Origin of the sequence: Sorangium sp. So ce204 (genome assembly GCF_051526795.1) — a bacterium.
In the GTDB taxonomy this organism is placed as follows: Bacteria; Myxococcota_A; Polyangia; order Polyangiales; family Polyangiaceae; genus Sorangium; species Sorangium cellulosum_B.
In genome coordinates this window covers 2,534,374-2,591,233 of sequence record NZ_CP150317.1, presented here as the reverse complement: position 1 = coordinate 2,591,233, position 56,860 = coordinate 2,534,374, and the positions used below count along the sequence as shown (strand labels likewise).

The window sequence follows — 56,860 nt, the reverse complement described above, 5'->3', positions numbered from 1 at the left end:
TCGTCGCCCGCGTGGACGACGGCGCCACGACCGCCAGTTTCCAGCTGCGCGGCCAGCTCGCTGACAGCGAGACGACGTGCGACGTGGACCGCACGTTCACCCTGACGATCGACGAAGAGAACAAGGTTGAGATCACGAGGCACGACGCGCTCCCGTTCCTGCCGCACAGGCACGCCTCGCTCGATCCGGGCAGGCACTCCTCGTTCGACGTGATGCGATGCGACGGCGGCGACGCCGGGCCGCGCGCGTCGGGCGGTGAAAACGAGCGCGTCCCACGGACGAAGGCCGCTGGCACCACCGAGGCGACGGCCGACGTGGCGCGCGGCGACGCTGGCCGGAGGGGCCGGGCAACGACCAAGCGAAGAGGCTGAGCGAGCGCGGCGAGCACGTCTCCGCGCCGGCGTCGTGGCCCCTCGACCTCGCAGGTCGACTGCCCGCGCCCCGGGGAGCCGCCCCGACCGCTTCCATGGCACGGACGGCGTGGATCCAACGGAGGGTCGAGCGCCCGCGCCGCGTCTGGTAGCCTGGTCTGCGGGGAGCGGGCGGCCGGGATGCAGCGTGCTCGCCGTAGCGACGCTCCTCTGCGCATGGCGGTCCACGTCTTCATCTCCTACGCCCCCGCGGATCGGTCGCACCTCGAAGCGCTCGAGGCGCACCTCGCCTCGCTCAAGCGGCAGGGCCTGGTGAGCACCTGGCACCACGGCCGGATCGGCCCAGGCGCGATGCGCGACGAGTCGATCGCGGCGGAGCTCTCCTCCGCCGAGGTGGTGCTGCTGCTGGTGAGCGAGGCGTTCCTCGCCTCGGACAGCTGCTACGAGCGAGAGCTCGGGCGAGCGCTGGAGCGGCATCGCAGCGGGGCGGCGCGTGTGGTGCCCATCCTGGTGCGCGCGTGCGACCTGGAGGGCACCGCTCTTTCGGAGCTCCAGGCGCTGCCGCGGGACGGCGTGGCGGTGACTAGCTGGGGCAACGCGGATGAAGCGTGGAGGGAGGTTGTGCAGGGCATCCGCGCGGCGGTCGAGGAAGCCGCCGCGAGCGCGCGCCCGGAGGCGGCGCTCGCCAGCGCAACCGCGCTGCCCGGCGTGAGCCTGCGCGAAGCAGACGAGACGATCCGCGCTGTCGACAAGCAGATCGCCGCCGCGCAGAAGCGGCGGGTAAGGCTTAGAACCGCCGGTGCGAGCACGGAGGAGGTGGACCGGGAGATCGTGGACCTCCGGCGCAAGCGCCGGGAGGGCGGCCAGCTCCACGTCGGCGAGGAGCTCAGCGACGGTCGGTACCTGCTGCTGGAGCGGATCGGGCGCGGCGGGTTCGCGACCGTGTGGCGCGCGCTCGACGCGGGGCGGGGCGACCTGCCCGTGGCGATCAAGGTGCTGCACCCGAACCTGGCGGGCGACGAGAGCCGACAGGAGCGGTTCTTCCGGGGCGCGCGCGCAATGGCGGAGCTCGACCACCCCGGCGTGGTGCGCATCCTCGATCCCAAGGGCGAGGACAGCGGCTGGCACTACTTCGTGATGGAGCTCGTCCATGGCGAGGACGTGCGCAGCGCGGTCATCGGGAAGCGACTGCCAGCAGAGCGGGTGATCCCGATGCTCCTCAGCGCTGGAGAGGCGATCTCGTTCGCGCACGGGAGGGGGCTGGTACACCGGGACGTGAAGCCGGCGAACATCCTGCTCGATGCGGACGGTTTGCCCCGGATCACGGACTTCGATCTGGTGTGGGCACGCGACACGACTGGGGGCACGGGGACCGGCGCGATGGGGACGTTCCTCTATGCGGCACCGGAGCTGATGCACCGCCCGCAGGAGGCGGACGCGCGCGCTGACGTGTACGGGCTGGGCATGACGGCGGTGTTCTGCCTGCACGGCGCGGAGCTGCCGCCCGTCATGATGCGGTATCCGGGGCGGGTGATCGAGCGGCTGCCGTGCAGCGCTGCGGTGCGGAAGGTGCTGGAGCGGGCGATCGAGTTCGAGGCGTCCGAGCGGTTCCCAGATGTGGCGGCGTTCTGTGAGGCGCTGCGAAGCGCGGCGGGGAGCGGGGGTGAGGCGCCGCAGACCGCGACAGAACATACAGCGACGCTCGAGAGCGGCGAGCCGAGAGAGAGCACAGCGTCGAGCGAGCGCGTGGCGCAGCTCAACGCGGCGGATGGCGTTCAACGGTCACATGGCGGCCTCTCGCGCACGGTGCTGCGAGGCTTCGAGCAAGGCGGTCATGCGTACGCTGCGATCCGAGATGCCATCCTGGCCCCGCGGGAAGCGCGGGTCAGAGATCCGGTTGAGCTGACCGTCGTGGGGTTCGAGATGAACGGGGAGCAACTGGTCGTGTCGGGAGGCTGGAGCCTGCCATGGCCGAAGCACCCGGTCCCCGGATCGGCCGAGGAGCCATTCCAGGAGCACGGGACGTTCCGCTGCACCCTCATCGGGAAACCAGGCAGCAGCGGAGCCACGAAGGTGACCTACCGGAGCGACTTCTTCGAGTCGCTCTTGCCATGGGTGGACATCCCTGGTGGCACGTTCCTCATGGGCAGCCCCGATGACGACACGGAAGCCCACAGGGCCGAAAGACCCCAGCACCAGGTGGACGTCGAGGGATTCACCATGGCCGCTACGCCAATCACGGTAGGGCAATACGCGGCCGTGACAGGCCAGGCCGCCGAGCAGGAGGATCCGAATCGGCCGATCAGAAACGTATCGTGGGGAGACGCCATCGATTTTTGCAATACGCTCTCCCAGTTGGCAGGAAGGCAATCCTGCTACACGTCGACGCCGACGGGTCTGGCGTGGTCAGAGGACATAGACAGCTTCCGGCTACCGGATGAATCGGAATGGGAATACGCGTGCCGCGCCGGCACCACTACCCGATATTCCTTCGGCGATGACGAGCGCCAGCTGCGCGAGGTCGCATGGTACCTTGAAAACAGCAATGGCCAGATCGCCACGGTTGGGCTGAAGAAGCCGAATCCATGGAACCTTTACGACATGCATGGGAACGTGTGGGAGTGGACCTGGGACTCATTCCTTGACGTCAACGGCGAAGCCGCGGTGGGCAAGAGCAAGGTGTTCCATCTCGTCGAGAGGGCAACCGCCGACACGAGCAAGAGCGAGTCGGCTCGCCCTCGGACCGACAGCCTCCGGGTGGTGCGGGGCGGTTCGGCCATCGAGAGGCCCAGGTGGCTGCGCTCGGCGAGCCGGCTCGGATGCGTGCCCAGCCACAAATACGAGCACCTCGGCTTTCGCTGCGCCGGTCCCGCCCGCCGAAAAGGCTGATCTCCGTCTCCCCGCCTTCACCCCCCCGCCTTGCGCGTGTACCGGTGCTTCACCCCGAGCGGGAAGTACTCCGGATCTCCCGCCGCCCTCAGCGTCACCCGCGGCGCCCGCTTCCCTGCCGGCACGTAGCTCCTGAACTCGCTGTTCAGCCGGACGAGGTGCTCCTCGATCGACCGCGCCGCCGCCTCGCGCCGCGCCTCGCTCTCCCCCTCCCCGGGCGCGAGCTCGACCACCACCGAGAGGACCACATCCCTGTCCGCGCCCTCGCGGACCTCCAGCACGAACTTCCCCGTCACCCACTCCTTCACGCCGGGCTGCTCGATGCCCACGACCACGTTCTCCGGATAGATGTTCGCCCCGAAGTACGACACCGTGAAATCCGAGCGCCCGAACACATGGACGAACGGGAGCTCCCTGGCCCCGCGCTCCCCGTCGAGCTCCCGCCGCGGGTCGAAGCCGAAGCCGGCCAGGGCGGCCATCATGTCCGCGTGCGAGGTGACACCCCCGCTGTCGAGGATCGCGTAACGCACCAGCGGGACGCCGTTGTCGCCCGAGAAGAGGAGCATCCCGTCGCGCTGCTCGAAGAACCGCTCCGCGGGGTCGTACTGCACCAGCGTGGGGAGCCGGTCCTGCCCGAACAGGGCGCGCGCGGCGTCCGGCCTCCCCGCGAGGAACCTGCGGATCGCGACGCTGAGCGGCGTCTCGTTGCCCAGCACGCCGGCGTCCGCCGTCCCGTACAGCGAAGCCGAGTCGTAGCAGGGCGACGTCGACCCGACGCGCTCGCCGACCAGGGTCCGCCACTCCTCGCTGAACACCTCCCCGGCCATCACGAGCTTGATCCGGAAAGGCGCCCAGTCGACGCCCCGGGCGCGCCCCGTATCGATGACGTCCTTCAGGAACGGCGGATAGCCGAGCAGGACGACCTGCTCGAACGAAGGCCCCAGATCCTGCACGACGCGGAAGATCTCGTCCTTGTTGTTGCCCGGCGTGACGACCGTGATCGGGTACCCCTTCGCCGCGAGGTGACGGCAGCACGCGGCGGAGTACATCCCGCCGACCCACGAGCCGAGCGCGAAGCACACGACCGCGAGCGTGCGGCGCGTGTCGGCCCGGAAGCCGTCGTGGAACACCTGCTCGAAGCGCCGGGCGACCGGGAGCTCGTCCGTGACGGAGCGCGGCCAGAACGTCGGCTTTCCGGTCGAGCCCGAGGAGACCGCGATCATGTCGCACGGCTCGACCCGCCCGCCGCGGCATAGATCCGCGATGGGGTGCCGGAGCACGTAGTTCTGCTTCGTGATCACCGGCAGCGCCGCGAAATCCGCGGGCGTCCGGATCGCCGCCGGGTCCACGCCGTGCTCCGCGAGGAAGCGACGGTAGGCAGGGACAGCGGCGGCGACCTCGTGGAACAGCGCGAGCGCGCGCTCGGCCGGATCAGCCTCACGGTGCCGCGACAGCGCCGCGTCGAGCGGCGTGCTCAGGAAGGCGTCGATGGCCGCCAGGACCCGCTTGGGTTGCACATCCTGCATCGCGAGATCTCCCTCCGTCCGATGGTTCGCAGCAAGCGGACGCCGCTTCAACGAGAGCGCCCGCCTGACTCTCTATCCGCTCGCGGGCGAAGGCGCCCCGCGCAGGGTCAGCGCCCTCCACCCCCCGCCGCGCCGGCGAGCTCCGCCGCGAGCGCGATCTCCTCGGCGCGCTTCTCGTAGCCGTCCGGCGGCTCGGAACGCGGGTTCGCGAGCAGCGACGTGATCACCGTCTCCAGCCAGCGCCGGAGCGGCGTGTGCTGGAAGCCGAGCTCCGCCCTCGCCTTCGCCGGATCCAGCATCGACATCCAGCGGTCGCTGAACGGCGACATCGCGACCGGATCGATGCCGCGGGCCCTGATCGCCGCCGACGGGATCGGCGCGAGCCGCGCCGGCGCGCCGAGCAGCGAGGCGATGAGCTCGAGCAGCTCGGCGAGCGTCGGCGTCTCGTCCATGCAGAGGTTGTACGCCTCGCCGAAGGTCGACGGCACGAGGAGCAGCTTCACGATCGCCCTGACGACGTCACCGCTGTAGACGTGCCGCACCGCGTGTCCGCCGCCGTCCGGGACGAGCAGCGGACCGCCGTCGAGCATGCGGACGATGTACCGATCGAGGCGGCGGTAGGGATCGCGCTCCCCGTTCACCATCGGGATGCGCAGGACGGTCGCGGGGAAGCGGTCCCTCTGCCAGGCGGCGGCGATCTCCTCCTCGCAGCCGCGCTTGTTCACGCCGTAAGACCACGCCGCGCGGTCCTCTTCGCCCGCGGGCTCAGGGAGGAGCGGGCCGTTGTAGTCGCGCTCGCGCGACGGCCGCGGGCACGCCTCCCGGACGAGGTACACCGAGCCGGTGCTGATCATCACGTAGTGGCCGATGCGCCCGCCGCCGAGCGCCTGGGCCGCCGCGCGGCCGTCCGCGGCCGTGTACGCGGTGAAGTCCACCGCGGCGTCGAACGCGCGACCTCCGAGCGCGTGCGCGAGATCGCCGGCCGCACGATCGCAGCGGACCCGCGCGACGCGATCGCCGAACGCGTCGGGCGTCGCGCCGCGGTTCAGGAGCGTGACCTGGTGGCCCGCAGCGAGCAGGCGATAGACCAGGAAATGACCCATGAATCGAGTGCCGCCGAGCACGAGGACGCGCATGCGCGGCAACCTATCACCGCCGCGCGCAACGACGATGACGATGACGAGGACGCCATCACGCGCGGGAAGACGCGCGGGACGGCGCGCGGGACGGCGCGCGGGAAGGAAGCCGCCGCCGGGCGGCCTCGCGCGCGGCGCGGACCGGGACCAGGTCGACCCCGGGTCGTGCTAGATAGCGGGCCGTGCCGTTCTCCCACATCCTCGGCCAGGACACCGCGGTCGGCACGCTCGTTCGCGCGCTCGAGGCGGGCCGCGTGCACCACGCCTACCGCTTCGAGGGCCCGCCGGGCGTCGGCAAGGAGCTCGCGGCCGTCGCCCTCTCCCAGGCGCTCGTCTGCACCGGGGGCGACCCGCTCGGCTGCGGGCGCTGCGACGCGTGCCGGCGCGCGGCCGCGCGCTCCGACGGGCGCCCCGCGGCGCCGCTCCACCCCGACGTGCAGATCGTCGCGAAGAACTTCTACCCCGCCGCCGTCATCGGCCGGAGCCGCGACGAGCTGACCGAGATCTCGGTCGATCAGGTCCGCGCCATCGTGCTCGCCCGCGCCGCCTACCCGCCCCACGAGGGGCGCGCTCGGGTGTTCATCGTACGCGACGCCGAGGACCTCAGCGTCGGCGCCGCGAACGCGTTCCTCAAGACGCTCGAGGAGCCGCGGCCCGGCACCCACTTCATCCTCTTGACCTCGCGCGGCGACCGCCTGCTCAACACGATCCGCTCGCGCACCCTGCCCGTCCGCTTCGCCCCGCTCTCCGAGGCCCTCGTCCGCCGCATCCTCCGCGATCGCGGCGTGCCCGAGGGGCGGCACGACCTCGCCGTCGAGCTCGCCGCCGGCAGCGCGTCCACGGCGCTCGATCTTGCCGACGAAGAGCAGACCGCCTCGCGCGACGCCTTTGTAAAGCGTGTCCTCGAGGCCGCGGCCGCCCGGGACCTCGGGCCCGCCGTCGTGTTCGCCGAGTCGGTGGACCGCGACAAGGGCGCCCTCAAGGACGACCTCCGCGCGCTGAGCGCCGCGCTCGCCCGCGAGGCCCGCGCCGCGGTCACGTCCGATCCGCGCCACGCAGGCCTGTCGGCCCGGCGTTACGCCGTGGTCTCCCGCGCCGTGGCGCAGCTCGAGCGCAACGCCTCGCCGAGCCTCGCGATGGCGTCGCTGATCGCGGAGCTGCGCAGCGTCGTCGGCTGACAGGGGCCGCGCGCCCACGTCGCCGCGCGGGCCGGCGTCAGCCCTCGCCGCCTCCGCCCAGCCGCTCGTATCCGCCGTCCTCGATGCGCCGCCCGGCCCACGCGTGGATCCGCCCCTCGCTGGCGAGCACCACGGCCGCGTCGCGCCCGGCGCCGTCGTAGAGGGCGATGATCCCTGCGTCGCCCACGGGGGGCGCGCCCTGCCCGCACCGCTCGAGCGCCGCCGGCAGCCGCGCCCGCCGCCGCATGGTCGCGCCCGCGATCTCGAGCGTCGCCGGCGGCTCGTCCGGCGAATCGGCCGCCGCGGGCGCGAGCCACAGGATCTCGCGCCGAGGCGCGGGGAAGGCCACGACCGCCCCGTGCGCGCCGCCCTCGGGCGCGAGGAACACCGCGGCGACGATCTCGCCCCGCTCGCGCGCGACGATCGCGCCCGAGAGCCAGCGCTCCTCGCTCCCGGCGAGGACCACGTCGCCGAGCGCGAGCGGCAGCTCGTGCCACGGCGCGTCCCCCGGGGGCGCCGCCGGCGCGCCTCGCGCGCGCTCGCCGCCGTTCCCTCCCGGCGCCTCCCGCTCGCGGCGCGACGCCATGTAGCCCACGGTCGCGGCCACCGCGGCGGCCGCCGCGAGCAGCGTGAGGCTCATCGCGCGCCCCTGTCCACCGGCGCCGCACGCGCGCCCGCGCCCGCCAGCGCGAGCGCCTGCTGGAGCGCCCGCGCCCGCGCGCTCACCTCCTCGAGGGCGCGCGGCGCGGGCGTGCCCTGATCCGGCAGCAGCGCGGCGATGATCGCGGCGGCGGAGCAGCGCGCGCCCACCTCGGCCGCCCTCTCCAGCGAGATGCCGCCGATCGCCACGACCGGGAGCCCGGGACGCTCCCGCTCGACCAGGGCGCACAGCGACGCGAGCCCCTCGAGACCGACCACCGCGTCGGGGCGCTCCTTGCTCGAGGTCGCGAAGATCGGCCCGATGGCGACGTAGTCGAGGCGCTCGACGGAATCGCCGGAATCACCGGCGTCGCGGAGCTCGCTCGACGCCCGGAGCGCGGCCTCGATCTGCGCGGACGTGTGGGTCGAGAGCCCGACGCGCAGCGGGACGGAAGCGCGCTGCGCCAGCCTGCGAACCGCGGCCACCGGGAGATCGTCCTGGCCGACGTGCACGCCGTCGCAGCGGGCGAGGATCGCGAGATCCGCCCTGTCGTTCGCGAACAGCGGCACCCCCGCGCGCGCGGCCAGGGGCTGGATCGCGCGGAGCAGCGAGAGCGTCTGGGCCGCCCCGCCCCGCTTGTCGCGCAGCTGGATGGCCGCGGGGCGCGCGTCGAGGACGGCCTCGGCGAAGGCCGCAGGATCGAGCCCGCGGCGCGCGAGCGAGTCGGTGTCGACGATGGCGTACAGGCCGCGCATGACCACGCTTCGAGCGGTGGGAGAGCGCCCGGGCGCTCCGGAGGAGGCCAGGCTCGCTGGCTACGCTAAGGTTGACGCCCCCGGAAAGAAAGCGGAAGCGTTCGCTCCCGAACGGATCCTCCATGCGCACACGTCTCGTCCGGATCGCCTGTCTGTTCACCTCGATCGCTCCTGCTGCAGCGGCCATGATGGGGCTCGCGTCGAGCCCTGCGCTCGCGCTCGCGGACGAGAAGTCGAGCCCCGCGCAGCAGACCGGAGGGCCGGGCTCCGCCGTGCCCGCAGAGGGGCCGAAGGCTGGCGCCGCTCCGCCGCCCGGCGGGAGCAAGGTCGCCGCGCCCAAGGCGAGCGTCGGCGCGCCCAAGGCGAGCGCGAAGAAGAAGGCGCCCGAGTCCCCGCCGCTGCCGCCTCCGCCGGCGCGCCTGTGGCTGATCGCGCCGTCGCCTCACGGACCGTGGACGTTGCGGATCGACAACGAAGGGGAGCGGCCGATGCGCATCCCGGCGGACGTGCGGCTGCTGCGCCTGGAGGTCGACACGCTGAACAAGCGCGCGAAGAAGACGGTCCGCTGCGCCGCGCCCGCGGGGCTCAAGCCGAGCGGCTTCCCGGAGCGGCGCGCGCTGCTGCTGGCGCCCGGTCAGTCGTACATGGAGCATTTCGACCCGCGCCTGCTCTGCTTCGGCAAGGACGAGGCGGCGCTCGCGGGCGGCTCGGTGGTGAGGACCTGGTACGGCTGGGGTCCGCCGCCCAAGTGGTCGAAGAAGCCGCCGGCGGCGCCGTTCGCTGCGGAGTCGACGGACCATCCGCCGGCGTTCGCCCCTGCGCCCGGCCTCGCTGCGCCCACCGTCGTGCTGAGCTATGCCCTGCCCCCGGATGCGGCCGCGGACGATGCCGGCGGCTCCGAGCCAGCCTCTCCGGCGGGCGAGACGGCTCAGCCTCCTGGCGACAAGGCGGCTCAACCCACGGACGACAAGGCGGCTCAGCCCACGGACGACAAGGCGGCTCAGGCCACGGACGACAAGGCGGCCCCGACGTCCGCGGACAGGCCAGCTGGCGAGTCCGCGGAAAAGCGCGTTCCGGCGGACAAGGACCACGGCGCCGGTGCGCGGGGCAAGCCGATCGTGGACGCCAACGCGCCTCGCCTGGAGCTCACGAGCGAACCCTGGTCCGACGCGGCGAGCCCTCGCTCGATCGTCGTCCGGGTGAGCGCCAAGAACGCTGGCAGGCGCGCAATGACCGTCGCCATCCGGTCTCGGATGCTCGAGTTCCACGTGGCCGGCCCGAACGGCGAGACGATTTGCACGGCGGCCCCGCCGACGAGGGCGATCCCGCGCGATCTCTTCAGGACGCTGAAGCCCGGCGCATCGGCCGACGTCTCGGTCCTCCTCCGGGAGGTCTGCCCCGCCGACACGTTCAAGCGCGAGGGCCTCTACGAGGTCACGGCGACGCTGCACGCGAACGAGCCGGGCACCGGGCTCGGACTGGATGCGTATACCGCCGTCGTCCACGCCAAGAACACGACGCTCCTTCGCGTGAAGAGCGCACCAGAGCCGTTCTATGCGGCCGCGCCGCGAGCCGTGCCGACGCCGAAGCCCGAGGCCAGCCAGGCGCCGGAGCAGGAGGATCGCGACTGATGTCGTAGAGGTGTGCTGGGGTGCTTTGATGCGACGCTCCATCCAGGATTTCTGGGCGAACGTACGCGCCAGAGGGGACCATGACCATCACGTGGCGACCACCTACGAAGCGAAGCAGGGTCGAGCGCATCCTGCACGACCATCCCGCAGACAGCAGCCGCTGCGACGAGGCCGCGAAGGCGATCTGGCCTCTCGCGCGCGAACAGGACGACGACGCGGGATTCTGGCTCCTGCGCGCTGCCCCCTGGTGTGGTCCTTTGTTGATGATCCAGAAGGGTCTCATCGGCATCCTACCCAAGGGCATCCCGGATCCGCCCAAGTGGACCCACCACATATGCGTGACCACGGAGAAGCATTGCGTCTGCGCGCTGACGGGCGCCGATGGATATCCCGAGGAGCGATACCTCACGGAGAAGTTTCAGTACACGGAGGACGTGCACACGACCAGGGTCATGGACTCTCCGGGGCTTGACGAGTCGCTGGCGGCGCTTCGCGCGGGATGGAGCACATGAGCGATCCGATCAGCGCTGCCGTCGGCTACCTCGACCGGCGCCTCTCCACTATGAAACGCGCGCCTGGCACGTGGGGCTCGCCGGAAAGTCTGGAGCTTCAGGCCCTCCTATTGATCGAGCTGCGCACGTTCCTGTTGCGTCGCCGGACACACGCGAAGAATCCCTTCGAGGTACGCGACGCGTACATCCGCTTCATTCACGCGCGCTTCCCCGATCGGCCTGGATACTTGCTGTCCGCTCTGCTGCCCGCGGATGATGTCCAGGTCGACTTGCCTCCGCTGCTTGAGGAATTTCGAAGGCAGATCGTGGAGAAGCTCCTCCGTGAGGATCCGTTTGCCATGAACGAATTGGTGCTCGATCTCGTGCTCGGCGGGCGCAAGGGGGAGGGACGTTTCGCTGCGGCATGCCGCTACTTCTGTCGCTTCGAGCGCGCACTGCGCGCGTTCCTCCGTACAGGCGCTTCGGGACGGAGGAACACGCGGGGCATCCTCCCAGAGCCCGAGGTGCAGGTCCTGCGCGACGACGGAGGCGCAACGCGCGTGCGTATACTCATCAACGGTCTCGACCGGGGTGGAGGCGAACCGGTCGCCCGCGAGGCCCTGGGGGCGCTCCTCGCGACGCTCGCTCGGCTCGAGAAAAAGGCGGAGCAACCCCCGGCAGCGCACGACCGATCGTTGGTGGCAGCCGCGCGACGCCTGTTGCCGCGTAGCGGACTCCAGTCCATCTGCATCGGCGGCGTGATGACGGGCACCGCGCCGCTGGTCCTCCAAGCGAGCGGGGATCGCAGGGAGCCTGCGCTGCCGGACTGGGCCGCCCTTTCCGCGATGGATCCGCAGCTGCCCCCGCGGTTGTCTCCCGCGCCTCCGGAGGCGTTCCGTTGAGCATCACCCACGCGGATCGCCGGGTGGTCACGTTCTACGCCTACAAGGGCGGCGTAGGGCGGACCATGGCCCTCGCGAACGTTGCGTATCGGCTCGCGGACACCCACGCGCTCGACGTGATCGCGGTGGACTGGGATCTGGAGGCGCCGGGGCTGCATACGTTCTTCGGAGTCCCTGAGCGGGAGCTCGCTGAGGCGCGAGGCGTGCTCGACTACCTCGAGGCATGGGAGGAAGCCGTGCTGCGCAAGGACCCCGAACCGCCAGACGCGACTGGCTGGCTCATGCGGATCCAGGAAGGGCAGCGCGGCCCCCGGCACGGCTCGCTGCGCCTGATGATCGCGGGGCGCCAAGACGCCGAGTACGACAGCCGCCTTGCCCGCTTCGACTGGAAAGCGTTCTACGAGACGAGGGCGGGGGCGCGGGCTGTCGAGACGCTGCGCGCCCAGCTGGTGGATCGAGCGGACTTGGTGCTCGTGGACAGCCGAACTGGCCTCACGGATCCAGGGGGGATCTGCACCGTTCAGCTCCCGGACAGCGTTATGCTCATGACGTCGCCGAACCGGCAATCGCTTGAGGGGATCGAGCGCGTGGCGAGATCGATCGCTGCAGCAGGGCCCGAGCAGCGGGCCGGACGGAAGAAGCCGCGGGTGTGGCTTTCGGTCTGTCGGGTCCCGATCGTGGAGGAAACGACGCTGGCAGAGCGCTGGCTCGCGGAGCAGAAGCCGTGGTTTGAAGCGGGGATCGAGCAGGGCATCTGGACGCAAGAAGAGCATCCGTATGGGCTCCAAACCCATCTAGTACCGCAGCGGGCCCGCTACGGATTCGGTGAGGAGCTGCTCGGCCGGGCGACAGACATCGCCGTCCATGAGCCTCTGGCCGAGGCCTACGACGGGATTGCAGCCACGCTGCTCGAATGGGCGGTCGATCCATTCCGCACGACCGAACTGGTCGAGCCCACGCCACGGGACCGCGCTGGAAAGCAGCTCTCTCTTCTCCAGAGGCGCGCGGAGGAAGCGGAGGCGCGCGAGGATGTCCGCGGGCTCATTTTGGCACTCGCGGAGCTCGGTGTCGCCTTGGTCAATGCAGGGCAGAGCGACGCGGCGTTGAGGGTTTTCGAGCGCACTGCTGCTCTCGCGCAGGGGCAAGGCGATCGTGAGGCGCACGCATCGATCAGCGTCCTTATAGGGGTCGCTCTGACGCAGTGCGGGGAGCACGAGGCTGCCCTCCGTCGACTTGAGGAAGCCATTCGTGAGGCGGACTCGATCGGGAATCGACAGATCGCGAGCATGGCACGGATGCATGCATCGATGTCAGCAGTGGCTATCCAGCGGATCGACGATGCCGTTAGTATGCTCGTCTCGGCGTCTCAGGAGTTCCGAGCACTAGGAGACGAGAAGAATGCGGATGCTGCGCTACGTATGATGCTGAGATTTCAGGTTCTGGACGCGAAATTCCGCCCAGTGAAGCGTATGAGAGCGAAGATGGAGCACCAGGCTCGAGAAATCGCGTCGCTCGCACGCAGAACAAACCAGCCTGACAGAGAAGCTCTCGTCATACGCCAGCTACTCGCTCTTTCCGACCTTGGTCCCGCGCTGGCCGACCATGACGACCTTCGCCGCCGCCTCGCGGAGCTGGAGGGCCCCAACGCTGCGCCTGAGCCCTCGCCTGCCCGTCCCCCGCGCCCCAAACGCCGCCGCGCGCGCTAACGCACCGGGCTCGCCCTACACCGGAAGGATCCCCCGCTTCTTCTCCGGCCGCTCCACCCGCTTCTTCCGCGCGAGCTCCAGCCCCCACGCGATCGCCCTCCGGGTGTCCCGCGGATCGATCACGTCGTCGATGAGGCCCCAGCCGGCGACCTTCATCACGTCGATGTTCTTCTGGATCGCGTCGACCATCCCCTGCTTCACCTCCGGCGGCGGCGGCGCGTCGCCGAACATCTTCCTCGCCGCGATCCCGAGCATCCCCTCCGGCCCCATCACGCTGATCTCCGCGGTCGGCCAGCCGACGATGAGGTCCGGCTCGTACGCGCGCCCGCACATCACGTAGTAGCCCGCGCCGTACGCCTTGCGCACGACCACCGTGATCTTGGGCACCGTGGCCGCCGCCATGACGTGCAGCATCTTCGCCCCGTGGCGGATGATCCCCTCGTGCTCGACCTTCGAGCCGATCATGAACCCCGGCACGTCCTGCAGGAACACGAGCGGGATGTTGAACGCGTCGCAGATCTGCATGAAGCGCGCGGCCTTGTCCGACGCGTCCACGTCGAGGATGCCGCCCATCTGGGTCGGCTGGTTCGCCACGACGCCGACCGGCTGGCCGCCGATGCGCGCGAGGCAGGTGATGATCGACCGCGCCCACCGCGGCTTCAGGTCGAACCGCTCGCCGTGATCGACGATGGCGTCGATCAGCTTCAGCATGTCGTAGGCGCGCCGCGGGCTCTCCGGCAGGAGGTCGAGCAGCGACTCCTCCCGCCGGTCGATCGGATCCGTGACCGGCAGGCGCGGCGGCTCCTCGTCGCAGCTCGAGGGGAAGAACGACAGGTACCGCTTCACCGCGGCGACGCACTCGGCGTCGCTCGGGTACTCCGCGTCCCCGACGCCGCTCTTCGTCGTGTGCACCTTGCTGCCGCCGAGCTCCTGCTCGGAGATGTCCTCGCCCGTCATCGCCCGCACGAGCGCGGGGCCGCCGAGCGCCAGCGAGCCGACGTCCTTGACCATCGGCACGAAGTCCGCGAGCCCCGGGATGTACGCCGTGCCCGCGGCGCCGGGCCCCACCATGGCCGCGACCTGCGGCACGACGCCGCTCATGTGCACCTGCTCGCGGAACAGGTGCCCGGAGCCGGCGAACAGCGAGATGCTGTCCGGGTGCATCGAGCCGGGATCGATGCGCGCCCCTCCCGAGTCGATGAACCACACGATGGGCCAGCGGCCGCGGAGCGCCATCTGCCGCAGGCGGGTCACCTTCTCCTCGCCCGTCTGCCCGATGCTGCCGCCCTTCACGGTGAAGTCGTACGCCGCCGCGCAGACCATCCGCCCGTCGACCTTTCCGAACCCGCAGACCACCGCGTCCGCCGGCGGCCGGTCGCTCCCGTCTGGCCCGGCCGCGAGCCCCATCTGCGTGCCGTGCATCCCCACCTCGAAGTGCACGCCGTCGTCGAAGAACGCCGCGAGCCGCTCCCGCGCCGTCATCTTCCCGCGCGCGCGCTGCTTCGCCACGCGCTCCTCTCCGCCCATCCGCCGCACCTGCTCCCGGCGGGCCTCGAGGTCCTTCACGAGCTCTCGCATGTTCACGGGCCACCTCTCCCTGCGCGCCCCGGCGCGCCTACTTGCCCGACCAGCGGGGCCTTCGCTTCTCCAGAAAGGCCAGGAGCCCTTCCCGCGCGTCGTCCGTCGCGAGGCAGCCGGCGAGCCGCTCGCGCAGCAGCGGCAGCGCCGACTCGAGGTCGAGATCGTCCTGCGCCGCGAACGCCTCGAGGCCGAGGCGCACCGCGATCGGGCTCTTCGAGGCGATGGCGGAGGTCACCTCGTCGACCGCGGCGTCGAGCGCGCCCGGCTCGACCACCTTGTTGAGCAGGCCGCACTGCGCGGCCTCGTCGGCGTCGAGGCGCTGCCCGAGGAGCATCATCTCCAGCAGCTTGCGCCGGCTCACGTGCCGCTGGAGCACCGCCATGATCATCATCGGGAACAGGCCGACGTTGATCTCCGGCGTCCCGAGCTTGGCGCCGCGGGCGCCGATCGCGAAGTGCGACGCCGCGACGAGGCCGAGCCCGCCGCCCAGCGCGTGCCCGTTCACCCGCGCCACGATCGGCTTGCTCGAGTTCGCGAAGGCGAGCAGGAGGTCCGCGTAATCGCCCTTCATCTCGGGCGGCGGCGCCCCCTCGGCGCCCGCGATCTGCGCGAAGTCCCCGCCCGCGCAGAACGCGTCGCCCGCGCCGGTCAGGACCACGCAGCGCACCGCCTCGTCCGCCGCGCCCGCCGCGAGGGCGTCGAGGAGCTCGCTCACCATCGCCGGCCCGATCGCGTTCTTGCGCCACGGGTTGTTCAGCGTGAGCCGGAGGACGCCCCCCGCGGAGAAGGCCTGGATGACCGTGTACGCGCGCTCCGTCACGGGGCCGCCCCTCCTGCCGCTCCTGCCGCGCCGCCGTCATGCAGGCCCAGGATCTGCCGGGCTTCCTCGACCGTCGCCGGCCTGCGGCCGACGTCGCGCACCATGCGCACGGCCACCTCGCAGAGCTCTCCGTTGCTGCGCGCCATCTCGCCGCTCGGCAGGTAGAAGTGGTCCTCGAGCCCGCACCGCACGTTGCCGCCGAGCACGAGCGCCGCCGCCAGCATCCTCCACTGCCCGTGGCTGATCCCGATCACCTCCCACTCCGAGCCGGGAGGCATGATCCTGGTCTGGAGCTGGAGCGACTCCACGTGCGCGGGGATGCCGCCCAGCACGTTGACGATGAACGAGAACTGGAGCGGGGGTTTGAGCAGCCCCATGTCGACGAGCGGCCAGGTGCCCTGGGTGTGCCCCGTATCGAAGCACTCGAGCTCTGGCTTCGTCCCGGCCTCGTTCATGGCGCCGAGGAGCTTGCTGATCTTCGCGTACGTGTTGGGAAACACCATGTCGAAATCGAAGGTCTTCCGCGCGCGCGAGTACTTCGAGTAGTTCATGGTGCCCATGTTGAGCGCCGCGATCTCGGGGCGGCTCTCCCGGAGGGTCGCGCACTGCTCGCTCACGTCGTCGAGGAGGGTGCCCGTCGAGAAGTTCAGGATCACCGGGCAGCGCTGGCGCACCTCGTCCTTGATCCGCGCGAACACGGCCGGAGAGAACGTCGGTGATCCGTCGTCGTTGCGCGCGTGGATGTGCACCGCCGCCGCCCCTGCGTCGTAGGCCCGCTTCGCCTCCTCGGCGATCTCGACCGGCGTATAGGGGATGGCCGGGCACTGCTTGCGGCCGGCGAGCACCCCTGTCAGCGCGCAGGTCACCACGCAGATATCGGGATCTCGTCCGTTCGGATCCCTCGGTTCCCCGGTGAACGTCGGCTTCTCTCTCATGCCCCCTGCCTCCCTTTCGCGTCTTCAGCGCCGTCGCTCTTCTTCTGTCCGGCTCTGTCCGACCCGCGAGACCACCTGTTTCTGCAGCTTCGTCAGGATCCGGAGCAGATCGCGCAGATCGGTCGGGCTCAAGCTCAGCAGCGCGCTGCGGAAGATCTCCATCGGTTCGACCTGGATCTCGCGGGCGAGCCGCGCCCCCTTCTCGCTGAGCCGGATGTGGACGACGCGCCGGTCGGCCTTCGAGCGTTCGCGGCGGACGAGCCCCTCTCGCTCCATGCGATCGACGATCCCGGTCACCGTGCTGTTCTGCGCCCGGATGCGCTCCGACAGCGTGGACAGCGAGAGATCCTGGAACGACTCGAGCAGCTTGAGGATGGTGAGCTGTGGCCCGGTGAGGCCGAATCCGCTCGCCATGCCCTTCGTGAGCCTGCGCGACTCCGTGTAGAGATAGATGATCATCTCCACGATGGCGTCGATCTCCGGCCTCTCGGGCGGCGGCAGGGTCGCTGTCACGATGCTTCGTGTACGAAATATTCGCTCCCCGGGGGAGGTGCAACCTGGATCTACCGCCGTCCCCGCCGCCGCTTCTCCGATCCCCGGTCTGCCCGGAGCTCCCGGATGCACCACCTCAGCGCCTCCTGGAGGTCCCGGTGCACCTGGACGGACGACAGCTCGACGCCCAGCGACGAGGCCGTCTGCGCCACCTGCGGCTGGACCCCGGCCACGACCCCTTGCGCGCCGAGCAGCTCGATCGTCTGGAGCATGCTGATGAGGTGCTGCGCCGTCGTGGAGTCGACCTCTTCGACCCCCGTCACCTCGACGATCGCGTAGCGCGACTTCGTCTCGACGATCGTGCGCAGCAGCTTCTCCGTGATCTCTGTCGCCCGGTGGCGATCGATGCTGCCGACGAGCGGCAGCACGAGCACGCTGTCCGAGACCTGGATGATCGGCGTCGACAGCGTCTCGATCGCGGACTCCTGCCGCGAGATCACCGCGCGCATCGACTCCTGCTGCTCGACCACCGCGCGGAGCGACTCCTCGGCGCGCATGCGCTCCAGCGTGATCGCGAACATCTCGCCGATGACCTGGAGCAGCGCCCGGACGCTCTTGTCCCACGCGCGCGTCGATCGCACCGCGTCGAGCCCCACGACGCCCACGAGCCGCCCCGCGTACGCTGCAGGCATCCGGACGAGCGAGGCGATCCCGAGCTCCGTGAAGGCCCGCCGCTCGCTCGCTGCCTCCTCCGGCAGATCGGCCACGCGCGGCACGTCGCACACCTCGAGGCGGAACAGCCGCTCGACGAGCCACGGATACACGTCCCTGGACACGACTCCCCGCTCCGCGCGCAGCGACGACACCCCGTCGGCGCACCACTCGTGCGTGTTCAGGAACCTCCGCCCGTCCTCCGCGAGGAGGAACAGGCTCGTCCTGTCGGCGCAGAGCGCCTTGCCGAGCTCCGCGAGCGCCGAGTGGAAGCCGCGGTCGACGTCCGAAAGCTTCACGTTGATGAAATGGGCCGAGATCGACGCGACAAGCATCTTGGTCTCGATCCGCTGCATCAGCGCCCGCTCGAGGCGCTTCTGCTTGCCCACGTTGCGCGCCCACCCGTACACGAGCCCCTCGCTCGGCACCGAGAGCATCGACCACGACAGCCAGACGTAGAGGCCGCTCCTGCTCCTGCACCGGTTCTCCAGCCCGAGCGTGACGGGCCCCTGGCGGAGCCGATCCATCTGCTCCCTGGTCGCGACGACGTCGTCCTGGTGCACGAGATCGAGGAGGCTCCGGCCGACGAGATCCTCGGTCCCGAGGCCGAGCGTCCGCTCCCAGGCGCCGCTCACCCGCAAAAACGATCCATCGCTCCGCAGAACACACAGCGGATCGGGACAGACAGCGAAGAACCTCTCTACGTCCGCTTCGTTCGCAGGTGTGTCCATCGCCGGTCGCCTTCCCCAGCCCACACCCCCGCGCTTAGGTCTCCTTGACGTCCTCGAACGTCGTCCGCGCGGCCACGTGCTCCTCGTTCAGGTTGAGCAGGATGGGCAGCGTCTCGTGCTGCCAGTCATCGTCGAGGATCCGCCGCACGGTCACCCGGCCGGGCACCAGGTTGTACACGGCGTCCACGATATCCATGATGACGTAGAAGCCGTTCGAGTTGCAGAACCGCATCTTCACGAAATCCATCACCGTGGACGTGATCGGGTGCTGCGGGAGGACTCGGGCCAGCTCGTCCAGGTAGCTCGACAGGTACCGGTACGGGTTGTCGATCCGGATAGCGCCCTCGAAGGTCAAGACGAGGCGGTTGTCGTCATCGAGCCGGGCGACCGACTGAAAGACGCTCAGCCCGCCATCCGTGATTTCTCCATAGCTGAGAGCCTTCATACGCGACCTTTCGTGGAAAACATACGCAGCCTTTTCAAGGGAAAGTAGCCTGGACGACGAGGATTCCATCGACGTACTGCGTCGAGAGATGGAATTTGTTCTCGGCGGTCAACCGAATGAGCCCTAGACCGCCCCTGCGTCGATCGTTGCGCCGCTCGCGCACCGTCCTGGCAAAGAGCTCTCTCGGGTCCTCCGCGGCGAAGATCTCGTCGAATACCGCCTTGACGGTCCGGTACTCTTCCGGCGTAACGCGGTTGGATACCTTGATGAGCAATCGATCCGGATCGATGCTCAGATCGAGCCGCACCTCGCTCTCACGCTCGGTCCCGTGCTGGAGCACGTTGGTGACCAGCTCCGTGACCACCACGTTGACCTTCTGGCAGATCCGTCTGGGATAGAACCTCACCAGAAGCGCGTCCAAAAAGTTCGCAAGCAGGCCGGCCACGTCGCCCGTGATGTGATCGATCGGAGATATATATATCGATGCACCGACCGACGTCTGCGAATGATTCTTCTCGGGCTTCATCAGGCGCACCTTCGCAGGATGATCAGTGTGATGTCGTCGGCGTCCGCCACCCGGAACCGCGTGTAGTCCTCGATGCACCGGTCGAGGATCACCTGCACCGGTTCCTCGCTGTGCTTGACGACGATTTCGTTGAGACGTTGCACGGAATATATCTCCCCGCTCGCGTCCTGCGCCTCGAACATCCCGTCTGTGTACAAGGCGAGGACGTCATCCTCCTCGAACGGCAGCTCGAACTCGTGAAATGGCTTGATGCGCAGACCGATGAAGTTGCTCACCCGGTTGAACGAGCGAGGCGTACCGCGACGGACCAGGAGCCCGTACCCTCCGCCCGAGACGTAGCGGAGGAATCGGTCAGTAAACATGACGAAGTTCACCGTCGCGTACCGGCGAACCTCCCGGAGGAACGAGTAGGCGCTCCGGTTCACCCAGTCCACGATCGCCCCAGGGCTATCGAGCCGCTTGGTAGCGTGGGCGAACTGCGCCTTCAGAAACGCCATGATGAGCGCCGACGATACTCCGTGACCTGAGATATCGTAAACACCTATCGCGTGGCGCTCGCCGGGGAGGTAGAAGAAGTCGTAGTAGTCTCCTCCGACCTGGGCGAGCTGCTTGTGGAAGATGGCCATGTCGAACGAGGAGGCGATGGCCCCGCTCGCCTCCGGAAGGAGGGCGCGCTGGACCTGCCGCGCCACCGCGAGGTCGTCGTCGATGGCCCGGTTGTACCCTTCGAGCTCGTTCTCGATGCTGGTCGCGTGCTCCAGGATCGCCTCGTGCACCAGGGAGAGGTCGTCGAAGTCGAGCTTCAGCTTGTCGACGTACTCCAAGAGCGCGCTGCAACGCTCCATGAAGTCTGTGAAGTTCCCCTCCTCGCGGAGCAACGTGTTCCACGCTTGCCGCTCCTTCACGATCGCCCTGATGGCATCCAGATTGCTCTGCTTCTGTAGGAAGCCTCTGGAGTGCATCGAGCTGATGTCCTTGGGTGCAGTCATGGCTCGACCTGGACGCGATTCGGGTTGGACGGAAGAACCCATCCGATCTCAATCACAGAGTATCATCTCGAAGTTCTGATTGAACTTCTTGAGGTTGGGCAGCGACTTCCCCTGCCACGGGATGGACTTCGACCCGCGGACGATGAGCTGGAGCTCGCCCTTCTTCCTGGTGGCGATCGCGAACTTGTAGAGGACGTTGATCCCGGAGCTGTTCAGGAAGTTCAGCGCCCTGACGTCGAGTGTGATGGTGGGAGGGTTCGTGGCCAGGACCTTGTCGAGCAGCTCCTCGATCGGGGCGTACTCGGTGGTGCCGCCAAGACGAAGGATTCCTTCCAGGTACACCACCACCTCAGAGGGATCGTACCAAACCCGGTAGTTACCACCTTTGATTTCCATTCTCGACCTTTCATTCAAAATAGGAATCCTGGCCATCGTCTTGATGCTGAAGCTGTTGACCGAGATCGGGTCCAGCTTCCAGCCAAGACTGACACCGTAATCATTCATGATGATGAGATACCCGAGCCCCGACCCGGCGTTCTCCGCGTCTTCGGCGTTCGCCTCCGCCTGCCGACGCAGGAGCTCCCCAGGGTCCTCCTGTGTGAGCTCTAGGAGCTTCTCACGAAGCGAGGGGACGGCGGCGTTCGTGATCTGGTTGCTGACGAGGCACACCAGGTCCTCACGCCCGATACCCACGGTCACCGTGATGTCACCGTGCTGATTGAACTTGACGGCGTTCTCAACCAGTTCGTTCAGCACGTACCCGATGGCGCCTGAGACCTCGTCTCGGCTGATGAGCCTGTCCTCGCCGTCTATCTCCGGAAAGAGCTCGCCGAAGTACTCGGCCATGAAATTGGCCGTCAGGTTACAAAGGCTCCATCTCACCGCGAACGAGTCGGGGTACAACGTCAGCGACATGTGTTCGCTGAACGAATCGTCTAAAGAGTAGACGCCGATGATTTCGCTCATGGTAATGCCCAGTCTCCCCCTTGCTCATACCCTCTTAATGACAAGTACAGTAATGTCATCATGGATTTTGTTGTAGCCTACGTGCGCCAAGACGTCCTCGATGATAGCGTCCTTGATCTCCCGCGAGGTTCTTTCGTGGTTCCGCGAGATCACCTGACACAGACGGTCGATTCCGTACTGCTCCTCTGAAGAGTCCTCCGCCTCGGTGATGCCGTCGCTGAAGAGCGTCACGACGTCCCCGGCCTCCAGCTTCACCTCGATGCTACCGATGAAATCGCTGATATCCAGGTCGATGCCTATCGGCAACCCGAGCCCCATGGTCTCGACACGATCGAGGGTCCCGTCCTTCCGGACGATGATGAGATCCTCGTGCTGACCGGTGAGCTGGAGCTCGCCGTCGCTGTAGTCGAGCAGGGTCAAGGACAGGTTCTTGTCCGATCGGATGCGCTGGATGTTCTGGTAGATGACCTTGTTGACGATGCTCAGGAACTTCTTCGGATCCCGCTCGTTGGCCGCGAGCAGCGTCCGGACGGCCGTCTGGACCATCAGCATCAAGACGCCGCTCTCCAGCCCGTGGCCGGTGACGTCGCCGATGCCGATCTTGACGAGCCCGTCGCTCCGGAGCACGTCGTAGTAGTCCCCGCCGACCTCGTCGGCAGGGGCCATGTAGCCCGCGATGTCGAGGCCCGGGATCTCCTGGAGCTCGCTCGGCGCGGGGAGCACCATGAGCTGGAGCTGCCGCGCGACGTTCAGCTCGGCGCCGAGCCGGATGTTCTCCTGGGCGAGCTTCGCGTTCAGCTCGCTGATCTCCTCGTTCGCCTTCTCGAGGGCCCTCGTCCGCTCGCCGACGAGCTCCTCGAGGTTGTTCGTGTAGGCCTCGATCTCGCTCGCCATCTCGTTGAACGCGACGCCGAGCTGCCCGATCTCGTCCGCGGAGTTCACGTCGATGCGAACGCCGTAATCGCCCTCGCGCATCCGCGTCGCGCCGGTCGAGAGCGCGACCAGGGCGCCCGTCATCTTGCGGGAGATCAGGTAGACGCCCAGCATGAGCACGAGGAACGAGGCGATCGTGATGAGGACCTGGGTCCCGACGATCACCGTCCTGCTCTTCTCGATGCTCTTCTGCGCCGCGAGGAGCGAGGCGTACATCTCCTTCTTCGGGACGACGAAGCCCATCGTCCACCGCTCCTTGGCCACGCGCGCGTCCGGCCCGGCCCAGCCGTTCACCGGCGCGAGCCGCTGGAGGGCGATGATGTACGTCTCGCCCGATATCACCATCTCCCGGTAGTCGACTTTATCATCGTTCGGAAGGACGATGCCAGAGACCCCCGGGTCCTCGCTGTCCTTGAAGAACCGCTGCAGCATGCCGACGCCGGAGTTCTGACCGGCGCCCGCGTCCGTGCGCAGCCGCAGCGTCTTCGCGCCGAGCTCGTTGACCGCGAAGACGTTCCCGTCCGCCTGCGCCAGGAAGGCGAAGCCCGCGGTGGCCAGCTTGACGTCCTTGATCGACTCGATGAGCTGCGCGAGCGTGAGATCGAGCCCGACGGACCCCACGAAGCTCTTGCGGTCCTTCGCCCAGAGCGGGTGGAACGCCGTCATCACGATGCCGCCGCCCGCCGCGTCGTCGTACGGCGCCGTGACCGTGGTCTGATCCGGGTGCGCGCCCAGCCCGGCCGGGTCCTTCGCCCACTCGTTCCAGCTCTCGGCGATGCCGGGGAAGAAGAACTTGTACCACCCCTGGTCGTTGTGCCCCGGATACAGCTTGTCGAACGTCGACGCCAGCTCCGTGTACGGCGTCAGCCGCACATACGGCTTGTCCTCAGGGCCGACGTAATAGATCTGAAGCTTGTCGGCGCCGTACTTGCCGAACGCGGGCATGATCAGGTCGAGAAACGCCGTCTCGTCGACGGCCCGCTGGACCTCGGGCAGGATCGTCCCGTCCTTCCCCATGTAGCCCCAGACGCTGACGACGCTCGGCTCGCTAGGATCGTTCTGGTACCAGTTCCCCTTCGGGTTGTACTTCATCTGATCGCGGAAATACGGGAAGTCGGCGGCCGTCCGCAGGAACGGGGCGACGTCCTCCTCGCGATCGATCACGATCTGCAAGACGCCGGCGAGGGTCTGGAGATCCCTGTACGCCTCGCCGAGCCTGAGGTTGACGTGAGTGGCCTTGTCCTCCAGGTGATTGGTGAGGTACTCGCGGTTCGCCGAGTTGAGGCCCGCCTCGATCTCGGCGGCGGCCTCGCTGCTCAGCCGGTGGATGCCTTGCCGCCCGACGACGACGTTCCACACGGCGCCGAGCAGGACGCTCACGCCCGTCACGAAGATGATCTTGGTGCTGAACTTCCTGAACCTGAAGAGCAGGCTCTGAGGCCGCTGTTCGCCAGAGTTCCGAGGTTGAACGCTCACGGCTGGCAATCTCCTAACGGCACGGCCCTGGGCCACTCGATCGGCATCACGACGCGGCGGAGCATGACGACCCGGTCTCTCCCCTCACATGACCCGCATCGGCTTGCGGCCCGAGCCGGCGTAGATCGGCCACGAGGCGAGGCCGTGCGGGTGCGTGATCGCCGCCATGTGAGCGCGAAGCCCGGTGCTCAGCTCGGCGTGGTAGTCCGGCGGGGCGCCGGCGGTCCGGGCCATGTTGGCGGTCACCGAGATCCAGCACTCGACGACGCGCGCGAAGTCGAAGCAGTCCGTGTTCATGTTGTTGATGTCGATCAGGTTGACGCGGATGTCCTCGAGGCCCGCCTCTCCCATGATCTGCCGCGTCTTTATCCCCGTATCGAGATCCATCCCGATCGACCTGCCGAGCTCGACGAACCGCTTGTAGGTCGCGCGGATGAGGTCCTGCTCCGGATAGCCGTACGCGCACGACAGGAGCTCGTTCGTGATGTAGATCCGGCCGCCCGGCTTGCAGATGCGATAGAGCTCCTGCATGATGCGCTCGGGCTGCGGAAAGACCTGGAGAGACAGACGGCAAGACACGAAGTCGAACGAGTTGTCCGGCAGGAGCAGCGCCGCGGCGTCGCCGTACTGATACTCGACGTTCTCCAGCCCGAGCCGCCGCACGTGGTCCTGCGCGTAGCGGAGCGCGGGCCGGGAGTGATCGACCCCGACGACGTGCTCCGGCTTGAACTCCTTCTGGAGCAAGATCGCGAAGTCGCCGAAGCCGCACGCGATGTCGGCGATCTTCATCCCCGGGTAGAGGCCGTGGTTCGTCAGCCCCGTCTTCTCGTGCTCCCAGATGATGCGCTCCTGGAGGCGGAGGACGTCGATGAACTCGGCATCTTCGAGCATCCCCTGGCTCGGGTAGAACGCGACGTCGTAGATCTCGACGGAGACGCTCGAGTAGATCTCCGCGATGACCTGGAACTTGCGGATCGCCCAGGGGATGACGCTGGAGATGATCAGCCTGATCTTCAGGTTCGGACGAGCCTCGACGGCCCAACGGACAAACCTGTTTATCTCCAGGAATGCCACGTTGTTCATGTACTTGAGCCGCTTGAAGTCCAGGCAGAGCTCGCCGCTCGCGTTCTTGGCCGCGGTCTCCAGCGTGCCGCGGATGGCCCTCATCTGATCGGCACCGAACGGCCGCAGCATGCCCGAGAGCGCAACCTCCTGGTCGGTCTGGTCGACGCGCATGCTGAAGGTCACCTGCGAGCGCCACGAAGGGAGGCCGCTCGCAGACGAGGGCGGTACGGCGGATTCGCGACCGATCGGAGCTGTCATAGTTCTTCTACCTCAGTGAACGGGAACTGAATCGCCAGAAGGAGCCAGTCCCCGTTCGTGGGTTCGGAGATACTGAGCTTCGAGCCGTAGACGACCGCGAGTTCGAGCAGCCCGAGCGCCTGAGCGTCATCATCCGGAACGTCGTGCTCGAGCTGCTCTCGATACCAGGCCATCGGATCCGGCTGATTGGCCAGCTGGACAGCGTGGTTGTAGAACTTGGCGCTCTGCTCGTTGATCGGGACCTCCGCCTCGACGAGGATGTGGTTCTGCTTCTTGCGGAACCGCATCTTGATCTCGCCGGTGGAGCCGTGATTCCGGTATATCGCTTCCAGCAATTCGTTGAAGAACGTCGAGAGCAAGGTCGCGTGGCGCTCGGGGTCATCCTCATTGGCGCTCGCGTACCTCGCGAGGAAATTGGCTAGCTGATGACAGTGGTTCCACCGTTTACTGAAGCCACCGACCGAGAAGTTCGCGGAAATGACCATGCCGTCCGCCGGTAACGCGGGCGGCGGTCGCAAGGTCGGAGCTATGTCGGCCTGCTTGGAAACGGACATCAAAGCCTCGGGGGTTGGTTGACAAGTGAGGCACGAACGAGGTTACCCGGGTTCGGGGTGCCCCGTCGAGTGCATCGCGAGGTTTCCAGCGAGCGCCATCCGGGCCTTCACGCGGCAGAAACGTCAGCGACCGCCCGGCCGGTTGCACCAGGCATGCCACCGCGCCGCATACTTTCTGTGATACAGCTCGCATTTATCGACGATCACTGGTCCCATGACCAGGTGAACCGATGTAGGGCGCCGCCTGCTGGTCGGCGGCTCCGTTCGGTCGTTGCGCGCTTATCCGGGTGAAACGGGCTCCGCTTGCCTCAGCACGCGATGTTCGTGGGTCACCACGACAGGCAGACATTTTGTCCACAGAGCACCCGCGCCGGCGGCGCCATTTGTAATTCGCTACACATGTGCTCCCCGCCGCCTCGGCGGGGCGCACGGTCGTTGACCATCAGACCATTTGGAGCAGCAGAAGAGAGGTAATCGAAAGTGCGTCGCTGCTGTCAACCCCTTCCTGCGCGCGGCGGAGGTGCGCTCAGACATCGTGTGGTCCGGCGAGTCGCCGCGGGAGTGCGAGGAGATCCGTGCGCCCACCTACCACGTGGCCCATCGCGCGCCGGGGCCGAGTGCGTCTCTCGGGCGCGGATTCGGTATGCGGCCCTCTCGCGCGGGAGTCGGCGTCTCGAGGCAGCTCCGCGACGAGCCCCACGCCGGGCGAGCGCTCGCGGCTGGCGCCGGGTGTCGTCAGGCGTCCGGGAGCGCGTCGCAACATCGATGGTCCCGCAGCCCTCGTCCTGCGGCTGGGCGCCGCTCGACCGAGCACCCTCACCTTCGCCGCGAGCGGCGCGAGCTGCGCAAGCGGTGCGAGCGGCGAAAAACGCGCGAGGCCGGACATGGCAACGATTGATCTTGACAATCATCCATGCGGGCCGCCCGAGTTCGCCGTCGCGCTGTCCGGCGCTGCAGCGCGCCGCCTCCCGAGCGCACCGCGCGGCGGGCGCCTGATCGCGGGCTCGCGCCGCACAGCGCCGCTGTAGCGCGCGCGACCGGCGCCTCGGCATCACCGCGGCGGAGCGCCGCGCCGCTCGATGGCGTCGAGCTCGTCCATCACCGCCTTCACGCGCGGATCCGTGGGGTCGACGGCGCGCGCCTTCTCGTACGCTGCGCGCGCGTCCTTCAGCTGGCCCGACTGCGCAAGGGCGTTGCCGAGGTTGATCCAGGCGCTCCCGAGCTTGTCGTCGAGCTTGAGCGCCTCGCGGTAGAGCGCGGTCGCCTTCTGCGAGTCGCCGCGGAGGTGGTGCGCATACCCGAGGTTCGATCGGTAGGTGGCGCGCGCCGGATCGCGCGCCACGGCCGCCTCGAGGTGCGGAACGGCGCGCGCGGGATCGTTCGCGGCGAGGAGCGCCGTCCCGAGGTCGTTCTGCAGCCGCGCGTCCGCTGGCGAGAGCCTCGCGGCGCGCTCGTAAGCGCGGATCGCGTCGGACGTCCTCCCTGCGGCCAGGAGCGCTGTCCCGAGGTTCGCCTGCCGCTCCGCGTCCCCGGGGGCGAGCTCCGCCGCCCGCGTCAGCTCACGGACAGCGTCCTGCAGGTCGCCGAGCGCGAGGTGCGCGACGCCGAGCGCGGAGTGCGCCTCGGCGTCGCTCGGGGCGAGCTCCGCGGCACGTGTCAGCTCACCGAGCGCCGCGTCGGCCCGGCCGAGGACGAGGAGCGCGCGGCCGAGCTCGAGGTGCGCGAGCGCGTGGTCGGGCTCGAGCGTCACCGCGCGCTTCAGCTCCGGGAGCGCGGCGAGCAGCGTCCTGTCGCCCGGCGCCCCGTTGTAGTCGGTGGACACGCCTGCCCTGGCGATCGCCGCGCGCTGGGCGCCGACGATCGCCGCCGCGTCCTTCTTGTCGAGCCGCGCGGCCGCGCGATAGGCCCTCTCGGCAGCGGCGAAATCGCCGCTCGCATAGGCGGCGTCGCCCTCTTCGAGCTTCCTGTCCGCCGGCGTGCCGGTGCCGCGCGCGACGCGCGGAGGAGGGCTCGCCGCCGCGGCCTCGCTTGTGGACGGCGCGTCGAGCGGGACGCCCGAGCCGACCGGCGCGCCCGCCGCGCCCGGGGCAGCGCCGCTCCCCGGAGGCGGCGCGGGCGCCGTGTTCGCCGTCGGATCGAGCCGGGCAGGCGGCGCAGGGGCCTCCGCCGAGGGTCGCGGCGCCGGCGAGCGCGACGCCGGCGCCGCCGGGGCGCAGCCGGCGAGCGCGAGCAGGACGCCGAGCCGGCGGATCGCTCCGCAGGCGCTCACAGCTTGTACGGGGTCATCGCGTGCTCCTTGCCGTCGTACCGGAGCAGCACAGGCTTGTTATCCATCTTCGTCGCCACGCCGACCGGCCGCTTCCAGCACCGGACGAGCGCCACGAGCGTCTCGCGCGCGTAGTCGGCGCGAAGGTCGAAGCCGCCGTGCACGTGCTCGAGCAGGAGCTCTCCCCGGTTGCCATAGTTGGCGTCGACGACACGGATGTACGGGTCGCCGAAGTTCGTCAGCTGGAAGAGGAGCTTCTCCTTCACCTCCTTGAACTCGCGGCTCTCGATCTCGAACCTGTCGTTCCGCCCCGAGAAGCCGAACGTGTACATCTTCTGCTCGATCACGAACTCCGGCGTCAGGAACTCGTCGATGAAGGTCACGTCGTTGTAGAGCGCGCGCACCTGGAAGATCTTCTCGCGGCCGAGGCCAAGCCGCATGTCCCACGTGCGCTTCGCGTCGAGGTCCGCGCACTCCTCCCACTCGCGGCCGAAGCGGCCCTTGTTCCATCGCTCCTCGATGTAGCGATAGAGCTCCACGCCGACCTTGTAGGGGTTGAAGCGCCCCGGCGCCGTCGCCATGACACCGGCGTTGTTCTCGGCGTAGTCGATGATCTCCGACGCATCGAGGACCTTCTCGGTCATCATCTTCGAGTGCCAGTACGAGGCCCACCCCTCGTTCATGATCTTCGTCTGGCGCTGCGGGACGAAGTAGTAGGTCTCCTCGCGGATGATCTCGAGCACGTCGCGCTCCCACCGATCGAGCGGCGCGTGGTCGATCAGGAACTTGAGCACGTCGCGCTCCGGGCGCTCCGGCACCTTGCGCTCCGGCTTCTTCTGGTCCTGCCGCTTCTTCCGCTGCGCCGCGAGGATCTCCTCCGGGTTGATGAAGGAGTCCATGTACTCCTTGGCCCGGAGCTTGTAGGTGTCCATCGGCTCCTCCGTGGGCTCCTCGTCCTCCTTGACCACAGGACGGCCGGTGAACGGGGCCCACGGGTCGATCAGGTTCTCGAGCGAGAGGCAGTGGTCGACGAACGCCTCGACCTTGTTGATGCCGTAGCGCTCGATGTGGCGCGACACGCGCGCGCCGTGGTTCGCCATCTTGTCGATCCACTTGCGGTCCGGATCGTAGGCGTCGCTCTTCCGCACCGGGTCGAGGATCGGGCCGCGATGGTCGAGATCGGTGGACCGGAAGCAGAAGTTGTTCTTGAAGAAGTCGACGTGCGCGTACACGTGCGCCATGACGAGCTTCTGGTCGGTGAGCGAGTTGCCCTCGAGGAGGTAGGCGTACGAAGGGTTGTTGTTGATGACCATCTCGTAGATCTTCGAGAGGCCATACTCGTAGCTCTTCGAGAGCTGCTCGTACTCCATGCCGAACCGCCAGTGCGGGTAGCGGCTCGGGAAGCCGCCGTACGCGGCGATCTCGTTCATCTGATCGTACGTCAGCATCTCGAAGATGACGGGGAAGAAGTCGAGCCCGTAGTCCCGGGCGATCTTCTCGATGCGCTCCTTCTCGGTGCGCAGGTAGCGGGGAAGCGCGGTGTTCAGGGCGAACTTGCTCATACCGCTCTACTTCCCCTTCCCCAGGAAATCCTTGATGCTGCCCACGATCGCGTCCTTGTCCCTGATCTCGCTCACCACCACCCGATCGTCCTGCGAGAAGTGTTCTTTCAGATCCTTGATGAACTGGCCCGAGCCGTACGGGCTCTCGACCTGCCCGTAGGCGAACATGTTGACCCGCGGCAGGATCTGGGTCTTGAGCACGTCCACGCAGGAGAGCGTGTCGTCCATCGACCAGTTGTCGCCGTCGGAGAAGTGGAACGGATAGATGTTCCACTCGTCCGGCGGGTAGTCGTTGTCGATGATCTGCGAGCACAGCTTGTAGGCGCTCGAGATCATCGTGCCGCCGGACTCGCGCGTGTGGAAAAACGTGTCCCGGTCGACCTCGCGGGCGATCGCGTCGTGGATGATGAAGCGCGACTCGAGGCCCTTGTACTGGCGGGTCAGCCACGCATCGATCCAGAACGACTCGATGCGCACGATCTCCTTCTGCTCGTCGCCCATCGACCCGGAGACGTCCATCATGTAGATGATGACCGCGTTCGCGACGGGCTCGGTGATCGTCTTCCACGAGCGGTACCGCTTGTCGTCCGGGACGGGGACGACGACGGGCGCCGACGGACGGAACGTCCCGCTCGAGATCATGCGCTTCAGCGCCTCGCGGTACGTCCGCTTGAAGTGGCGCAGGGACTCGGGGCCCACCCTGCGGATGCCGGAGTAGCGATCGTGGGCGTTCGAGATCTTGCTCTTGCCCTTGTCCTGGATGTCGGGCAGCTCGAGCTCCTCGCCGAGGATGCCGGCGAGCTCCTCGAGCGTGACGTCGACCTCGAGGAGGTGGTCCCCCTCGCCGCTGCCCGCCTGCCCCTGGCCGGGCTGCTTGTCGTCCGAGCCCCCCACGGGATCGCCGGGGTTGCCGTCGCCCTGCCCCACGCCGCCGCGTTGCTTGTCGCCGAAGCGGAAGCGCGGGATGTCGATCTGAGGGATGGGAATCGAGACGAGGTCCTTCCCCTTTCGTCCGATGAGCTCGCCCTGCGAGATGTACTTGCGCAGGTTCTCGCGGATGCGGCCGCGAACGATCTGACGGAAGCGCCCGTGATCCTGGTCGATCTTCAACGACACGCTCGCGAGTGTAGCATCGGAAGCGGCCTCGGGTCCGCACGTTCGGCGGGCCGCCGAGGTCTCCCGCCCCGGCGGCGCCGCTTCCCCGCTTCCGTTCGACATCTCCATCTCCACTTCCCCACGTTCCCCACGTCCCCGCCGTTGCCCCACCGCCACGCCCGCCCGTCGTGAACTGCCCCCGTGGTAGCCTCCGCGCCGTGCTTTTCCGAGCGCGCTGCCTCCTCGTGTTCCTCGTGCTCGTGGTCCTCGCGGCGCCGGCCGTCGGGTGCGGCTCCAGGGAGCAGCTCGTCGGGCTGCCCGATCTCGCGGGCGCAGGGGGCGCCCCCGACGCGCCGCCCCCAGATCCGCCGGTGTGCCGGGAGGACGGGCTCCCCTGCCAGGGCGCGGCGGACTGCTGCAGCGCCGCGTGCGCGCAGGGGATCTGCGGCGGCGACGGCTGCGCGCGGGACGGCGCGCCGTGCGCCGCCCCGGGCGACTGCTGCGCTGGCCTGTGCGCCGGCGGGCTCTGCGGGCAGGGCTGCTCGGCCGACGGCGCGCCGTGCCAGAGCGCGGCGGAGTGCTGCGCCGGGGTCTGCATGGGCGGGGCCTGCGGGCGGGGCTGCTTCCGGGACGGGAGCGCGTGCGGGTCCGCGGGACAGTGCTGCTCGCTGAGCTGCGTGGAGGGCGCGTGCCGCGCGCCGTGCATCCCGAACGGCGCGCGCTGCGGCGCGGGCGACGCGTGCTGCAGCGGCGCCTGCGTCGCGGGCGCCTGCGCCGAGGCGTGCGCGCCCGACGGCTCCGCGTGCGGCCAGGGCGCGGACTGCTGCACCGGGCGCTGCAACGCGGGCATCTGCGGCGGGTGCAGCTCGGACGGGGTCGCGTGCGGCTCGGCCGATGCGTGCTGCTCCGGCGTCTGCGCGCAAGGCGTGTGCGGGGGCGCGGCGTGCTCGCACGCGCCCTGCGAGATCGGCGCGCCGCTCGCCGCGGACTGCGGCGGGTGCGCGGCCGAGCTCTGCCGGTTCGACCCGTTCTGCTGCACCACCAGCTGGGACGAGATCTGCGTCGGCGAGGTCCCCAGGCTCTGCGGGCTGGTCTGCGCCGAGTGCGCCGCAGACGGCGGCCGCTGCGCGTCCGGCGAGGCGTGCTGCAGCGGCGCGTGCGAGGACGGCGTCTGCCGGCCCCCGTGCGCGCGCGACGGCCAGCCGTGCGCGGACTCCGGCGAGTGCTGCAACGGCAGCTGCCAGGACGGCCTCTGCGGCGGCCCCGCTTGCCCATCGGACGGGACGGGCTGCGGAGGATGCGTGGCCGACCGCTGCTGCGCGCAGCTGAGCCAGTGCCTGCTCAGCCCCACCTGCGCGGACGACGTCGCGTGCTTCTTCGGCTGCCTCGACGAGGGGAGCGGCCCCGCCGTCTGCGGGTTCCAGTGCATCCACAGCCCGGAGACGTTGCAGCTGCTGCGCTGCGTGGGCAGGAGCTGCGGCGGCGGCACCTGCTTCTGACGCGCGGCGCGGGGCGTGGTGGAGCGCGCCTCGCGCGGGCGTGGGGCTCGCCGCGCCCGCGGCTCCACCGCGCCCGCGGCTCCACCGCGCGGCTCTGGAGCGCGGAATTGCCGAGCGCCTGACGCGCAATAGGCGCTTTCGCCGGGGTTGGCTACAGCGGATCCTGATTTCGATTCCGGTGCTTCCCGCCGACTTTCCGACCGGGAAAGAGGGAAGGCTGTGGCACCATGAGTCCACGAGCGAGCTCATGTCGAGAGAGCTCGGGGGGAGGGCTCAATGCCGAGAGGCGAGACATCGAAGGATACGTCCAAGCAGAGGAAGCGGGTCCAGAGCGGCGAGCGCGAGCAAGCTGCGCCCGCGAACTCCCAGGGTGAGGCGGGTCGGAAGGCTCCGCGCAGGCGGACGAAGTCCGCCGCCGCCGCACGGATGGCCGCTGCGTCGACCCGGCGAGTGACCCGGGCGAAGAAGGGAGCGAGCAAGGCAGGAGCGAGCGCCGCGGCGCGACCGGGCACGGCGCGGAGCACCGCGGCGGCGGAGAAGAAGAAGACCAGCAGCGCGCCGAGGAAGGCGACAGCCGGACAGACGAGCCGGCAGCAGAGCGGCGCGGCCAAGAGGGCGGCCACGACGAGGAAGCGGACCGCCACCGGTAGCGCGGCGGGGCGCGGCCGGAGCGCGGCGGGCGCGACGCCGGGCGGGCGCAAGACGACGCGCGCGGCGGGCGCGACGCCGGCCGGCGGGCGCAAGACGACGCGCGCGGCGGGCGCGAAGCGCGCGGCGCCGCAGCGCGCAGCTGCGATGAGGAAGCCGTCGGCCAGCGCCCGCGTCGGGCGCGGAGCCGCGCGGCGAACGAAGGCGGCGCAGCCGGGCGCGCAGAGGGCGGGGCAGAAGCGCGCGACCGCCGGCAAGCGGTCGGCGGCCAGCTGAGCAGCAGCGTCGGGCGCGCCGCTCGCCGCGGAGCGCCCAGCCGCACCTTTCCCATCACATCCCATCCCAAGCATCCCAGGAGGGCGCCGGCAGATCTCGGCCGCCGAGCCTCCGCGCGAGGGCCCACCTCCGGGCGCAGCGGCGCGCCAGCCACCTTCGCGGCCAACGGGAGAGGTGGGCGCGCGTCAGCCGCTCCGCCGCGCTGGCGACGAACGCTCCCGGAGCGCAGCGTCGTGCGCGGCAGCGCGGCCGACGCGCACGACGCAGCGCACGGGCGCTGCAGCGCGGCCGGCGCGCACGACGCAGCGCCCGGGCGTGATCAGGGCGGTGACGGCAAGGGCTCGCCGACCATGAGGACCACCCAGGTGGCGGCCAGGAAGGGATACGGCGCCCCGCCGAGGCCTGGCATCGTCGACCGAGCGCGCCGCGCGCAGAGCGGGCAGCCCGCGTCGCCGCGCCGGCTGAACAGGTACCGGCGCGAGGACGGCGGCGGCGGCGCAGGACAGACCTGAACTTCATCGCCCTCCATCACTCCGCGCATCCCCCCCATCTCGCCCTGCAGCGGGAGCGCCTCCGTGCGCCCGGTCTCCTGCGACGCCCCGCGCAACCGCGGAGCACGACCGCCCTCGCGAAGCCAACGCTCGATGGCCCGACATGCAGCCGCTGGCTTAGGGCGATGCTGGACCATCGTAGGAATGTTCCTTCTGCCGAGCCGAAGACCGCGACCCAGGCTCCGGATGTAACCCCGCACTGCGGGCGAGATTCATCCTAGCAGGATCCCCGGACCATGCATGGATGACATTCCGTATCTGCGTGGTGCTTCCCACCGCGACAGCCCCTTGTCTCGGCTGTCGTCATGATTGTCGTCTTCGTTCGTCTTCGTTCGTCTTCGTACGCTTCCGTCTGCTCAATCGATATCGAGGACGCTCTCCGCCCATCATCAAGGATCGTTTGCGGGGCAGCTCGGGATGGAGACGACGTAGCTCAGGAGAATACCGACATGCGTCCTTCAGCGCCGGCGGGGCTCCGGGGCCGGCGCGCGGGCGCGCGGGGCGCCGGCAGCGCGGTGGATGCCAGGGAGGCAGGTCACTGCGGGATGGGGATGGGGATCGGCGGCGGCTCGTCGTCGGGCACGATGCAGGACGACAGGTCGAACAGCATGAAGAGCAGCGCCTTCTCCTGAGCGCTCAGCTCCTCCGTGGAGCACCCATCCGGGAAGGGCGGGCCCGTGAGGTCCGCCGCAGAGACATGGATGTCCGTGAACACGAGACGCCCGCACTGCTGATCTTCTGGGACGTCGACGGGCGTGTTGAATGTGAAGTACTGGACCCCGGCCGGCTCGGGCTCGTCGTAATAGATCCACCGGGTCGAGATGTCCTCGGTCACGTCGCTCACCGTATGCTGCGCGCCGTTGATCACGATCTGGCCGGGCACGTCCGACGCGCCGACATTGACGAGCCACTCCGCGAGGGCTTGCCCCTTCGGGAGCGTGGTGTCCACGAGCGCCGTGAGAGGGCTCTCCGGGTCCGTGACGTCGTTGTCCCAGACCGCCGTGTCCGGGAACGGCGCCGGCCCCCGCTTCAGCCAGACGTTGTGCCAGTGGGACGCGAACACGCGCCCGCCGAGCGAGGTATAATCGAACATGGCCTGGCGCGCCGGCCCGGGTTTGTCTTCCTGGTGCGGGTCGCCCTCGCAGGCGAGGATCACCATGTCGTACTGGCTCAGGGCGTCGACGGTCCCCCAGAGGCTCGTGGCCGGCGTGAACTCCGCGCCTTGATTCAGGCGGTCCGCATAGCGCGTCGTCTCCACGTGATCGACGTCCCCGCGGCCGGCGAACAGGTGGATCCGCCCGGTCCCGGTCTCCGGCGTGAACTCGCTCTCATCGATCCCGAGTTTGTGCAGCAAGCACTCGAGCGGATCGGCGCCGCCCGTCGTGAGCGCGATCTTCGGGATGTGCCCCTCCGATTGGTTGCGCGGCAACCGGATGATCCCGGCGTCCGTCGCGGTGTCCTCGCATCGCTCGACCACGGGGAGCGTCATCTCGCGGCGCCATTTGCCCACCTGCACGACGAGCGGGATGTTCTCGCCGACCGGCACGTCCTCCAGGACGAATTTTCCTTCCGTATCGGTCAGCGCTGTCACGAGCGGTTTGCCGGAGAGCGTCGCGCTGCACTGATCGCAGGTCGCACCGTCGGGGATGGGATCGAGCGGCGCATTGGGGACGTAGACGATCACGTTGTAGAGCGGCAGTTTGCCCGAGGGGTCGTACACGGTGCCGCTCACCGTCGTCTTCGCCCCGTTCTCGCATTCGGCCTGCTGGCATTCGAGGCCCTCGCAGCCGCCTTCGCCTCCGACACCGCCCCCGCTGACGCTCGCCGGGAAGCCGCCGAAGCCACCGCCAATTCCACCGCCAATTTCACCGCCGATTCCAGCGCCACCGCCAGGCCCCGCGCCGCCGGATGCTAGAGGCGCCGTGCCCCCGGTATCTCCGCAGGAGCAGCCAGCCATGACGCCCGGTGCTACAGCGATCGCAGCCATCAAGACTCCCGCCTTGCCCGACCAAGTCACCATTTCGAGCCTCCCGGCGACGCGAGCAAAGGTGCTCTGCTGCCGCCCAGTCTCTATCGTATGCCAGACTGTAGAAATCGGGAAGTATGTCCAGCAAAGAGCAGGAATGGAGCGATGGGTTATTAGGGCGAGCCCTGATACCTCTGACTACCGCGTCCGCGAAGGACATGCGTGTCGCGCGGCCGGACGGCCCGGACAGTGGATCTCCGTGCGTCCGACATGGTGCGTGACGCAATGACAAGAAGGATTGACGGATCGATGATTCGCGACGGGCGCGTTGCTCTCTGACGTCGCACGTCGCACGTCGCACGTCGCACGTCGCACGTCGCACGTCGCACGTCGCGCGCCGCGCAATTGCGCCGCGAGCGAGGTCCCGCGACGAGCGCCGCTCGCGCCTCCGGCTCGCCTGAGCCCACTTCGGGCCCGTCCGGCCGATTACTGCGGATCGACGCGGGTCAGCCCGAACCAGAGCACAGCGTGCCACCGCTCGTGCCACTTCAGCAGCATCGGTCCGATCGCGAGCCCGGGCTCCACGGTCCGCAGCTCGTCCTTGACCGCGCTCACCGGCCAGGGATTGCCGAACGCCTTCTCGCCATACGTCAGCGCGAGCGTCGGCTTGCCGTCGAGCTCCGAAGGGATCAGCTGCGCCTTGAAGCGGCAGATCCGGCTCCCGAAGACCACGTTCGTGCCGGAGTTGCCGCCATGATCGAACTCGTTCCCTTTCCAGGGCATCCAGCGCGACGCGAGCGCCGTGATCAGCGGGCGGGTCGCCAGGTGGATCCCGGCCGTCGGCTGCAGGGCGAGCAGGCGCCCTCGCGGCAGATCGCCGAGCTCCGCCGGATCCGCCGGCTTCCCTGCCTCGTAGAACTGCCTCAGCGTACCCGGGTGCGCGCCGACGAGGCTATCAAGGGAGCTCGTCCCGGTGACATGACGGTGCCCGACGGACGGGCGTGCGCTCTGCTCGCTCTGGGTGGTCATCGGAACGCCTGGCATTCCACCGCGTCCGACAAGGGTCAACGGCAACCTTCAGCGCTCGTCGTCGCGCGGTTCCCTCGGTTCCCTCGGTCCCCCCGGTGCCCCCGGTTCCCCCGCGCTCGCCGTGCTCGCCTCTCGCGCCTCGCTCGCCTCACCGAGAGGCGCCGCGCCGCCCGCGACGATGGCCTCGTACGCCCGGCGTACGCGCTCGGTGATCGCGCCATAGCGCGCGAGCAGCTCGCGCGCGGCCTCGGCCGCGGTGCGGCCCCGGATGCCCGTCCGACGCGCGAGGGTCGGGACCCCGGGCGCGTCCTCCTCGAGGAGCTGCGACGCGTCCGCGTGCACGATGCGGATCCGCTGCTCCAGCTTGCGCAGGAACGCGTGGCCGTCCCGGAACGTCTCGGCGTGCCCGGCCGAGAGGTGTCCGGCCGCGGCGAGCGCGTCGATCGCCGCGAGCGTCTCGGTGGTCCTGACGCGCGGATCGGCGCCGTGCCGGATCTGCAGGAGCTGCACCGCGAACTCGATGTCCGCGAGGCCGCCCCGCCCGAGCTTGAAGTCGCGGCGGCCGCGGCGCTCGTGCGAGAGCTCGCGCTCCATGCGCAGCCGGAGCCGGTGGATCTCGTCGGCGATCCGATCGAAGTCGTCGGCCTGGAGGTACGCAGCCTCGTGCGCGATGGCGATCGCCTCCGCCCCAAGCTCGGGATCGCCGGCCGACGCGCGCGCCCGGATCAGCGCGAGCCGCTCCCAGATCGCCGCGCGCATGTGCCGCGCCCCGGGCGACGACTCCGGCTCCGCGGGCGCCGGAGAAGCCGCGTCGGCGCGGCGGATGCCGTGGTAGCGAGCGAACGAGTCGACGGACGTGACGAGCAGCCCCTGGCTGCCCGAGGGGCGCAGGCGCGTGTCGAGCTCGTAGCCTGGGCCCGCCGCGTGCGACATGGAGATGAGCCGGATGATCTGCCGCGCGCGCCGCGCGTAGTACGTGCCGGGGTCGGACGCGGCCCCCTGCTCGCCGGGCGGCGCGCACGCCGGGTCGAACAGGAAGAAGACGTCCAGATCCGAGCCGTAGCCGATCTCGCGGCCGCCGAGCTTGCCCATCGCGATCACGGCGAGCCCTCGCACGGGCTCGCCCGGCGGCGTCCCCAGCGCGAAGCGCGTCGCGGCCTCGAGCGACGCGTCGGCCAGATCCGAGAGCGCGAGCGTCGCCTCGCGCGTGCCGACCTCGCCGCTCAGGTCGGCGAGGCCGACCTCGATGGTGACGCGCGCCTTGGCGCGCCGGAGCGCCCCGATGAGCGCCTCCTCCGGATCCTCGTCCGGCGACGCCTCGCTGAGGCTGGCCTCGATCGTGTGTCGGATCAGCTCGGCGCTCGGCGCGCCGCGCGCGAACAGGACGGCGTCGACGAGCTCGGGGTACCTCACCATGGCGTCGCCGATGAACGCGCTCGACCCGAGCGCCTCGACGAGCCTGCGGAGCGCGCGCGGCTCGTCGCCGAGCATGCGCGCGTAGACGGAGGAGTGCCTGATGCGGGAGAAGCACAGCCGGAGGAAGCGCGCGGCCTGCTCCGGATCGGCGGCGTCGACCACCGCGGCGAGCAGCGTCTCCGCGAGGGACGAGGACGCCTCGCGGCTGCGCGCCCCGAGCAGGCCGTCCGGGTGGCGGGACAGCTCGAAGAGATCGTCGGCGACGTCGCGGAAGCGCGCCGTCAGCGAGGCGTGCGGCTCCGGCGGCGCGGCGAGCTCGGGCGCGGCGCCGTCGGCGGCGGCCGCCGGCTCGCCCCCGAGGACGAGCACGGCGTGCTTCGCCAGCGCCTCGGCGAACGCGTCGCGATCGCCATGGTCGAGCGCGGCCATCGCGTCGATCCACCGCGACGGCCGGGCGCTCCCCTTCGGAAGGAGCGACAGGAGCCGGGCCTTGATGCGCCCCCGGCGCTGCGCAGTGTCGGCCAGGAACGCCGCGGCGTCCTCGAAGCGCAGCGCCCGCGCGAGGCGGGCGATCTCCGCCTCGCTGTCGGGGAGGAGGTGCGTCTGCACGCCCGTCGCGGACTGCACCGCGTGCTCCGCGCGCCGGAGCGCGAGGTAGCCCTCCACGAGCTCCCGCCCCTCCCGGTCGGTCACGTACCCCAGGGTGCGCAGGCGCCGCAGGCCGTCGAGCATGCCCTGCGCGCGCGCGCGGGGCTCGCGCCCGCCCCAGATGAGCTGCAGGGCTTGCACAAAGAACTCCGCCTCGCGGATCCCGCCCGGGCCGAGCTTCAGGTCGCGCGACGCGTCGTGCGGGAGCTCCGCGCGAGCGCGATCGACGAGCTCGATCATGTCGACGGCGAGCTGCGGATCGACCTGGCGCCGCCACACGAACGGGCCGAGCACCCCGAGCGCCTCCGCGCCAAAGTCGAGATCGCCGGCGATCTCGCGGGCGCGCAGCAGCGCGGCGCGCTCCCAGAGGCGGCCGAACGACTCGTAGTAGCGCTCGGCTGCGGCCAGGGAGTTGACGAGCGGGCCGCTCCGGCCCTCCGGGCGGAGCCGGAGATCCACGCGCCAGACGAAGCCGTCCTCCGTGACCTCCTCGAGCGTCGACGTGAGGCGGCGCGCGACGCGGGCCCAGAAGTCGTGCAGGGTGACCGAGACGGGGCGGTCGCCGGGCAGGCCCACGTGCCCGTCGTCCGTGTCGTAGAGGTAGATCAGATCGACGTCGGAGCCCGCGTTGAGCTCGTCGCCGCCGAGCTTCCCCATCCCGAGCACGACGAACTTCGAGCGCGCGCCCGTCGCGGTGCGCGGCTCTCCGAACCGCGCGGTCACGGCGGAGACGGCCTCGGCGAGCGCGACCTCGATCGTGGCCTCGGCGAGCGCGGTGAGCTCGCGCGCGGTGACGTCGATGTCCGCGCCGCCCGCCGACGGCGGGAGCAGCTCGCGCAGCGCGACGCGGATCCGCTCCTCGCGCGCCACGCGCCGGAGCTCCCGCCGGACGCGGTCCGTGTCCGAGACGTCGCCGATGCGGCTCCGGATCCGCGCCAGGTACGTGGCGCGATCGCGCGCCGTCTGGTGGCCTTCCGCCGCGAGCCGCTCCACGATGTCCGGATTCGCCTCGATGATCGCGCCGATCGCGGGGTAGGCGGCCGTCAGGAGCGCCGCGATGGCGAAGGCCATCGTCCCGGGACGAAGGCGAGACGACAGCCGCTCCGCGCGGTCCTTCACGCGTTGCTCATCGATCGCGCTCGCGATCTCCAGGAGCCTCGAGACCTGTTGCATGGCGGGAGGCTAGCAAGACCGTGGGGGCGTGAACGGCGGTTCCGCAGGGCCCGACCGCCGGTTTATCGCCACCTGGCCCCACCTCGCGCCTTGGCGGCGTCGCTCTCAGATCCTATGCTCGCCGGGTGCGATTGCTCTGCGTCTCGGATATTCACGGCCACGCCGACGCGCTCGCGGCGGTCCTGGCCACGGCCGAGCGCCGAGGGTACACCCAGCTCCTGGTCGCCGGAGATCTCTGCTTTCCCGGCCCGAAGCCGCTCGAGACGTGGCGCCGGCTCACCCAGGCCAAGGCGGTTTGCGTACAGGGCGTATCGGATCGCGCCCTGGCGACGCTGGACCTCGACAAGGTCAGGGCGCGGAGCGAGCACGAGCGCGCGCGGCTCGATCGCCTGTCCCAGACGCGAACCGAGCTCGGCGAGCTGATCCTTGCGCGGCTGGCGCGGCTCGCCCCGACGTACCGCCTGCCGCTCGAGGACGGCGGCGAGCTCGTCCTGGTCCACGGCTCCCCGGCGGATCCGCTCGAGCCGATCTCTCACGACATGACCGACGAGGAGGTGCTCTCCCTGCTCGGCGACGATCCGGCCGATGTCGTGATCTGTGGTGGCTCCCACGTCCCGTTCGATCGGATGGTGGGCGGGGTGCGCATCATCAACGTCGGCTCGGTGGGCGAAGCGCCGTGCTCGCTGCGGGGCACCGTCGATCACGTGCGCGCAGGTGCGCGCGCTCCTGGCGAGCTTGGCGAGCTTGGCGAGCTTGACGAGCTTGTGCGGAGCGGCGCCGTCTCCGCGTATGGCGCGGGGCACGCCGACGCGACGTTCGTCGAGCTCCGGGCGGGCGAGCTCTGGGTCGAGCAGCTCGTGGTGCCGCTCGGCAGGGCTGCGTGAGCGCACAGGTGCGCGGGAGCGCTCCGTCGGGAGCGCGCGCAAGGGGCGGAAAACGCGCGTTCCGCGCGAAACGCGCGACGCTCCGTCACGCACCCTACCCGACAGGGAACATTGCCTGTGCCATGCCCTCCCGCTTGAACCTATTTCAAGGATTTAGGATCATCCTCAGGGAGCATGGGCAGCTACCTCCCCGACGATGACTTCGAGGCCACGCGGGTGGCCAACGTTGGGGAACTCCACAAGGAGCTCCCGGCGCGCTCGCCGAAGGACCGCGCCTACCTCATCGTGCTCGCTGGCTCGAACGTCGGCGAGATGTACCGGGTCGAGGGCGCCGAGATCGTGATCGGCCGGGCATCCGGGGCGACCATCCGGCTGAACGACGACGGCATCTCGCGGCGCCACGCGCGCCTCCTCCAGATGGACAACCAGGTGCTGATCGAGGATCTCAACAGCTCGAACGGGACGATGGTGAACGGCGAGCACATCACGCGCGTCGCCCTGCACGACGGCGACAAGATCCGCCTGGGCTCGACGACCATCCTCAAGTTCACCTACCACGACCACCTGGATGAGTCGTTTCAGCAGCAGATGTACGACGCCGCGCTGCGCGACGCCCTCACCAAGGCCTTCAACAAGAAGTATTTCCTGGATCGGCTCGAGACCGAGGTCTCCTATGCGCGGCGGCACGGCGCGCACCTGTCGCTGCTCATGTTCGACGTCGATCATTTCAAGAGGATCAACGACACCTTCGGGCACCTCGCCGGCGACTACGTGCTTGCGAGGATCGCCAAGATCGCGAGCCACACGGTGCGGACCGAGGACGTGTTCGCGCGCTACGGCGGTGAAGAGTTCGGCATCCTGTGCCGCGGCGTGGGGCTCGAGAACGCGGGCATCCTCGGCGAGCGGCTGCGCCTCCTCATCGAGGGGTCGGTCTTCGAGCACGAGGGCGTTCGCATGCCGACGACGATCAGCGTCGGCGTCGCGGCGCACCCCGAGCTCGCGGTGCAGAACGGCATGGAGCTCATCGCGGCGGCCGATGAGGCGCTCTACGAGGCGAAGCGCACCGGCCGCAACCGCGTGCTCCTGAAGTTCGGCCCGAAGCCGTAGAGCGGAGCGCGGGTTCATCGCAGCGCCGATCCGCACGGCCGCGCCGGGGCGCCGCGCCGCCCGAGCGGCCGGCGCATGGAATCGTGCGCCCGCGGAACGCGGGCGACGGGGCGCGGCCGCCGGCGCGCGCCTCAGTCGATCTTGAGGAGCTCCTTGACCTTGGCGATGACCTGCGGGGCCTGGATGGGCTTCGTGATGTACGCGTTCGCGCCGAGCTGCAACGCGCGCTGACGATCCTCCTGAGACCCCTCGGTGGTGATGATGATGATCGGGGTGTCCTTGTGGACCGGATCCGTGCGCACGCGCTTGACGAGCTTGAGCCCGTCCATGATCGGCATGTTGATGTCGGTGATGATCACGTCGTACTTGGTCGAGGCGAGCTTGCGGAGACCGTCGACGCCGTCGTCTGCCTCGGTGACGCGGAGGTTCTTCACGCGCGCCAGCGCGAAGACCAAGAGCTGCCGCATCATGGGCGAGTCTTCAACGATCAGACACGAGTACTCGGCCATGATCAGTCCTCCAGGTCCAGGAATGCCTGGACGCCAGGCACCTTCCGGCCGGCGTCGGTGAAGAGCCGCGCGTTGATGAGGGCGGGGGCGGCCTGGGCCCCGAGGAGCTTGAAGAGCTCGGTGTCCACGTTCACGAACTCCGTCTTTTGCGGGAGCGTGCTGAAGATCGCGATGACACCCACGGTGCGCCCGTTGAAGTCGAGCGGGATCACTGCAGCGGGATCCTCGATGCTCCCCTTGGAGACGTCCTTGGTCTCGTCGAAGAAGATTTCCCCCTTCGAGAATGCCTGGCCGACGACGCCTTCGGTCACGGGCATGCGCGCGATCTCCTCGACCGCGACGCCTTCGCTCGCGATCGAGACGAGCTCTTTACCATCGGGGGACGCCAGGTACACGGAGAAGGCGCCCGCCCCGAGGAACTGCGCCAGGAGCTCCTTCAGGTTGCGGAGGACATGGCGCACGTTGCGCGCCGCGTGCAGCTGCGACAGCGCGACGTACAGGTTCGCGAGGTTCGCGAGCTCTCCCTCCGCCTCCGAGTAGCGGCTGTTGAAGCGGTCCGAGGCCGCCACCATCCGCACCGACTGCGTCACAAGGTCGCGTTTCTCCTGCTCGAGCTCCTCGATCTTGCGGAGCAGATCGCGGATGGCCGAGTCGCTCGCGAGGTGCGCGCGGAGCTTGCCGTTCTCCGACTCGAGCTCGGAGATCTTGTCGCGAAGGCGCTCGTTCTCGCGGAGGAGCTCCTCGGTCAGCTGCGCCCCCTTGCGGAAGAACTGCTGAATGAAGGCATCGCGCTCCTTCTTCAGGTCCTCGGGGGGACGATCGCTCGGACGCCCTTTTTTCTCCGTCATTTTATCCCGGGGTTCTCCAGAGCTTCGGACCGTATCATGCGGGGCTGACCGGACGGAAGCGTCGAGCGCGGGCCAGAGGCGTGCCCGGCGCCCCCGCCAAGGACAGCGACCGCTGGGCGCCTCGCCGTCCCCGCCGACAACGTCGGTTCGGCCCCGCCGGCCCTACCCCGGGGACCGGACCCCGCCGACTCGGCCCCCCTACCCCCGTTGCCCCGACCGCCACGACTACGCCCTCTCCATCTGCTTCATGTGCTTCAGCAACCGGGTCCACCTGCGCAGCTCCCGTCCGAGCAGCACGGGTGCCTTCTGGAGCGACGCGACGTCGCGCGCGCCGACGAGCAGCATGACCGCCCGGAGCTCGGCCTCGACGCTCTCGAGGTACCGCACCGCCGCGTCCCGTCCCCCCGAGACGAACGCCTGGAGGACCGGGCGCGCGATCCCGGCCGCATGCGCGCCGAGCGCGAGCGCACGAGCGACGTCAAGGCCGCTCGTGATGCCCCCGGTCGCGACGATCGTCTTGAAACGAGGACGGATAGCGCGGGCGATGAGCACCGAGGCGGCCGTGGGCACCCCCCACTCCCGCAGCGCCTCACCGAGGGAGCGGGCCGCCCCCTCGGCGCGGGCCGCCTCGACGGCGACCCAGGAGGTGCCTCCAGCGCCGGAGACGTCCAGGTCGCGGACGCCCGCCCGGGCCAGGCGGTACGCCGTCCCCGGGCCGATCCCGCAGCCGGTCTCCTTCGCGACGACCGGCACGCTGAGGCCGCTCGCGAGCCGGCCCATCGCATCCAGCGCGCCGGCGAAGTCCCGGTCGCCGCCCGGCTGGACCAGCTCCATCGCGGGGTTCATGTGGACGCAGAGCGCGTCGGCGCCGACCTGGGCCACGAGCTCGGCGACCGCCTCCGTGGACAGCGATCGCGCCTGAACGGCGCCGATGTTCCCGAGGAGGAGGGTGGTCGGAGCGTGCGCGCGGACCTCGTAGGTGGCGGAGGCGTCGCCGTTCAGCATCGCCCGCTGGCTCCCGAGCCCGAAGCCGTACCCGCGCTCCTCGGCGATCTGCGAGAGCTCCCGGTTGATCGCGCGCGCGCGCTCCGTCCCGCCGGTCATGGCCGCGATCAGGAGCGGGACGCGGAGCCGCTTCCCGAGCAGCAGTACCGAGGTGTCGATCGCGTCGAGGGAGAGCTCCGGCAACGCGTCGTGGATCAGCTCGACCTGCTCCAGCAGCGTGGTCTTGGCGCGGAACCCGACGTCGCCGGTCGCGCAGAGCTCGATGTGATCCGCTTTCCTCTCGGAGATGCCCTTCGCCTCTTCCGTCATGGGGGCACAACTTTACGCGGTCGCCGACCGCCGTCGAAAAGGAAGTGGCATGGACAAAAAAACGCCAAAATTCGCGTCCCCGAGCCGGGCGTCGCCGCCCGGCCGGCCTTCCGCTGAAGCTACCTGGGAACTACCGCGCGACCGCCGCGCAGCGGTGGCATACACTGGCTGTATGGACCTCCCGGACGAACCGCAGATCCGCTGGATCCTTCGTACGACCGCAACGCTCCTCCAGCACGGCGCGGAGCCGGTGCGCGGGCTGGTGCAGCCGACGGCCGAGTTCTTCCCGGACGCGTTCGACGGCTCGCCGAAGACGGTGGCCGCCCTGATGCTGCGGGTCCAGGAGCACGCCGGGCTCCAGGATGTCCCGGTGGAGCTCGCGGTGGTCACCCCCGAGGGGCAGGCCAGCACCGTGAGCTGCTCGAGCGGCGCATGCGGCGGGATGGCGCTGGAGTCGAAGCTGGAGCGCGTCGCCCCGCGCGGCGACGGCGGGTACCGGGTCGCGCTCTCCGCGGGTGAGCTCCGCAACCCCACGGTGCTCACGACGGCGTTCGTGCGCGCCGTGGCGTACATGTTCCTGAGCGAGGCCGGCGCCTTCGACGCGCTCGCGCCGTCGGACCGCGAGCCCGCGGTGGATCTCGCCGCCGTGCTGCTCGGCTTCGGCGTCCTCGCGACGAACGGCTCCTACCTGTACGCGAAGGGCTGCGGCGGCGTGCAGGTGCACTCGGCGACCAAGATGCCGGTCGACGAGCTCGCGCTCGCGCTCGCCGTCTACTGCCGGCTGCACGACGTGCCCGATCGGACCGCCGCGCGACACCTCGACGTGACGCCGCGCGCCCACTTCGACGAGTCCGCCGTCTGGGCCAGCTCCAACGCCGCGCTCGTCCGCATGCTGCGCGCCGCGCCGGACCGGATCGCCGCGGACGACTACGCGATCGGCGAGTCGAGGAGCTGGCTGGCCCGCGCGCTCGGCCTCGGCAAGCGCCGGCCGGCGCGGACGGCGGACGACGAGCTGCGCGAGCTCGAGCGAGAGCTCGCGCCCGCGGCCGGCGCGGCGAAGCCGCGACCGCTGGACGAGGGCAAGGCCAGGAAGCTTGCCGAGATCCGTGCTCTCGTGGACGAGAGCCTGGGGAGCTGAATGAGCGTACGACTGTGGGACAAAGGGGGCGCGACCGACGCCCAGATGCTGCGTTACACCTCGCGCGACGACTGGCAGCTCGATCAGCGCCTGCTCGCGTACGACCTGCGGGCCACGATCGCGCACGTGCGCGGGCTCGCGCGGATCGGCGTGCTCAGCGAGGCGGAGCGGGACGCGCTCGTCCGCGAGCTCGAGGTGCTCGCGGCCCAGAACGAGGCCGGCGAGCTGCGGCTCACCGAGGACGACGAGGACGGCCACAGCGCGATCGAGGCCGCGCTTGTCGCCCGCATCGGCGACGCGGGCAAGAAGGTGCACACCGGCCGGAGCCGCAACGATCAGGTGCTCGTCGCCACGCGCCTGTACGAGCGCGACGCGCTCGACGAGCTCGCCGAGAACGCGACGGCCGGGGCCCGCGCGCTGCTCGATCTCGCCAGGCGCGAGGCGGAGACGCCGATGCCCGGCTACACGCACTTGCAGCGGGCGGTGCCGTCGTCCGTCGGCTACTGGGCCGCCTCGTTCGTCGAGGGGCTCACCGACGCGATCGACGTGGTGCGCGCGACGCGGGCGCTCGTCGATCGCTGCCCGCTCGGGGGCGCCGCGGGCTTCGGCGTGAACCTCCCGCTCGATCGCGTGGGCGTCGCGCGCGAGCTCGGGTTCGCCGGCGTGGCGCTGAACCCGCTCGCGTCCCAGACGTCGCGCGGCATCATCGAGGCGCAGATCCTCGCCGCCGCGTGGCAGGTGATGGCCGTGAGCCGCCGGCTCGCGTGGGATCTCAGCCTGTTCGCGATGAGCGAGCTCGCGTTCATCCGCCTCCCGGAGGCGTTCACGACCGGCTCGTCGATCATGCCCCAGAAGCGCAACCCCGACGTCGTCGAGCTCATGCGCGCGGCGTGCTCCGTCGTCCAGGGGGCGCTCGCCGAGGTGCAGTCCATCGTGGCGCTCCCGTCGGGCTACCACCGCGATCTCCAGCTCACGAAGGGCCCCACGATGCGCGGGCTCGACGAGGCGCTCGCGACGTCGCGCCTCTTGCCGCGGCTCGTCGAGGGGCTCGCGTTCGACCGGGAGCGCATGGCCCGCGCGATCACGCCGGAGTGCTTCGCCACGGATCGCGCCGTCGAGCTCGCCGTGGAGGGCGTCCCCTTCCGCGAGGCCTACCGCAAGGTCGCGGCCGAGATCGCGGCGCTGCCGGCCGGCGACGCCGCGGCGAGCCTCCGCGCGCGCGTGTCGCTCGGGGCTCCGGGCAACCTCGCGCTGGACGACCTGGCCCGCAGGCTCGATCGCCACGCGCGCTAGCTCCACCTGTCATCGATCCCGCCATGAGCGGGCGCGCGCCGCGCTGGCGCCGCCCGCCCGAGGGCCGTGTTCCCTGGCCTCGCGTGCGTGCGATCCCCGACGGGATCCGTGACACGCCGAGCTAGCGCTGCCGCGTCAGCTCGCGGACGGCGCCCGGGTCCGCCACCAGCACGAGGGTCGCCATGTCGAGGAACAGCCCCGTGTCGACGACGCCGGGGATCTTGCGGATGCGCGCGTCGACCGCCGCGGGCGCGTCCATCGGGCCGAACGCGGTGTCGAGGATCCAGTTGTGGTTGTCGGTCTGAAACGGGTACCCGTCCGCGTTCTTGCGGATCACCGGCTTGCCTCCGAGCGCGATCAGGTGCCGCGTGGCCGTCGTGCTCGCGAAGGGCACCACCTCGACGGGGATCGGCACGCGCGAGCCGAGCTTCTCGACGAGCTTCTCGGGCGTGACGAGGATGATGAACTGCGCGGCCTCGTAGGCGACCACGCGCTCGCGGAGGAGCGCGCCGCCGAGGCCCTTGATGAGGCCAAGGTCGGGCGCCACCTCGTCCGCGCCGTCGACGGCGACGTGGAGGCGCTCGACCTCCTCGAGCGACACCATCGGGATGTTCTCGCGGCGGGCAAGCGCCTCCGAGCGCTCCGACGTGGCGACGCCCTTGATCTGGAGCCCTCGGCGGACGCGCTCCCCGAGGCGGCGGATGAAGGCCTCGGACGCCCGCCCGGTGCCGAGCCCGAGCAGCATCCCGCTGTCCACGCGCGCGAGCGCGGCGTTGGCGATTCGATCGAGGTCGGAGGGGTCCGGTCCCGCGGTGCTCATGCGCTGCTCATCGGCCATCGGGACCGTCAGCGCAACGGGATTTTGTCGAGCTGGTCGAGCGGCCCCGGGCAGAGCGGCCGGAGCTTGCAGCCCTTGCACTCGGCGCCGGTCCAGATCGCCTCGAACGTCCCCTGCATCTCGTCGAGCAGGAGGTCGTCGTCGGTGAGCACGCCCGCCTCGAAGTTCCGCCGCCCCTCGCCCTTCGCCCCGAGCCCGGCGCCGGTGAGGTTGGCGGAGCCGAGGTAGAGGAGCGCGCCGTCGACGGCGATCATCTTCAGGTGGACCCGCGGGCAGCGCCGCATCTCGATCGGCGGCCGGGGCCGCCGGCGGAGCTCGGCGCGGAAGGCGCGCGACGGGACACCGGCGTGCAGCAGGCGCAGCTCGACCCCCCGGGCGGCGAGCGCGTCGAGCAGGTCGAGGAACGACATGTACCGGCCGCGCGCCCGCGCCCTCGATCCGATGGGCGCCTCCACGCGCAGCTCCTTCACGTTGGCCGTCGCGATCCACACGGAGACGCGCGCGTTCGCGACGGCGCCCATCACGAGCGCGTCGTAGTGCGCCCTGTCGCGGAGGAGCGTCAGCTCGACGCGCCGCTTCAGCAGCGAGCGCGCCTTCGCCTCGGGTTCGGTCCTCGCGCGTGCCCGCGGGCGCGCCGGCCGAGCGCTCACGCCGGTCGACCGGCGCTGGAGGGCGCCTGCTCGAGATCGAGGTGAGCGCCGAGCAGGGCCCGGACGTCCTCCGGCATCGGGACCGACACCAGCTGCACGAGGTCGGTGGTCACCACCGTGTGCCGTAGCTCCGCCGACAGCACGCCGTCATGGGCGCGGTGCATGCGGTACCGGAGCGTGGCGCTCCGCCGGCCGATACGGACGACCGACGTCTCGATCCGGAGCGCCTGGCCGTAACGCACCGGCGCCGCGTAGTCGGCCTCGACCCGCACCGCCGGCAGCCCGATCCGCCGCTCGAGGATGAGCCCGGCGTAGCCCCCGTCGAGCGGCGCGAAGAACCGCTCCATCGCCTCGTGCGCGTAGTTGAGGAAGCGCGCGAAGAAGACGATGTTCGCGGCGTCGACGTCTTCGAACTTGATCGGACGATCGAGGGAGACCATCGCGGCTAGGACAGGTCCTCGGCGAGCTTCTCCAGGGTCGCTCTCCCGAGCGGCGCCTTCACCGCGTAGCGCGGGTGCCCGACGACGAGCGATACCGTCGCCTTCCTCGCCTTGATCGCGGCCTGCGCCTCGGCAGGGAGATCCGCCTTGAGGTAATGCACGGCCGTCGTGCGGTCTTCCATCGTTCCGTCGCGCTTGCCGAGCGCCCGCGCGGCGACGCCGTCGACCTCGATCGAGACGGTGTCCTCGAGGCCCACCAGATCGATGAGCATCCGATCGCGCAGCGCTCGATCGGGGATCTCGACGAAGAGCGTCAGGCTGAGCTGCCCCGCGCCCGGGATGAGATCGTTGTACGTCTCGATCTCGTGGAGGATGCCGCTCTCGCTCGTGATGCGCTCGGTGCGGAGCATCTCCTGGATCTGGAAGAGCACCGAGTCGCGGTTCTCGAAGACCGCGGTCAGGTGGTCTCCGAGCCGCACGCGGCGGGGCCGCTTCTCCTCGATGATGCGGCTGCGGAATCGCTCGCGGATCGCCTCGTATTCGCCGATCCCGAGCACCTCGTTGCGATCGATGGGACGCATGACGCTCCTCTCCTTGACGACGTCGGACCGAGGTTCACGGCGTCGGGCCGAGCCCGTAGGCGTGGGCGAGCGCCTCGACCGGGTGCAGCACCTTCGCGCCGTTCTCCTTGACCATCCTGAGACCGGCGAGGGTGCAGTCGCTGACGATGACGTCCGCGCCGGCGACGCCGCGCACGAGCTTCGACGCGTACTTGCGCCCGGTCTCGTAGTGGGCCGCCTTCATCCCCCACGTGCCGTCGACCGCCGAGCACTGCTCGATGACGCGCACGTCCGTGTCGGGGACGACGCCGAGCACCCTGGCGCCCGGGAAGCCGATCTTCTGCGCGCGCAGGTGGCACGCGGCGTGGTACGCGATCGTGCCGAGCCCCTTCTTGAACTCGCGGTTGAGCTTCTTCTCGCGGCCGAGCTGGACGAGGAACTCCATCATGTCGACCGTCGCGGCCGCGACCTCGCGCGCCTCCGCCGTCTGCAGGTACTCCGGCCACTCCTTCTTCATCGTGTAGCCGCACGTCGGGCCGACCACGACGATCTTCCTCCCCCTGCGCACGTGAGGCAGCAGGAGCGCGACGTTGTGCTTCACCTTCGCGGTGAAGGCCGCGAGATCGCCGCCGTCGAGGTTCGGCATCCCGCAGCACGTCAGCGCCCCCGCAGGGGTGTCGCGCGGATCGTCCGCCCGCGGAGCGTCCGCCGACGAGCAGCCAGGGACGTGCACCGCGTAGCCGTTGTGCTCGAGGACGCGGACCGCCGCCTCGGGGACCGCGGGCGTGTTGTACTCGCCGTAGCAGGTCGCGAAGAGCACCACGTCGCCTTGCTTGCCGGCGCCGGCCGCGGCGCCGTGCTCCGCGAACCAGGACGAGAACGGCCTGCGCGCCATCTCCGGGAGCGGGAACTCCGACGAGATCCCGGTCACCTTCTCCTGCACCTTGCGCAGCAGGCGGCTCGCCTGCACGAGGTTCGCGAGCGGCGCGGCGGCGCCGGAGCCCAGCTCGCCGATCAGCTGCGGCTCGCCGAGGATCCTGTCCACCAGCGGGATGCCCTCGCGCTGGGCGCGCACCGCGCGCTCTCGCGCGAGCACGCGCGGGAAATCGAGGAGCTCGTAGGCGTGCTCGTCGGCCGTGTACGGGCACTTGATGTAGCAGAGCTTGCACTGCCAGCACGCGTCGCCGACGGCCTTGAAGTCATCGTAGGTGAGGGCCTCGGCGCCTTCGGCGACGCCGGCCTCGATGTCCCTGTCGACGCGCGCGAAGAGCTCGGGGAACGAGCCGCAATACCCGACGCACATGCGGCACTCGTGGCAGATCTGGAACGTCCGCCGCAGCTCTGCCTCGAGATCGCGGGGCTCGAGATATCGCTCGTCGTTCGGCGATGTCGCCGGTGGACGGTCTGGTGCACGCCGGATGACGCTCACTGGTCGGCTCCTCTCCAAAGCTTCAACTTGGGGTACGGCGCGGAGCGACGGCTCGCCGCGCGGCCCGGCGCCGGACGGCCGTCGAGGTCGCGATGGCGCGCGCGCCCCGGGTCGAGCCGACGTCGGTTCGGCGCGCCCCGGAGCGCTCGCGCTCTCGCGTCGGTCGCCCTCAGAAGTCGAGCGACTGCAGCGCCTTCGTGAAGCGCCCTGCGTGCGACTTCTCGGCCTTCGCGAGCGTCTCGAACCACTCCGCGATGTCCTCGAAGCCCTCGTCGCGGGCCTCCTTCGCGAAGCCCGGGTACATCGTCTCGTACTCGTGGGTCTCGCCGGCGACGGCGGCCTTCAGGTTCTTCTCCGTGCTGCCGATCGGCAAGCCGGTCGCCGGATCGCCCGCCTGCTTGAGGTAGTCGAGGTGGCCGTGCGCGTGGCCGGTCTCGCCGTCCGCCGTGTCCTTGAAGAGACCGGCGACCTCAGGGCGACCTTCGACGTCGGCGACCTTTGCGAAGTACAGGTAGCGGCGATTGGCCTGCGACTCCCCGGCGAACGCGTCCTTCAGGTTCTGGTGCGTCTTCGTGCCCGTAAGCTGCTTGGTTGTCATGGGTTCGCTCTCCTTCCTTCGGTTGAACGGCTGGGATGATGAGTCCCTGGTGCCCGCGCAGGTCGCCTCGGCGGCGCGGTGGATCCGCTAGACACGTCCAGGGCGCCGCGCCCCTCGAGCCCCTGCAGGGCGGAGTCGACTGTCCGCCGCGCCTCGCCCGGCGTCTCGCGCCTTGCCACGCGCGCCTTCGCCCCCCCGGGTGCCCCGCGCGCAGGCAGCGCAGAGCCCCCGGTAGATCCGCTCGACGGCGCGGACCTCGAAGCCGGGCGCGGCAGCGAGAGGCGCGGGGGCGATCTCGTCCGAGCGCTCGGCGGATGGCTCGGGCGGCTCGCACGGCACATCGCGGACGAGCCCGCAGCGATCGCAGACCGCGTGATGATGCGCCGCCATGTTCGGGTCGAAGCGCGATGCGCCCGGCGACAGAGACAGCGCGGCGCACAGCCCCGCGGACGCCAGCGCGTCGAGCGTGTTGTAGACCGTGGCGAAGCTCATGGTCGGCAGCGCCTGCCGGAGCCGCTCGAACAGCTCCTGCGCCGTCGGATGCGTCGGATCCGCCGCGAGCTCGCGCACGATCGCCAGGCGCTGCGGCGTCAGCTTGAGCCCCGACGCTCGCACGCACGCCAGCATGGAGGCGATCCGGGTATCCGCCTCGACCACCCTGCGCTCGAAGCCGACCGCACGCCCCCGGGCACCCCGTGGCGCGGCCCCCTTTGCCGCAGCTGTCCGCGCGGTGGCCACCGAAAGATGTGTACTTAGAAAGTTTCTCAGGTGCAAGTCCTAACAATTACCCACGGGAAGCCTGAGAAATCCGGGGAAACTGCGGATTCGGGCGAAACCTGACGAACAAGACGAGTCAGTCGGGTCTGGCGAAACAGGCGAAACAGGCGAAACAGGCGAAACAGGCCGGACGGCGCGCCGTGACGTCGTGCCGCGCGACTACCGGGAGGTCTTGCGAGGCTAGAAGGCCTCTGCCATAGTGCGCGCCCCGCGCTGCCGGCCCCCGCCGGCTTGCATTTCGCCCGCCGAGTGGGCCAGTTTTTTCCCAGCAGAGGACGCTTCGAGACATGCCGACAGACGCCATTCAGTGCAAACCGCTCGAGGTCGCCGTGGGCGACAAGGGTATCGAGCGCGCCATCAAACATCTCAAGAGGAAGATGGCCGCCGAGGGGATCCTCCGCGAGCTGAAGCGCCGTCGGCACTACATGAAGCCGTCCGTGAAGCGCCGGAAGAAGGCCTCGGAGGCCGCTCGTCGCCGCCGGAAGCGGTCGAAGATGGACATGGTCGCCTAGAGCGACTGGAGCGACCACCCCTCGCGCAAGAGCAGCCGGCCAAGACGCAGAAGACGCACACGGACGCTTGATTCGAGCGTCCGCGGCGTGCTCTGCGTCTTGTCATTTTGTTCGTCCAGCAGTTGCCCCGGCAGGGTGATGCAACCGCGGTTGCGCGCCTGAGCGGCGCGGAGGCGGTGCCGCGCCGCGTCCAGCCTGGTGAGGTCCCGATGCGCGCCGTGGTGGTCACGACGTCCTATCCTGTCAGCGACGAGGATCCCTCCGGCCATTTCGTGCGGTCGTCGGCGGAGGCGCTCGCGCGCAGCGGCGCCGAGGTCCACGTGATCGCCGCCGGGGGCTCGCACATCGATCCACCCTCCCGGGACGGCCGGCTCGTCGTCCATCGGGCAGGCGGGGGCGCGCTGTTCGCGTGGCCCGGCGCCGTGGCGCGCGCGCGCGAGTCGCCGCTCCGGCTGCTCTCCGTGGCGCCGTTCGCGGCCGGCGTGCTCCAGCGGCTCCGTGAGATCGGGCCGGTCGATCGCGCGGCGGCGCACTGGATCATCCCGTGCGCGTGGCCGCTCCTGCTCGCGCTTCCGCGCACGCCGATCGAGGTGCACGCCCATGGCGCCGACGTCCGGCTCCTGCTCCGCGCGCCGCGCGCGGCTCGCGCCGCGGTGGTGAGCGCGCTCCTCCGGCGCGACGCGCGCTTCGTCTTCGCGGCCCGCGCACTGCGCGACGCGCTCGCAGGCTCGCTCGCTCCGGAGCAGGCTCGCGCGCTGGACCTCGCCTCGCGCGTCGAGCCCCCCGTGTTCGATCTGCCGCCGGTGGCGGGGCGCGCTGCCGCGCTCCGTCGCGAAATCGTGAAGGGCCCCGGCGAGCGCCTCGCCGTCGTCGCGTGCCGGCTGATCCCGACGAAGCGGGTCGAGCTCGCGATCGAGGCGGTGCGCGCCGCTGGACCCGGGTTGCGCCTCGTCGTCGTCGGAGACGGTCCAGAGCGCGGCGCGCTCGAGCGCCTCGCGAGCCGCGGCGACCTCGATGCAGAGAGCTCGCGCGGCGCGGGCGTCACGGCGACGAGCGACGGCAGCGCGGCGGTGCGCTTCACGGGCACGCTCCCGCGGAGGGAAGCGCTCGCATGGATCGGCGCAGCGGACGTGCTGCTGCACCCTTCATCGCACGAGGCCGCCCCCACGGTGATCCGCGAGGCGCGCGCGCTCGGCGTGCCGGTCATCGCCTGCGACGCGGGCGACGTGGTCGCATGGGCAAGGAGCGACGACGGGATCCTCGTCGCGGACAGCACAGCGCAGGGCCTCGCCACCGCGCTCCGCGGCATCTGATGGCGCCGCTCGGATCGCGCGCCCGCGGCGTCGCGGGGAAAGCCCCGGCGTTCTCGTTGGACGATCCGCGCCCCGCGCCAGGCTGCATCCAGCGCCAAACGCCCCGTCTGGAGCGAGTCTGCGTTCCTCGATGCGATGCCCTTGCAATTCCCAAGGCTTCGACTACGGTGCGCCCTCGCTCCGCACCGAAACGTGGCGGCGGAGTGGCTCGGGGCGTAGCGCAGCCTGGTTAGCGCACTTGACTGGGGGTCAAGGGGTCGGTGGTTCGAATCCACTCGCCCCGACTGGTCCGGCGGAGAGGTTCTCCGGCGGACCTTTCGGCTTTGTAGGGCTTCAGTTTTTGTCGACCGTGGACGCGCCGGACAGCGACCGCGCGGCGGCATCATGGAGCGCCGGTGTCGCCCTGGTCAGCCGGCTCCCGGCGTTCGCCGCGTCATCCGGCGAGCGAGGGCGGTGAGACAGGCGTGACGGGCCGATCGGCCTCGCCGGCGAGCTCGTCCTCGATGGCGATCATGGCGGCCATCACCACGTGTTCGGTGAAGGGGAAGCCGACCACCTGCACCCCGACGGGCAGGCCCACGCTCTTCGCATCGACCTCGGCGGCCCGCTTCTCCAGCCGGTCGCGTGGCCGCTCGCGGCGCGCCTCCTCGGGCCGCACGCGGGTCACGGGGACGACGCCGGCCGGGAACTGCGTGAGATTCCACAGCATCGCGGCGCTGCCCGCGAGGACGAAGTCGCGCGACGCGGCGTGCGGCAGGGCCGGCGTGGCGTACGGCGGGCAGAGCAGCAGGTCGAGCGCTTCGGCGCGCATCGCCGACGCGATCGCGGCGCGCGCCTCGCGCAGCGCGTGCGTGGTGCGCCAGAACTCCGAGACCGACTTCGGCCCGGTGACCTCGAGGAGACGCTGGAGCCGCCGCTCGCCCGCGAGGCCAGCGACGCGCGCGGCGGCGCGGCGCGCGAGCGGCGGGAGCGAGGCCATCGTGCGGAGCGAGCGGAGCGAGACGTCGATGTCCGTCGCCTCGCTGCCGTCCTCGCCGGCGTCGAGGAGCGACAGCGCCGTCGCGCCGCCGTCCGCCGAGAGCGCCGCGAAATACGCGTAGACCGCGTCGGGGATCCCGGGCGGCGTGAACGGCACGACCGTCGCGCCCCGCGCGCGCAGGGCCGACGCCGTCTTCGCGACGGCGCGGGCAACGGCGGTCGAGGGAGGCACCAGCCCGTCGTCGCAGTAGAACCCGACGCGCAGGCGCGCCACCTCGACGCTCCCCGGCTCGACGATCGGGAGCGGCGGCACGCGCACGTCGAGCTCCGCCATCGACGCGGGATCGAGCTCGGACATGACGAGCGCGACGTCGCGGGCGCTCCTGGCCATCGGCCCGACCTGCGCGCGGATCGCCTCCTGTCCGAGGAGCGCCGTGTTGCTCCCCTTGTTGGTCCAGCGATCGAGCGTGGGCTTGAGGCCGACGATACCGCAGCAGTGCGCGGGGACGCGGATGCTGCCGCCGATGTCCGTGCCGATCCCGAGCGGCGACATCCCCGCCGCGATGGCGGCCGCCTCGCCGCCGGACGAGCCGCCCGGGCTGTGATCGAGGCTCCACGGGTTCGCCGTCTGCCCGAAGAGCGGGTTGCGCGCCTCGTTGTACAGCAGCAGCTGCGAGACGTTCGTGCGCCCGAGGATCACGGCCCCCGCGCGTCGGAGCAGCGCGATCACCGTCGCGTCGCTTGTCGCCCGATGCCCCCTGCGGGAAGCGACGCCGAGCGTCGAGGCCATGCCGGCCATGTCGAGCGACTCCTTCACGGTGATCGGGAGCCCGTGGAGCGGGCCGCGGATGTCCCCGCGACGACGCTCCTCGTCGAGGCCGCGGGCGGCCGCGAGCGCCTCGTCCCGGAGCACCTGGGTGAAGGCGCGGAGCCGCGGCTCGAGCGCCTCGATGCGCGCCAGGTGCGCCCGCGTGAGCTCCTCGGAGCTGATCTCGCGCGCCGAAAGGAGCGTGGCGAGCGCGGTCGCGGAAAGATGGGTCGGATCGGTCGATGCGCTCACGGCAATTCGACGAGTATCACAGGTCCGCGCGCGCCAAGGATTGCTAGGCTCCGCTGCCGCGCGCCCATCGCGCGGAGAGCGCCGAAGCCATGCAGCCGCTGCCGATCGATCCGATCCTCCCCGATCTCTGCGCCGCCCTGCGCGCGCGCCCGAGCGTGGTGCTCGAGGCCCCGCCCGGGGCGGGCAAGACGACGCGCGTGCCGCGCGCGCTGCTCGACGCGGGCTTCGCGGAGCGCGGCGAGATCCTGGTGCTCGAGCCGCGGCGGCTCGCGGCGCGCCTGTCCGCGCGGCGCGTGGCCGAAGAGCTCGGCGAGCGCGTGGGCGAGACCGTGGGCTACACGATGCGCTTCGAGGAGGCGTCCAGCCCGGCCACGCGCGTCCGCTTCGTGACCGAGGGCGTGCTGACGCGGCGGCTCCTCGTCGATCGCGAGCTCCGGGGCGTGAGCGCCGTGGTGCTCGACGAGTTCCACGAGCGGCACCTCGCCGGCGACGTCGCGCTCGCGCTGCTCCGGCGCCTGCAGCGCGGCGCGCGGCCCGATCTCCGCCTCGTGGTGATGTCCGCGACGCTCGACGCCGGGCCGATCGCGGCGTTCCTCGGCGGGCCGGAGGCGCAGCCCGCCCCGGCGGCCGAGGCCGAGCGCGGCCACGACACCGCGGCGGCGGGAGCCTCGGCGGCGCCGACCCTGCGCGCCGAGGGGCGGATGTTCGACGTCGCGATCGAGTACCTGCCGAGCGCCCGGGTGAGCGCGTCGACCCACGCCGCGGGCGACCGCCGC

Annotated in this window: 50 protein-coding genes and 1 tRNA gene (2 of these 51 running past the window's edge); 17 read left to right on the top strand and 34 right to left on the bottom strand. The window is 70.2% G+C overall.

Features of this window, described 5'->3' with window-relative positions; translation table 11 throughout:
• Positions 1–371: the 3' portion of a hypothetical protein gene (locus WMF22_RS09830; RefSeq protein WP_437298833.1), read on the top strand. It extends 301 nt beyond the left edge of the window; the window shows 371 of its 672 coding nt (coding positions 302–672); the start codon falls outside the window, past its left edge; it ends in the stop codon at positions 369–371.
• A gap of 216 nt (positions 372–587) precedes the next feature.
• Positions 588–3,260, top strand: coding sequence for an SUMF1/EgtB/PvdO family nonheme iron enzyme (locus tag WMF22_RS09825; protein ID WP_437298832.1), 2,673 nt, complete (start codon positions 588–590; stop codon positions 3,258–3,260).
• Positions 3,261–3,277: 17 nt separating this feature from the next.
• On the opposite strand, the gene WMF22_RS09820 is transcribed toward WMF22_RS09825, so the two are convergent.
• Entirely contained in the window at positions 3,278–4,786 is a 1,509-nt protein-coding gene (locus WMF22_RS09820) for a phenylacetate--CoA ligase family protein (protein WP_438035550.1), read from the bottom strand.
• Between the two features lie 107 nt (positions 4,787–4,893).
• Positions 4,894–5,922, bottom strand: a complete 1,029-nt coding sequence (locus WMF22_RS09815) for an NAD-dependent epimerase/dehydratase family protein (RefSeq protein ID WP_437298830.1) — start codon at positions 5,920–5,922, stop codon at positions 4,894–4,896.
• Between the two features lie 182 nt (positions 5,923–6,104).
• On the opposite strand from WMF22_RS09815, the gene WMF22_RS09810 reads away from it, so the two are divergent.
• A complete protein-coding gene (locus tag WMF22_RS09810) occupies positions 6,105–7,100 on the top strand; it encodes an ATP-binding protein (RefSeq protein ID WP_438035549.1) in 996 nt (331 codons plus the stop codon).
• 37 nt (positions 7,101–7,137) lie between these two features.
• Here WMF22_RS09810 and WMF22_RS09805 read toward each other — a convergent pair whose 3' ends face one another.
• Both WMF22_RS09805 and WMF22_RS09800 read right to left on the bottom strand, forming a co-directional pair.
• Positions 7,138–7,740, bottom strand: a complete 603-nt coding sequence (locus tag WMF22_RS09805) for a hypothetical protein (protein ID WP_437298828.1) — start codon at positions 7,738–7,740, stop codon at positions 7,138–7,140.
• Positions 7,737–8,495, bottom strand: a complete 759-nt coding sequence (locus WMF22_RS09800; RefSeq protein WP_438035548.1) for a thiamine phosphate synthase — start codon at positions 8,493–8,495, stop codon at positions 7,737–7,739. The genes WMF22_RS09805 and WMF22_RS09800 overlap by 4 nt, the downstream gene beginning before the upstream one ends.
• A 122-nt stretch (positions 8,496–8,617) precedes the next feature.
• On the opposite strand from WMF22_RS09800, the gene WMF22_RS09795 reads away from it, so the two are divergent.
• The 4 genes from WMF22_RS09795 to WMF22_RS09780 all read left to right on the top strand — a co-directional run bounded on the left by WMF22_RS09795 (position 8,618) and on the right by WMF22_RS09780 (position 13,225).
• Positions 8,618–10,126: a hypothetical protein gene (locus WMF22_RS09795; RefSeq protein ID WP_438035547.1), complete on the top strand. Its 1,509-nt coding sequence runs from the start codon at positions 8,618–8,620 to the stop codon at positions 10,124–10,126.
• Positions 10,127–10,206: 80 nt separating this feature from the next.
• Complete coding sequence (locus WMF22_RS09790) at positions 10,207–10,638, top strand: hypothetical protein (RefSeq protein WP_438035546.1); 432 nt, start codon at positions 10,207–10,209, stop codon at positions 10,636–10,638.
• Positions 10,635–11,519 carry a hypothetical protein gene (locus WMF22_RS09785; RefSeq protein WP_438035545.1) on the top strand — a complete coding sequence of 295 codons (885 nt, stop codon included), beginning with the start codon at positions 10,635–10,637 and terminating at the stop codon, positions 11,517–11,519. The genes WMF22_RS09790 and WMF22_RS09785 overlap by 4 nt, the downstream gene beginning before the upstream one ends.
• Positions 11,520–11,542: 23 nt before the next feature.
• Entirely contained in the window at positions 11,543–13,225 is a 1,683-nt protein-coding gene (locus WMF22_RS09780) for a KGGVGR-motif variant AAA ATPase (RefSeq protein ID WP_438035544.1), read from the top strand.
• 15 nt (positions 13,226–13,240) lie between these two features.
• On the opposite strand, the gene WMF22_RS09775 is transcribed toward WMF22_RS09780, so the two are convergent.
• The 15 genes from WMF22_RS09775 to WMF22_RS09705 form a co-directional block, all read right to left on the bottom strand.
• A complete protein-coding gene (locus WMF22_RS09775; protein ID WP_438037247.1) occupies positions 13,241–14,803 on the bottom strand; it encodes an acyl-CoA carboxylase subunit beta in 1,563 nt (520 codons plus the stop codon).
• Between the two features lie 37 nt (positions 14,804–14,840).
• Positions 14,841–15,626 carry an enoyl-CoA hydratase/isomerase family protein gene (locus WMF22_RS09770; protein ID WP_438035543.1) on the bottom strand — a complete coding sequence of 262 codons (786 nt, stop codon included), beginning with the start codon at positions 15,624–15,626 and terminating at the stop codon, positions 14,841–14,843.
• Complete coding sequence (locus tag WMF22_RS09765; protein WP_438035542.1) at positions 15,623–16,561, bottom strand: 3-keto-5-aminohexanoate cleavage protein; 939 nt, start codon at positions 16,559–16,561, stop codon at positions 15,623–15,625. Before WMF22_RS09765 ends, WMF22_RS09770 begins: the two co-directional genes overlap by 4 nt.
• A gap of 24 nt (positions 16,562–16,585) precedes the next feature.
• A complete protein-coding gene (locus tag WMF22_RS09760) occupies positions 16,586–17,074 on the bottom strand; it encodes a MarR family winged helix-turn-helix transcriptional regulator (RefSeq protein ID WP_437716672.1) in 489 nt (162 codons plus the stop codon).
• A gap of 50 nt (positions 17,075–17,124) precedes the next feature.
• The gene (locus WMF22_RS09755) at positions 17,125–18,495 is read right to left on the bottom strand and encodes an STAS domain-containing protein (protein WP_438035541.1); all 1,371 of its coding nucleotides are present in this window, start codon (positions 18,493–18,495) and stop codon (positions 17,125–17,127) included.
• Between the two features lie 34 nt (positions 18,496–18,529).
• Positions 18,530–18,940 carry a hypothetical protein gene (locus WMF22_RS09750; protein ID WP_012234416.1) on the bottom strand — a complete coding sequence of 137 codons (411 nt, stop codon included), beginning with the start codon at positions 18,938–18,940 and terminating at the stop codon, positions 18,530–18,532.
• Between the two features lie 34 nt (positions 18,941–18,974).
• Complete coding sequence (locus WMF22_RS09745) at positions 18,975–19,466, bottom strand: ATP-binding protein (RefSeq protein ID WP_231864758.1); 492 nt, start codon at positions 19,464–19,466, stop codon at positions 18,975–18,977.
• Positions 19,466–20,455, bottom strand: coding sequence for a PP2C family protein-serine/threonine phosphatase (locus tag WMF22_RS09740; protein ID WP_044964406.1), 990 nt, complete (start codon positions 20,453–20,455; stop codon positions 19,466–19,468). Before WMF22_RS09740 ends, WMF22_RS09745 begins: the two co-directional genes overlap by 1 nt.
• A 48-nt stretch (positions 20,456–20,503) precedes the next feature.
• Positions 20,504–21,421 carry a slr1658 superfamily regulator gene (locus WMF22_RS09735; RefSeq protein WP_012234413.1) on the bottom strand — a complete coding sequence of 306 codons (918 nt, stop codon included), beginning with the start codon at positions 21,419–21,421 and terminating at the stop codon, positions 20,504–20,506.
• 24 nt (positions 21,422–21,445) lie between these two features.
• Positions 21,446–23,830: a SpoIIE family protein phosphatase gene (locus tag WMF22_RS09730; protein ID WP_437298818.1), complete on the bottom strand. Its 2,385-nt coding sequence runs from the start codon at positions 23,828–23,830 to the stop codon at positions 21,446–21,448.
• Positions 23,831–23,914: 84 nt separating this feature from the next.
• Positions 23,915–25,078, bottom strand: coding sequence for a methyltransferase domain-containing protein (locus tag WMF22_RS09725; protein WP_437298817.1), 1,164 nt, complete (start codon positions 25,076–25,078; stop codon positions 23,915–23,917).
• A 71-nt stretch (positions 25,079–25,149) separates the two neighbouring features.
• On the bottom strand, positions 25,150–25,707 hold the full coding sequence (locus WMF22_RS09720; RefSeq protein ID WP_437298816.1) for a hypothetical protein: 558 nt from the start codon (positions 25,705–25,707) through the stop codon (positions 25,150–25,152).
• Positions 25,708–26,758: 1,051 nt separating this feature from the next.
• Positions 26,759–27,976, bottom strand: coding sequence for a tetratricopeptide repeat protein (locus WMF22_RS09715; protein ID WP_438035540.1), 1,218 nt, complete (start codon positions 27,974–27,976; stop codon positions 26,759–26,761).
• On the bottom strand, positions 27,973–29,535 hold the full coding sequence (locus tag WMF22_RS09710) for a SpoVR family protein (RefSeq protein WP_437298814.1): 1,563 nt from the start codon (positions 29,533–29,535) through the stop codon (positions 27,973–27,975). Before WMF22_RS09710 ends, WMF22_RS09715 begins: the two co-directional genes overlap by 4 nt.
• 6 nt (positions 29,536–29,541) lie before the next feature.
• Positions 29,542–30,651, bottom strand: coding sequence for a DUF444 family protein (locus tag WMF22_RS09705; RefSeq protein WP_044964401.1), 1,110 nt, complete (start codon positions 30,649–30,651; stop codon positions 29,542–29,544).
• A 197-nt stretch (positions 30,652–30,848) separates the two neighbouring features.
• On the opposite strand from WMF22_RS09705, the gene WMF22_RS09700 reads away from it, so the two are divergent.
• Entirely contained in the window at positions 30,849–32,129 is a 1,281-nt protein-coding gene (locus tag WMF22_RS09700) for a hypothetical protein (RefSeq protein WP_437298813.1), read from the top strand.
• Between the two features lie 245 nt (positions 32,130–32,374).
• On the opposite strand, the gene WMF22_RS09695 is transcribed toward WMF22_RS09700, so the two are convergent.
• Positions 32,375–33,118 carry a hypothetical protein gene (locus WMF22_RS09695; protein ID WP_437298812.1) on the bottom strand — a complete coding sequence of 248 codons (744 nt, stop codon included), beginning with the start codon at positions 33,116–33,118 and terminating at the stop codon, positions 32,375–32,377.
• 168 nt (positions 33,119–33,286) lie between these two features.
• Between WMF22_RS09695 and WMF22_RS09690 the strand changes: the two genes are divergently transcribed.
• Entirely contained in the window at positions 33,287–33,565 is a 279-nt protein-coding gene (locus WMF22_RS09690; RefSeq protein WP_437298811.1) for a hypothetical protein, read from the top strand.
• Between the two features lie 574 nt (positions 33,566–34,139).
• Here WMF22_RS09690 and WMF22_RS09685 read toward each other — a convergent pair.
• From WMF22_RS09685 to glnE, 3 genes are all read right to left on the bottom strand, one after another.
• Positions 34,140–35,591: a carboxypeptidase-like regulatory domain-containing protein gene (locus WMF22_RS09685; protein ID WP_438035539.1), complete on the bottom strand. Its 1,452-nt coding sequence runs from the start codon at positions 35,589–35,591 to the stop codon at positions 34,140–34,142.
• Between the two features lie 465 nt (positions 35,592–36,056).
• Entirely contained in the window at positions 36,057–36,599 is a 543-nt protein-coding gene (locus WMF22_RS09680; protein ID WP_437298809.1) for a hypothetical protein, read from the bottom strand.
• A gap of 48 nt (positions 36,600–36,647) precedes the next feature.
• Complete coding sequence (gene glnE / locus WMF22_RS09675; RefSeq protein ID WP_438035538.1) at positions 36,648–39,836, bottom strand: bifunctional [glutamate--ammonia ligase]-adenylyl-L-tyrosine phosphorylase/[glutamate--ammonia-ligase] adenylyltransferase; 3,189 nt, start codon at positions 39,834–39,836, stop codon at positions 36,648–36,650.
• Positions 39,837–39,961: 125 nt separating this feature from the next.
• Between glnE and WMF22_RS09670 the strand changes: the two genes are divergently transcribed.
• Both WMF22_RS09670 and WMF22_RS09665 read left to right on the top strand, forming a co-directional pair.
• Entirely contained in the window at positions 39,962–40,720 is a 759-nt protein-coding gene (locus tag WMF22_RS09670; protein ID WP_438035537.1) for a metallophosphoesterase family protein, read from the top strand.
• Positions 40,721–40,894: 174 nt separating this feature from the next.
• A complete protein-coding gene (locus WMF22_RS09665) occupies positions 40,895–41,827 on the top strand; it encodes a diguanylate cyclase (RefSeq protein WP_438035536.1) in 933 nt (310 codons plus the stop codon).
• A 131-nt stretch (positions 41,828–41,958) separates the two neighbouring features.
• On the opposite strand, the gene WMF22_RS09660 is transcribed toward WMF22_RS09665, so the two are convergent.
• The 3 genes from WMF22_RS09660 to fni form a co-directional block, all read right to left on the bottom strand.
• Positions 41,959–42,336, bottom strand: a complete 378-nt coding sequence (locus WMF22_RS09660; protein ID WP_012234398.1) for a response regulator — start codon at positions 42,334–42,336, stop codon at positions 41,959–41,961.
• 2 nt (positions 42,337–42,338) lie between these two features.
• Entirely contained in the window at positions 42,339–43,184 is an 846-nt protein-coding gene (locus WMF22_RS09655) for a GAF domain-containing protein (RefSeq protein ID WP_012234397.1), read from the bottom strand.
• Between the two features lie 225 nt (positions 43,185–43,409).
• A complete protein-coding gene (gene fni / locus WMF22_RS09650; protein ID WP_438035535.1) occupies positions 43,410–44,498 on the bottom strand; it encodes a type 2 isopentenyl-diphosphate Delta-isomerase in 1,089 nt (362 codons plus the stop codon).
• 172 nt (positions 44,499–44,670) lie between these two features.
• On the opposite strand from fni, the gene WMF22_RS09645 reads away from it, so the two are divergent.
• Complete coding sequence (locus WMF22_RS09645) at positions 44,671–45,636, top strand: hypothetical protein (RefSeq protein ID WP_438035534.1); 966 nt, start codon at positions 44,671–44,673, stop codon at positions 45,634–45,636.
• Positions 45,637–46,929 carry an argininosuccinate lyase gene (argH, locus tag WMF22_RS09640; RefSeq protein WP_438035533.1) on the top strand — a complete coding sequence of 431 codons (1,293 nt, stop codon included), beginning with the start codon at positions 45,637–45,639 and terminating at the stop codon, positions 46,927–46,929. It abuts the gene before it with no gap.
• A gap of 121 nt (positions 46,930–47,050) precedes the next feature.
• Here the strand turns inward: argH and rpiA are convergent, their stop codons facing one another.
• From rpiA to WMF22_RS09605, 7 genes are all read right to left on the bottom strand, one after another.
• Positions 47,051–47,749, bottom strand: coding sequence for a ribose-5-phosphate isomerase RpiA (gene rpiA / locus WMF22_RS09635; protein ID WP_438035532.1), 699 nt, complete (start codon positions 47,747–47,749; stop codon positions 47,051–47,053).
• 26 nt (positions 47,750–47,775) lie between these two features.
• Positions 47,776–48,417 carry a phospholipase D family protein gene (locus WMF22_RS09630; protein ID WP_437298801.1) on the bottom strand — a complete coding sequence of 214 codons (642 nt, stop codon included), beginning with the start codon at positions 48,415–48,417 and terminating at the stop codon, positions 47,776–47,778.
• Positions 48,414–48,857, bottom strand: a complete 444-nt coding sequence (locus WMF22_RS09625; RefSeq protein WP_437298800.1) for an acyl-CoA thioesterase — start codon at positions 48,855–48,857, stop codon at positions 48,414–48,416. Before WMF22_RS09625 ends, WMF22_RS09630 begins: the two co-directional genes overlap by 4 nt.
• A 5-nt stretch (positions 48,858–48,862) precedes the next feature.
• Positions 48,863–49,438: a DUF3501 family protein gene (locus tag WMF22_RS09620; RefSeq protein WP_438035531.1), complete on the bottom strand. Its 576-nt coding sequence runs from the start codon at positions 49,436–49,438 to the stop codon at positions 48,863–48,865.
• 34 nt (positions 49,439–49,472) lie between these two features.
• Positions 49,473–50,846, bottom strand: a complete 1,374-nt coding sequence (locus WMF22_RS09615) for a hypothetical protein (RefSeq protein WP_437298798.1) — start codon at positions 50,844–50,846, stop codon at positions 49,473–49,475.
• A 169-nt stretch (positions 50,847–51,015) separates the two neighbouring features.
• Positions 51,016–51,444, bottom strand: coding sequence for a rubrerythrin family protein (locus WMF22_RS09610; protein WP_272101433.1), 429 nt, complete (start codon positions 51,442–51,444; stop codon positions 51,016–51,018).
• 87 nt (positions 51,445–51,531) lie between these two features.
• On the bottom strand, positions 51,532–52,101 hold the full coding sequence (locus WMF22_RS09605) for a Fur family transcriptional regulator (RefSeq protein ID WP_438035530.1): 570 nt from the start codon (positions 52,099–52,101) through the stop codon (positions 51,532–51,534).
• A gap of 407 nt (positions 52,102–52,508) precedes the next feature.
• Between WMF22_RS09605 and rpsU the strand changes: the two genes are divergently transcribed.
• From rpsU to WMF22_RS09590, 3 genes are all read left to right on the top strand, one after another.
• Complete coding sequence (gene rpsU, locus WMF22_RS09600; protein ID WP_012234386.1) at positions 52,509–52,733, top strand: 30S ribosomal protein S21; 225 nt, start codon at positions 52,509–52,511, stop codon at positions 52,731–52,733.
• A 209-nt stretch (positions 52,734–52,942) separates the two neighbouring features.
• On the top strand, positions 52,943–54,046 hold the full coding sequence (locus WMF22_RS09595; protein ID WP_437298796.1) for a glycosyltransferase: 1,104 nt from the start codon (positions 52,943–52,945) through the stop codon (positions 54,044–54,046).
• Between the two features lie 209 nt (positions 54,047–54,255).
• Positions 54,256–54,330: transfer RNA gene (locus WMF22_RS09590), tRNA-Pro, on the top strand.
• Positions 54,331–54,479: 149 nt separating this feature from the next.
• Here WMF22_RS09590 and WMF22_RS09585 read toward each other — a convergent pair.
• Positions 54,480–56,084, bottom strand: coding sequence for an amidase (locus tag WMF22_RS09585; protein ID WP_438035529.1), 1,605 nt, complete (start codon positions 56,082–56,084; stop codon positions 54,480–54,482).
• Between the two features lie 89 nt (positions 56,085–56,173).
• Between WMF22_RS09585 and WMF22_RS09580 the strand changes: the two genes are divergently transcribed.
• Positions 56,174–56,860, top strand: the 5' portion of a protein-coding gene (locus WMF22_RS09580) for an ATP-dependent RNA helicase (protein ID WP_438035528.1). 2,037 nt of this gene lie beyond the right edge of the window; the window shows 687 of its 2,724 coding nt (coding positions 1–687); it begins with the start codon at positions 56,174–56,176; the stop codon falls past the right edge of the window.

What these genes read in the sequence shown, in the direction of transcription:
- WMF22_RS09825 (WP_437298832.1), top strand. Translation starts at nt 588, where the DNA reads ATGGCGGTCCACGTCTTCATCTCCTACGCCCCCGCGGATCGGTCGCAC.
- WMF22_RS09820 (WP_438035550.1), bottom strand. Translation starts at nt 4,786, where the DNA reads ATGCAGGATGTGCAACCCAAGCGGGTCCTGGCGGCCATCGACGCCTTC.
- WMF22_RS09815 (WP_437298830.1), bottom strand. Translation starts at nt 5,922, where the DNA reads ATGCGCGTCCTCGTGCTCGGCGGCACTCGATTCATGGGTCATTTCCTG.
- WMF22_RS09805 (WP_437298828.1), bottom strand. Translation starts at nt 7,740, where the DNA reads ATGAGCCTCACGCTGCTCGCGGCGGCCGCCGCGGTGGCCGCGACCGTG.
- WMF22_RS09800 (WP_438035548.1), bottom strand. Translation starts at nt 8,495, where the DNA reads ATGCGCGGCCTGTACGCCATCGTCGACACCGACTCGCTCGCGCGCCGC.
- WMF22_RS09795 (WP_438035547.1), top strand. Translation starts at nt 8,618, where the DNA reads ATGCGCACACGTCTCGTCCGGATCGCCTGTCTGTTCACCTCGATCGCT.
- WMF22_RS09790 (WP_438035546.1), top strand. Translation starts at nt 10,207, where the DNA reads ATGACCATCACGTGGCGACCACCTACGAAGCGAAGCAGGGTCGAGCGC.
- WMF22_RS09785 (WP_438035545.1), top strand. Translation starts at nt 10,635, where the DNA reads ATGAGCGATCCGATCAGCGCTGCCGTCGGCTACCTCGACCGGCGCCTC.
- WMF22_RS09775 (WP_438037247.1), bottom strand. Translation starts at nt 14,803, where the DNA reads ATGCGAGAGCTCGTGAAGGACCTCGAGGCCCGCCGGGAGCAGGTGCGG.
- WMF22_RS09765 (WP_438035542.1), bottom strand. Translation starts at nt 16,561, where the DNA reads ATGAGAGAGAAGCCGACGTTCACCGGGGAACCGAGGGATCCGAACGGA.
- WMF22_RS09755 (WP_438035541.1), bottom strand. Translation starts at nt 18,495, where the DNA reads ATGGACACACCTGCGAACGAAGCGGACGTAGAGAGGTTCTTCGCTGTC.
- WMF22_RS09750 (WP_012234416.1), bottom strand. Translation starts at nt 18,940, where the DNA reads ATGAAGGCTCTCAGCTATGGAGAAATCACGGATGGCGGGCTGAGCGTC.
- WMF22_RS09745 (WP_231864758.1), bottom strand. Translation starts at nt 19,466, where the DNA reads ATGAAGCCCGAGAAGAATCATTCGCAGACGTCGGTCGGTGCATCGATA.
- WMF22_RS09740 (WP_044964406.1), bottom strand. Translation starts at nt 20,455, where the DNA reads ATGACTGCACCCAAGGACATCAGCTCGATGCACTCCAGAGGCTTCCTA.
- WMF22_RS09735 (WP_012234413.1), bottom strand. Translation starts at nt 21,421, where the DNA reads ATGAGCGAAATCATCGGCGTCTACTCTTTAGACGATTCGTTCAGCGAA.
- WMF22_RS09720 (WP_437298816.1), bottom strand. Translation starts at nt 25,707, where the DNA reads ATGTCCGTTTCCAAGCAGGCCGACATAGCTCCGACCTTGCGACCGCCG.
- WMF22_RS09710 (WP_437298814.1), bottom strand. Translation starts at nt 29,535, where the DNA reads ATGAGCAAGTTCGCCCTGAACACCGCGCTTCCCCGCTACCTGCGCACC.
- WMF22_RS09695 (WP_437298812.1), bottom strand. Translation starts at nt 33,118, where the DNA reads ATGGGATGTGATGGGAAAGGTGCGGCTGGGCGCTCCGCGGCGAGCGGC.
- WMF22_RS09685 (WP_438035539.1), bottom strand. Translation starts at nt 35,591, where the DNA reads ATGGCTGCGATCGCTGTAGCACCGGGCGTCATGGCTGGCTGCTCCTGC.
- WMF22_RS09680 (WP_437298809.1), bottom strand. Translation starts at nt 36,599, where the DNA reads ATGACCACCCAGAGCGAGCAGAGCGCACGCCCGTCCGTCGGGCACCGT.
- glnE (WP_438035538.1), bottom strand. Translation starts at nt 39,836, where the DNA reads ATGCAACAGGTCTCGAGGCTCCTGGAGATCGCGAGCGCGATCGATGAG.
- WMF22_RS09665 (WP_438035536.1), top strand. Translation starts at nt 40,895, where the DNA reads ATGGGCAGCTACCTCCCCGACGATGACTTCGAGGCCACGCGGGTGGCC.
- WMF22_RS09660 (WP_012234398.1), bottom strand. Translation starts at nt 42,336, where the DNA reads ATGGCCGAGTACTCGTGTCTGATCGTTGAAGACTCGCCCATGATGCGG.
- WMF22_RS09655 (WP_012234397.1), bottom strand. Translation starts at nt 43,184, where the DNA reads ATGACGGAGAAAAAAGGGCGTCCGAGCGATCGTCCCCCCGAGGACCTG.
- fni (WP_438035535.1), bottom strand. Translation starts at nt 44,498, where the DNA reads ATGACGGAAGAGGCGAAGGGCATCTCCGAGAGGAAAGCGGATCACATC.
- WMF22_RS09645 (WP_438035534.1), top strand. Translation starts at nt 44,671, where the DNA reads ATGGACCTCCCGGACGAACCGCAGATCCGCTGGATCCTTCGTACGACC.
- argH (WP_438035533.1), top strand. Translation starts at nt 45,637, where the DNA reads ATGAGCGTACGACTGTGGGACAAAGGGGGCGCGACCGACGCCCAGATG.
- rpiA (WP_438035532.1), bottom strand. Translation starts at nt 47,749, where the DNA reads ATGAGCACCGCGGGACCGGACCCCTCCGACCTCGATCGAATCGCCAAC.
- WMF22_RS09625 (WP_437298800.1), bottom strand. Translation starts at nt 48,857, where the DNA reads ATGGTCTCCCTCGATCGTCCGATCAAGTTCGAAGACGTCGACGCCGCG.
- WMF22_RS09620 (WP_438035531.1), bottom strand. Translation starts at nt 49,438, where the DNA reads ATGCGTCCCATCGATCGCAACGAGGTGCTCGGGATCGGCGAATACGAG.
- WMF22_RS09610 (WP_272101433.1), bottom strand. Translation starts at nt 51,444, where the DNA reads ATGACAACCAAGCAGCTTACGGGCACGAAGACGCACCAGAACCTGAAG.
- rpsU (WP_012234386.1), top strand. Translation starts at nt 52,509, where the DNA reads ATGCCGACAGACGCCATTCAGTGCAAACCGCTCGAGGTCGCCGTGGGC.
- WMF22_RS09595 (WP_437298796.1), top strand. Translation starts at nt 52,943, where the DNA reads ATGCGCGCCGTGGTGGTCACGACGTCCTATCCTGTCAGCGACGAGGAT.